The 56,790-nt window shown below is 60.0% G+C and carries 54 protein-coding genes and 1 riboswitch (1 of these 55 only partly in view); of the genes, 29 read left to right on the forward strand and 25 right to left on the reverse strand.

What is annotated here, in order from left to right:
* Nucleotides 1-187: 187 nt before the first annotated feature.
* Nucleotides 188-1,051: a glutamate racemase gene (gene murI, locus IMX17_RS22605; protein WP_025921004.1), complete on the reverse strand. Its 864-nt coding sequence runs from the start codon at nt 1,049-1,051 to the stop codon at nt 188-190.
* Nucleotides 996-2,888, reverse strand: a complete 1,893-nt coding sequence (gene btuB, locus IMX17_RS22610) for a TonB-dependent vitamin B12 receptor BtuB (protein ID WP_193550246.1) — start codon at nt 2,886-2,888, stop codon at nt 996-998. The genes murI and btuB overlap by 56 nt, the downstream gene beginning before the upstream one ends.
* A gap of 68 nt (nt 2,889-2,956) precedes the next feature.
* A riboswitch (cobalamin riboswitch) is annotated at nt 2,957-3,170 on the reverse strand.
* A 122-nt stretch (nt 3,171-3,292) separates the two neighbouring features.
* Between btuB and trmA the strand changes: the two genes are divergently transcribed.
* Nucleotides 3,293-4,396, forward strand: a complete 1,104-nt coding sequence (gene trmA, locus IMX17_RS22615) for a tRNA (uridine(54)-C5)-methyltransferase TrmA (RefSeq protein ID WP_046897403.1) — start codon at nt 3,293-3,295, stop codon at nt 4,394-4,396.
* Nucleotides 4,397-4,430: 34 nt separating this feature from the next.
* Here trmA and IMX17_RS22620 read toward each other — a convergent pair whose 3' ends face one another.
* Nucleotides 4,431-4,802, reverse strand: coding sequence for a YijD family membrane protein (locus tag IMX17_RS22620; protein ID WP_046897402.1), 372 nt, complete (start codon nt 4,800-4,802; stop codon nt 4,431-4,433).
* Nucleotides 4,803-4,817: 15 nt separating this feature from the next.
* Nucleotides 4,818-5,450 carry an HTH-type transcriptional repressor FabR gene (gene fabR / locus IMX17_RS22625; protein ID WP_004931044.1) on the reverse strand — a complete coding sequence of 211 codons (633 nt, stop codon included), beginning with the start codon at nt 5,448-5,450 and terminating at the stop codon, nt 4,818-4,820.
* Nucleotides 5,451-5,668: 218 nt separating this feature from the next.
* Between fabR and sthA the strand changes: the two genes are divergently transcribed.
* Nucleotides 5,669-7,066 carry a Si-specific NAD(P)(+) transhydrogenase gene (gene sthA, locus IMX17_RS22630; protein WP_004931047.1) on the forward strand — a complete coding sequence of 466 codons (1,398 nt, stop codon included), beginning with the start codon at nt 5,669-5,671 and terminating at the stop codon, nt 7,064-7,066.
* Here sthA and oxyR read toward each other — a convergent pair.
* The gene (gene oxyR, locus IMX17_RS22635; protein WP_033652202.1) at nt 7,049-7,966 is read right to left on the reverse strand and encodes a DNA-binding transcriptional regulator OxyR; all 918 of its coding nucleotides are present in this window, start codon (nt 7,964-7,966) and stop codon (nt 7,049-7,051) included. The two genes, sthA and oxyR, sit on opposite strands and share 18 nt — an antisense overlap.
* A gap of 151 nt (nt 7,967-8,117) precedes the next feature.
* On the opposite strand from oxyR, the gene IMX17_RS22640 reads away from it, so the two are divergent.
* The 4 genes from IMX17_RS22640 to IMX17_RS22655 all read left to right on the forward strand — a co-directional run bounded on the left by IMX17_RS22640 (nt 8,118) and on the right by IMX17_RS22655 (nt 11,106).
* Nucleotides 8,118-8,849: a glutathione peroxidase gene (locus IMX17_RS22640; protein ID WP_015379403.1), complete on the forward strand. Its 732-nt coding sequence runs from the start codon at nt 8,118-8,120 to the stop codon at nt 8,847-8,849.
* Nucleotides 8,850-8,921: 72 nt separating this feature from the next.
* Nucleotides 8,922-10,370 (forward strand): dihydrolipoyl dehydrogenase, encoded by a 1,449-nt coding sequence (locus IMX17_RS22645; protein WP_193550247.1) that lies wholly within the window; start codon nt 8,922-8,924, stop codon nt 10,368-10,370.
* A 162-nt stretch (nt 10,371-10,532) separates the two neighbouring features.
* Nucleotides 10,533-10,793 carry a toxin HicA gene (locus tag IMX17_RS22650; protein ID WP_046897400.1) on the forward strand — a complete coding sequence of 87 codons (261 nt, stop codon included), beginning with the start codon at nt 10,533-10,535 and terminating at the stop codon, nt 10,791-10,793.
* A complete protein-coding gene (locus tag IMX17_RS22655) occupies nt 10,780-11,106 on the forward strand; it encodes a type II toxin-antitoxin system HicB family antitoxin (protein ID WP_033652204.1) in 327 nt (108 codons plus the stop codon). The genes IMX17_RS22650 and IMX17_RS22655 overlap by 14 nt, the downstream gene beginning before the upstream one ends.
* A gap of 33 nt (nt 11,107-11,139) precedes the next feature.
* On the opposite strand, the gene argH is transcribed toward IMX17_RS22655, so the two are convergent.
* From argH to argC, 4 genes are all read right to left on the reverse strand, one after another.
* A complete protein-coding gene (gene argH / locus IMX17_RS22660) occupies nt 11,140-12,513 on the reverse strand; it encodes an argininosuccinate lyase (protein WP_046897399.1) in 1,374 nt (457 codons plus the stop codon).
* A gap of 69 nt (nt 12,514-12,582) precedes the next feature.
* A complete protein-coding gene (locus IMX17_RS22665; RefSeq protein ID WP_046897398.1) occupies nt 12,583-13,803 on the reverse strand; it encodes an argininosuccinate synthase in 1,221 nt (406 codons plus the stop codon).
* Nucleotides 13,804-13,828: 25 nt separating this feature from the next.
* Entirely contained in the window at nt 13,829-14,602 is a 774-nt protein-coding gene (argB, locus tag IMX17_RS22670) for an acetylglutamate kinase (protein WP_016929723.1), read from the reverse strand.
* Between the two features lie 20 nt (nt 14,603-14,622).
* Complete coding sequence (gene argC, locus IMX17_RS22675) at nt 14,623-15,627, reverse strand: N-acetyl-gamma-glutamyl-phosphate reductase (RefSeq protein WP_025304655.1); 1,005 nt, start codon at nt 15,625-15,627, stop codon at nt 14,623-14,625.
* 216 nt (nt 15,628-15,843) lie between these two features.
* Between argC and argE the strand changes: the two genes are divergently transcribed.
* Complete coding sequence (argE, locus tag IMX17_RS22680; RefSeq protein WP_033631320.1) at nt 15,844-16,989, forward strand: acetylornithine deacetylase; 1,146 nt, start codon at nt 15,844-15,846, stop codon at nt 16,987-16,989.
* Nucleotides 16,990-17,247: 258 nt separating this feature from the next.
* Nucleotides 17,248-19,884 carry a phosphoenolpyruvate carboxylase gene (gene ppc, locus IMX17_RS22685; protein WP_094142281.1) on the forward strand — a complete coding sequence of 879 codons (2,637 nt, stop codon included), beginning with the start codon at nt 17,248-17,250 and terminating at the stop codon, nt 19,882-19,884.
* Nucleotides 19,885-19,985: 101 nt separating this feature from the next.
* Here the strand turns inward: ppc and metF are convergent, their stop codons facing one another.
* From metF to metB, 3 genes are all read right to left on the reverse strand, one after another.
* Complete coding sequence (gene metF / locus IMX17_RS22690) at nt 19,986-20,882, reverse strand: methylenetetrahydrofolate reductase (protein ID WP_033645217.1); 897 nt, start codon at nt 20,880-20,882, stop codon at nt 19,986-19,988.
* A 228-nt stretch (nt 20,883-21,110) separates the two neighbouring features.
* The gene (locus tag IMX17_RS22695; RefSeq protein ID WP_033652207.1) at nt 21,111-23,546 is read right to left on the reverse strand and encodes a bifunctional aspartate kinase/homoserine dehydrogenase II; all 2,436 of its coding nucleotides are present in this window, start codon (nt 23,544-23,546) and stop codon (nt 21,111-21,113) included.
* 2 nt (nt 23,547-23,548) lie between these two features.
* Complete coding sequence (metB, locus tag IMX17_RS22700) at nt 23,549-24,709, reverse strand: cystathionine gamma-synthase (protein ID WP_033645215.1); 1,161 nt, start codon at nt 24,707-24,709, stop codon at nt 23,549-23,551.
* 304 nt (nt 24,710-25,013) lie between these two features.
* Here metB and metJ point away from each other — a divergent pair, with 304 nt between their 5' ends.
* A complete protein-coding gene (metJ, locus tag IMX17_RS22705) occupies nt 25,014-25,331 on the forward strand; it encodes a met regulon transcriptional regulator MetJ (RefSeq protein ID WP_004931076.1) in 318 nt (105 codons plus the stop codon).
* A 77-nt stretch (nt 25,332-25,408) separates the two neighbouring features.
* Here metJ and rpmE read toward each other — a convergent pair whose 3' ends face one another.
* Entirely contained in the window at nt 25,409-25,624 is a 216-nt protein-coding gene (rpmE, locus tag IMX17_RS22710) for a 50S ribosomal protein L31 (protein ID WP_004931078.1), read from the reverse strand.
* Nucleotides 25,625-25,824: 200 nt separating this feature from the next.
* Between rpmE and priA the strand changes: the two genes are divergently transcribed.
* The 7 genes from priA (at nt 25,825) to rraA (ending at nt 33,898) form a co-directional block, all read left to right on the forward strand.
* Complete coding sequence (priA, locus tag IMX17_RS22715) at nt 25,825-28,020, forward strand: primosomal protein N' (protein WP_193550248.1); 2,196 nt, start codon at nt 25,825-25,827, stop codon at nt 28,018-28,020.
* Nucleotides 28,021-28,310: 290 nt separating this feature from the next.
* Nucleotides 28,311-29,339, forward strand: a complete 1,029-nt coding sequence (gene cytR / locus IMX17_RS22720; protein WP_025304661.1) for a DNA-binding transcriptional regulator CytR — start codon at nt 28,311-28,313, stop codon at nt 29,337-29,339.
* 65 nt (nt 29,340-29,404) lie between these two features.
* A complete protein-coding gene (ftsN, locus tag IMX17_RS22725) occupies nt 29,405-30,343 on the forward strand; it encodes a cell division protein FtsN (RefSeq protein ID WP_193550249.1) in 939 nt (312 codons plus the stop codon).
* A gap of 102 nt (nt 30,344-30,445) precedes the next feature.
* A complete protein-coding gene (gene hslV, locus IMX17_RS22730; protein WP_004931085.1) occupies nt 30,446-30,976 on the forward strand; it encodes an ATP-dependent protease subunit HslV in 531 nt (176 codons plus the stop codon).
* Nucleotides 30,977-30,988: 12 nt separating this feature from the next.
* Nucleotides 30,989-32,323, forward strand: a complete 1,335-nt coding sequence (hslU, locus tag IMX17_RS22735; protein ID WP_046897394.1) for an HslU--HslV peptidase ATPase subunit — start codon at nt 30,989-30,991, stop codon at nt 32,321-32,323.
* A 96-nt stretch (nt 32,324-32,419) separates the two neighbouring features.
* Nucleotides 32,420-33,337 (forward strand): 1,4-dihydroxy-2-naphthoate polyprenyltransferase, encoded by a 918-nt coding sequence (locus IMX17_RS22740; RefSeq protein ID WP_193550250.1) that lies wholly within the window; start codon nt 32,420-32,422, stop codon nt 33,335-33,337.
* Nucleotides 33,338-33,412: 75 nt separating this feature from the next.
* Complete coding sequence (gene rraA / locus IMX17_RS22745; RefSeq protein WP_004931090.1) at nt 33,413-33,898, forward strand: ribonuclease E activity regulator RraA; 486 nt, start codon at nt 33,413-33,415, stop codon at nt 33,896-33,898.
* Between the two features lie 60 nt (nt 33,899-33,958).
* On the opposite strand, the gene zapB is transcribed toward rraA, so the two are convergent.
* A complete protein-coding gene (gene zapB, locus IMX17_RS22750) occupies nt 33,959-34,198 on the reverse strand; it encodes a septal ring assembly protein ZapB (protein WP_004931092.1) in 240 nt (79 codons plus the stop codon).
* Nucleotides 34,199-34,722: 524 nt separating this feature from the next.
* Here zapB and IMX17_RS22755 point away from each other — a divergent pair.
* The 3 genes from IMX17_RS22755 (at nt 34,723) to glpX (ending at nt 38,258) form a co-directional block, all read left to right on the forward strand.
* Nucleotides 34,723-35,568: an MIP/aquaporin family protein gene (locus tag IMX17_RS22755; protein WP_004931095.1), complete on the forward strand. Its 846-nt coding sequence runs from the start codon at nt 34,723-34,725 to the stop codon at nt 35,566-35,568.
* Nucleotides 35,569-35,610: 42 nt separating this feature from the next.
* The gene (gene glpK / locus IMX17_RS22760; protein WP_046897392.1) at nt 35,611-37,119 is read left to right on the forward strand and encodes a glycerol kinase GlpK; all 1,509 of its coding nucleotides are present in this window, start codon (nt 35,611-35,613) and stop codon (nt 37,117-37,119) included.
* Between the two features lie 128 nt (nt 37,120-37,247).
* Complete coding sequence (glpX, locus tag IMX17_RS22765) at nt 37,248-38,258, forward strand: class II fructose-bisphosphatase (protein WP_033631326.1); 1,011 nt, start codon at nt 37,248-37,250, stop codon at nt 38,256-38,258.
* 194 nt (nt 38,259-38,452) lie between these two features.
* On the opposite strand, the gene emrD is transcribed toward glpX, so the two are convergent.
* Entirely contained in the window at nt 38,453-39,637 is a 1,185-nt protein-coding gene (emrD, locus tag IMX17_RS22770) for a multidrug efflux MFS transporter EmrD (RefSeq protein ID WP_033631327.1), read from the reverse strand.
* Nucleotides 39,638-39,935: 298 nt separating this feature from the next.
* Between emrD and IMX17_RS22775 the strand changes: the two genes are divergently transcribed.
* Both IMX17_RS22775 and fpr read left to right on the forward strand, forming a co-directional pair.
* On the forward strand, nt 39,936-40,547 hold the full coding sequence (locus tag IMX17_RS22775) for a metalloregulator ArsR/SmtB family transcription factor (protein ID WP_033631328.1): 612 nt from the start codon (nt 39,936-39,938) through the stop codon (nt 40,545-40,547).
* A 3-nt stretch (nt 40,548-40,550) separates the two neighbouring features.
* Nucleotides 40,551-41,297 carry a ferredoxin--NADP(+) reductase gene (gene fpr, locus IMX17_RS22780; RefSeq protein ID WP_033631329.1) on the forward strand — a complete coding sequence of 249 codons (747 nt, stop codon included), beginning with the start codon at nt 40,551-40,553 and terminating at the stop codon, nt 41,295-41,297.
* An 11-nt stretch (nt 41,298-41,308) separates the two neighbouring features.
* Here fpr and IMX17_RS22785 read toward each other — a convergent pair whose 3' ends face one another.
* Nucleotides 41,309-41,728 carry a DUF805 domain-containing protein gene (locus IMX17_RS22785; RefSeq protein ID WP_033631330.1) on the reverse strand — a complete coding sequence of 140 codons (420 nt, stop codon included), beginning with the start codon at nt 41,726-41,728 and terminating at the stop codon, nt 41,309-41,311.
* Between the two features lie 199 nt (nt 41,729-41,927).
* Between IMX17_RS22785 and IMX17_RS22790 the strand changes: the two genes are divergently transcribed.
* Nucleotides 41,928-42,512 (forward strand): DUF1454 family protein, encoded by a 585-nt coding sequence (locus IMX17_RS22790; protein ID WP_033645207.1) that lies wholly within the window; start codon nt 41,928-41,930, stop codon nt 42,510-42,512.
* 127 nt (nt 42,513-42,639) lie between these two features.
* Complete coding sequence (gene tpiA, locus IMX17_RS22795) at nt 42,640-43,407, forward strand: triose-phosphate isomerase (protein WP_025160373.1); 768 nt, start codon at nt 42,640-42,642, stop codon at nt 43,405-43,407.
* 65 nt (nt 43,408-43,472) lie between these two features.
* Here tpiA and IMX17_RS22800 read toward each other — a convergent pair whose 3' ends face one another.
* The 4 genes from IMX17_RS22800 to cpxP form a co-directional block, all read right to left on the reverse strand.
* Nucleotides 43,473-44,462: a sulfate ABC transporter substrate-binding protein gene (locus IMX17_RS22800; protein ID WP_015379419.1), complete on the reverse strand. Its 990-nt coding sequence runs from the start codon at nt 44,460-44,462 to the stop codon at nt 43,473-43,475.
* A gap of 176 nt (nt 44,463-44,638) precedes the next feature.
* Nucleotides 44,639-45,601, reverse strand: coding sequence for a 6-phosphofructokinase (pfkA, locus tag IMX17_RS22805; protein WP_004931116.1), 963 nt, complete (start codon nt 45,599-45,601; stop codon nt 44,639-44,641).
* Between the two features lie 231 nt (nt 45,602-45,832).
* On the reverse strand, nt 45,833-46,735 hold the full coding sequence (fieF, locus tag IMX17_RS22810; protein ID WP_033631333.1) for a CDF family cation-efflux transporter FieF: 903 nt from the start codon (nt 46,733-46,735) through the stop codon (nt 45,833-45,835).
* Between the two features lie 131 nt (nt 46,736-46,866).
* Nucleotides 46,867-47,346 carry a cell-envelope stress modulator CpxP gene (gene cpxP / locus IMX17_RS22815; RefSeq protein WP_004931122.1) on the reverse strand — a complete coding sequence of 160 codons (480 nt, stop codon included), beginning with the start codon at nt 47,344-47,346 and terminating at the stop codon, nt 46,867-46,869.
* A gap of 148 nt (nt 47,347-47,494) precedes the next feature.
* Between cpxP and cpxR the strand changes: the two genes are divergently transcribed.
* The 5 genes from cpxR to IMX17_RS22840 all read left to right on the forward strand — a co-directional run bounded on the left by cpxR (nt 47,495) and on the right by IMX17_RS22840 (nt 51,712).
* Nucleotides 47,495-48,193 carry an envelope stress response regulator transcription factor CpxR gene (cpxR, locus tag IMX17_RS22820; RefSeq protein WP_004931124.1) on the forward strand — a complete coding sequence of 233 codons (699 nt, stop codon included), beginning with the start codon at nt 47,495-47,497 and terminating at the stop codon, nt 48,191-48,193.
* On the forward strand, nt 48,190-49,584 hold the full coding sequence (gene cpxA, locus IMX17_RS22825) for an envelope stress sensor histidine kinase CpxA (protein WP_033631334.1): 1,395 nt from the start codon (nt 48,190-48,192) through the stop codon (nt 49,582-49,584). The genes cpxR and cpxA overlap by 4 nt, the downstream gene beginning before the upstream one ends.
* Before the next feature lie 43 nt (nt 49,585-49,627).
* Entirely contained in the window at nt 49,628-50,101 is a 474-nt protein-coding gene (gene trmL / locus IMX17_RS22830; protein WP_033631335.1) for a tRNA (uridine(34)/cytosine(34)/5-carboxymethylaminomethyluridine(34)-2'-O)-methyltransferase TrmL, read from the forward strand.
* Between the two features lie 61 nt (nt 50,102-50,162).
* Nucleotides 50,163-50,936, forward strand: coding sequence for a CHAD domain-containing protein (locus tag IMX17_RS22835; RefSeq protein ID WP_046897390.1), 774 nt, complete (start codon nt 50,163-50,165; stop codon nt 50,934-50,936).
* 104 nt (nt 50,937-51,040) lie between these two features.
* Nucleotides 51,041-51,712: a DUF3313 domain-containing protein gene (locus IMX17_RS22840; RefSeq protein WP_046897389.1), complete on the forward strand. Its 672-nt coding sequence runs from the start codon at nt 51,041-51,043 to the stop codon at nt 51,710-51,712.
* A 52-nt stretch (nt 51,713-51,764) separates the two neighbouring features.
* Here IMX17_RS22840 and cysE read toward each other — a convergent pair whose 3' ends face one another.
* From cysE to IMX17_RS22865, 5 genes are all read right to left on the reverse strand, one after another.
* On the reverse strand, nt 51,765-52,586 hold the full coding sequence (gene cysE, locus IMX17_RS22845; protein WP_025304676.1) for a serine O-acetyltransferase: 822 nt from the start codon (nt 52,584-52,586) through the stop codon (nt 51,765-51,767).
* A 106-nt stretch (nt 52,587-52,692) separates the two neighbouring features.
* Entirely contained in the window at nt 52,693-53,712 is a 1,020-nt protein-coding gene (gpsA, locus tag IMX17_RS22850; protein WP_033645202.1) for an NAD(P)H-dependent glycerol-3-phosphate dehydrogenase, read from the reverse strand.
* The gene (gene secB, locus IMX17_RS22855) at nt 53,712-54,182 is read right to left on the reverse strand and encodes a protein-export chaperone SecB (protein ID WP_004931139.1); all 471 of its coding nucleotides are present in this window, start codon (nt 54,180-54,182) and stop codon (nt 53,712-53,714) included. Before secB ends, gpsA begins: the two co-directional genes overlap by 1 nt.
* Before the next feature lie 57 nt (nt 54,183-54,239).
* Nucleotides 54,240-54,488 carry a glutaredoxin 3 gene (grxC, locus tag IMX17_RS22860; RefSeq protein WP_004931142.1) on the reverse strand — a complete coding sequence of 83 codons (249 nt, stop codon included), beginning with the start codon at nt 54,486-54,488 and terminating at the stop codon, nt 54,240-54,242.
* 28 nt (nt 54,489-54,516) lie between these two features.
* Nucleotides 54,517-54,951 (reverse strand): rhodanese-like domain-containing protein, encoded by a 435-nt coding sequence (locus IMX17_RS22865; protein ID WP_033645201.1) that lies wholly within the window; start codon nt 54,949-54,951, stop codon nt 54,517-54,519.
* 297 nt (nt 54,952-55,248) lie between these two features.
* Here IMX17_RS22865 and gpmM point away from each other — a divergent pair, with 297 nt between their 5' ends.
* On the forward strand, nt 55,249-56,790 hold the 5' portion of the coding sequence (gpmM, locus tag IMX17_RS22870) for a 2,3-bisphosphoglycerate-independent phosphoglycerate mutase (protein ID WP_193550251.1). The gene runs 3 nt beyond the window's last position; the window shows 1,542 of its 1,545 coding nt (coding positions 1-1,542); the start codon lies at nt 55,249-55,251; its stop codon lies beyond the right edge, outside the window.

The following is a 56,790-nucleotide window of genomic DNA, read 5'->3' on the forward strand; positions in this document are numbered from 1 at the left end:
GCGGGCTGCGTATACTACGCTTTTCACCCGGAGAGTCAAGCGTTTATTTCGCTTTCCTCTCGCTGACCCGGCGGCTTGTCAGTCGTTGTTCCCGGTCAGTGGAGGCGCATTATAGGGAGTTCTCGGCAGGCCGCAACCCCTATTTTCAATATTTTTTCCGACCGTTGAATGTTTAACCAAAACGCCGTTAAAGCGGCAGTTTTTTCAACGATTTAAAGCCGTAGCCCTGCAAAACGGGCAATAAAGCATCAGTATCTTCATTTAACGCCATGCAATACGCCAGATTCTCTTCCTGGCTCGAAACCAGATTTTCCTGCGTAGAGATGAGCCAGGCGGTGCGACGGGCTATCGCCGCACCGGAATCCACCAGCCGGGTGCCTTCCGGCAACACCTGCATCAGCTCTTCAGCTAACAGAGGGAAATGGGTGCAGCCCAGCACGACCGTATCCGGCGGCTCGCGCATGCTCAGCCACGGATGCAGGATCTTCTTCAGCACCGGCAGCGGCACTGCTTCGCCATGCAGCTTGGCTTCCGCCAGCTCCACCAGTTCTGAAGAGCCCAGCAGTTCAATCTTGCAGTCGGTGGCGAAACGGGAAATCAGTTCGTGGGTGTAGCTGCGCTGTACGGTGCCGCGGGTCGCCAACAGGCCGACAATGCCGTTAACGGTAAGACGGGCCGCCGGTTTGATGGCGGGCACCACGCCCACGACCGGGAAACTGAAACGCTCGCGCAGGGCCGGCAAGGAAACAGTGCTGGCGGTATTGCAGGCAATGACGACAATCGCCAGAGGATGACGCTGCTGCACCGCGCCAACTATCTCCAGCACGCGCTCAACGATAAACTCTTCGGACTTCTCGCCGTAGGGGAACGCCACGTTGTCGAAAGCGTATATATAGTGGAGATCCGGCAGCAACTGCCGAATCTCCTGATATACCGACAACCCGCCGACGCCGGAATCGAAAACCAGCACCGTCGGGCGAGGTGTGGCGGTACTGTTAGAAGGTATAGCTTCCAGTGAGGTAGTATTCTCTTCCTGGAGTAGCGTAGCCATAGGCCGTCTCATAATCTTTATCAAACAGGTTGGCAATTCTACCACGAACTGTCAGATGAGATGTGACCGGATACGAAACTGCGAGATCCCACAGGCTCACGCCGCCAAGTTTAACCGTACGGGTAGTGTAGCCGCTGTAATCACCGTCGTAGCGCTCTCCAAGATACTGATAGGTCACCGCCCAGTCAAAGTCGTACAGCTGCCAGTCCAGTTCATACTTCACCTGTTGTTTGGCACGACGCAACAGCACTTCGTTGGTCTTGGCGTTGCGGGGATCGACATAGTCATAACCAATCTGATGCGTCAGCGGGCCGGTATCAAAAGACGCCGTCGCTTCAACACCTTTAATCCTTGCCTGATTAACATTGTAATAGGCTGAACCTGAACCGCTTGATGCATAGCTGATCAGATTATCTATATCATTGCGATAACCGGTGACGCGCCAGGTGACCGGGCCAGTCAGCCCCTCAAAGCCCCCTTCCCACTGTTTGCTTTCTTCCGGTTTCAAATCCGCGTTGCCGCCAAAGCTGCCGTACTGCTGCCCCAAATTCGGCGCTTTAAACGCAGTACCATAAGACGCGATGGCGCGATAGCCCTCAACAAATTCCCAAGCCACGCTGGTTTGCCAAGTGCCATGCCAACCAAACTGCGAGTTATCGTCACCGCGCACCGCGCCTTCTAAGGTAAAGGCATCCACTTGTTGCTGCGCCGTCAGATAAAGTCCGGTATTACGTTGGCTCTTGCTCTCAGTGATGTAAGCCGTACCCGGCTCGATTTTCTGATTCTGCCAATCGACACCCGTACTGATATGGCCTTGAGCAACCTGGAACGTATTACCCCACTGCACATTGTATTGCGTGGAGTCATCCAAGGTTGCAGACGCAGAATAAGGGCCGTATTTGGGATCGTAGTTATAGTCTTTGGTATGGCTATAGCTCGCGATCAACTGCGTAGCATAGATGCCGTCCTGATAGCGCAGACCGCTATCCCAGCTTTGGCTATAGAGTTGGCGAGTGTCAGGCAACGCATCCGAATGCGCCGGATCCGAATAACTGTAGTTACCGTCATAGGCCGTGCGATTGTCATAACCATAACCGCGAACAAAGCCGCTGAACGCCTCATTGAACTTGTGTTCAATGCCGCCATACAGAGATTTGCTCATAAAGCCGTCGCGGTCAGGCTGTGCAGGATTGCCGAAGCTATCCGGCAAGTTCGCTACAACATTATACCCTTTAGTATAGGTGTAGTTCCCCGCCACCGTCGCCACGGTGCTGTCGTCTAACTGCTGTTGGGTCGACGCGTCATAGGATTGATAGCCGTTGGAGCCGACGCCGGCTGAGAGCGTGGTGCCGTTCTTTTCACGGGTGGTAATGATGTTGACTACGCCGCCGATGGCGTCGGAACCGTATACCGCCGAGCGCGGGCCGCGGATGTATTCGACTTTCTGCACCAACGAAATCGGGATTTGGCTAAGGTCAGAAGAGCCGCTGACGCCCGCCTGATTAAGGCGAATGCCGTCAATTAGCACCAGCACGTGGCTGGAGTTGGTGCCGCGAATAAACAGCGAACTTTGCTGCCCCAGGCCGCCATTCTGCGCAATGTCCACGCCCGGCAAACGGCGCATCACGTCGGTCAGGCTCTTGGCCTGCCAGCGATCGATATCGTTGCGAGTGACGATGGTGGTCGGCGCCAGCACGGAAGAAACCGGCTGCGGGAATCGGTTGGCGGTAACCACCAGGTTATCACCATTCGTGGCTGTGGTGTTGTCTTGCGCCCATCCAGAAAAAGCCGTGACGGAAGAGACCACCGCCAGCAGCGTATTTTTTGTAATTGTCATGAGAAAAGCATCCAAACTTAATTGGCGGATGCCGCAGGATCATGGCCGGTAGTTCGCGACGGCCACGGACATTGCGACGTAACACCGGCAGGTCTTCGGGCTTGGGATTTGCGGGCCGCAGGGCGCGACCGGCAACGGGCGATGACTTCCCATCCTGCAGTGGACAGTGTCTGCGTCGAAACGCTATCGCCGTGACTTCCCCTTACCGCTGCGCGTCAGCTCCGGATTCACACCGGATTCCCTTTTCACTCGCTGCTTGAGGCCGGACGGCAATGCTACGATCAATGCAAATAGATGTCTAGACTGCCATTAATGTTACAAATAATAAACGCGACAAAACTGGACTTCACGGGCTGATTCCCTACAATCCCCGCTGATCAAATTTGCCTGACGAGAAGAAACACATGACGCCCGAGAATTTGCCTATTGAACGTTACGATGACCAACTGGCGGAGAAAGTCACCCGCCTGAAGAGGTTGATGTCACCGTTCGCGGCGCCCGAGCCGGAAGTGTTCCGCTCGCCAGTCGACCACTACCGCATGCGCGCCGAATTCCGCATCTGGCACGACGCGGAAGACATGTATCACATCATGTTCGATCAGCAGACCAAGCAGCGTATTCGCGTCGATCAGTTTCCGGCGGCCAGCGAGCTGATCAATCGCCTGATGACCGCCCTGATCGCCGCGCTGAAACCCGAGCCGATCCTGCGCCACAAGCTGTTCCAGATAGATTATCTGTCGACGCGAAGCGGCAAAATCATCGCTTCGCTGCTGTATCACCGCAAGCTGGATGACGTTTGGCAACGGCGCGCCGAGCAGTTGCGCGACGAGCTGCGCGCGCAGGGTTTCGACCTGCAGCTGATCGGCCGAGCATCGAAGACCAAGATCATGCTCGACCAAGATTATGTTGACGAAGTGCTGCCGGTCGCCGGCCGCGACATGATTTATCGCCAGGTGGAAAACAGTTTCACTCAGCCCAACGCGGCCATGAACGTGCAGATGCTGGAGTGGGCATTGGCGGTCACCGCCGGTTCCAAAGGCGATTTGCTGGAGCTGTACTGCGGCAACGGCAACTTCTCGCTGGCGCTGGCGCGCAATTTCGAGCGCGTGCTGGCGACCGAGATCGCCAAACCGTCGGTGGCGGCGGCGCAGTACAACATCGCCGCCAACCATATCGACAACGTGCAGATCATCCGCATGGCGGCGGAAGACTTCACTCAGGCGATGAACGGAGTACGCGAATTCAACCGGTTGAAAGGCATCGATCTGAGCGGCTACAACTGCGAGACGATTTTCGTCGATCCGCCGCGCAGCGGGCTGGACGATGAAACGGTGAAGATGGTGCAGGCTTACCCGCGCATTCTGTATATTTCGTGCAATCCGGAAACGTTGTGCGCCAACCTGGAAACGCTGCAGGCCACCCACCGGGTCAGCCGTCTGGCGCTGTTCGATCAGTTCCCTTATACCCATCACATGGAATGCGGCGTGTTGCTGGAAAAGCACCGCTGATATGACAGGGGCGCCATGATGGCGCCCCGTTTCATTACGATTCTTGAGTCGGCGCATCCGGCGCCTTGCGCGCCTTCAGTTTGACCCCAATCCACAGCACCAGCGCCACGCAAAGCACCGACGGCAGGAAGTTGGAGCCGATCTGCGGGTACTCGGCGCGCACGATGGCGCTGTACAACAGCACCCCCAGCAAGAAACAGGCCGCCGCCAGCTTCGGCATGCCGTCCGGCATGGCGCGGTTCAGGTAACGCTGATGCAGGCAGTACACCGCCAGCACCAACGCGATCAGCGGGAAGATCGAAAACGGCACCACCGAGCTGAACAGCGCAGCAAAGGAACCGTTGATCGAAAGGCCGGCAATCAACGCCAGCAGTAAGGTGCCATTTTCACGGCCTGGTTTTTCCATCATTTTTTACCTTTTTTATACGTGGGACACAGAAGCTTTTTCTTGTTCGCGACGATACCAGTAATACGCCCCTTTGGAGATCATCCGCAGTTGCAGCACCAGCCGTTCTTCCAGCTGCTGCCGCTGCTCGACGTCGATATCCAGCGCTTCCGCGCCGGCGCTGAACACGATGGTGACCATCGCTTCGGCCTGCGCTTCGGTAAAGCTGCGCGGCATGTGATTTTCCAACTCGAGGTAGTCCGCCAGTTCGGCGATGAAATGCTGGATCTCGCGCGCCACCGCCGCACGGAATGCCGCCGACGTGCCGGAGCGCTCGCGCAGCAGCAGGCGGAAGGCGTTCGGGTTGTTACCGATAAATTCCATAAAGGTGGACACCGAGGTGCGGATCACGCTGCCGCCCTTGGCGATGCGTTGGCGCGCCTGGCGCATCAACTGACGCAGCATCAGACCGCTTTCGTCCACCATGGTCAGCCCCAACTCGTCCACATCGCGGAAATGGCGATAAAACGACGTGGGTGCGATGCCCGCCTCGCGTGAAACTTCCCGCAGGCTCAGACTGGCGAAGCTGCGTTCGGCGCTCAGCTGGCTGAAAGCGGCTTCGATCAGGGAACGACGAGTCCGTTCTTTTTGTTGTGCTCTGACGCCCATATGCATATCCGGATAGGTTCCATTTTCTCAGTCTAACGCCCTAGACTCGGCAATATAGCAAATTTTATTGCAACAGCATTTATACTAACGCGCTCTATCACACTTCCGCCCTGAGCCGATTGTGCTTTGACTCAAAAAGCCTAATGGTGATTGGGTGAGCAGCGCTATGATGTTAAGATACCGTTGTAATCTTGTATAAAAAAACAGGTCTCTCCTACATGCAACAGCACTATCAATTTGATGCCATTGTGATTGGCTCGGGCCCTGGTGGTGAAGGTGCCGCCATGGGGCTGGTGAAACAAGGCGCCCGCGTGGCCGTTATCGAACGGTACAATAACGTAGGCGGCGGATGTACTCATTGGGGCACCATCCCCTCCAAAGCCCTCCGCCACGCCGTCAGCCGCATTATCGAATTCAACCAGAACCCGCTTTACAACAACTCGCGCACGCTCAGCGCGACCTTCCCTGACATTTTACGCCACGCCGATAACGTCATCAGCCAGCAGACCCGAATGCGCCAAGGGTTCTATGAGCGGAACCAGTGCAAACTGTTCGCCGGCGACGCGCGCTTCATCGACGCCAACACCGTCAGCGTCAGCTACATGGACGGCACCCAGGACACCATCCGCGCCGATCACATCGTGATCGCCTGCGGCTCGCGCCCTTACCATCCGGCCAGCGTCGATTTCAACCATCCGCGCATCTACGACAGCGATTCCATTCTCGAGCTGAGCCATGAGCCGCGCCACGTGATCATTTACGGCGCCGGGGTGATCGGCTGCGAGTATGCGTCCATCTTCCGCGGCCTGAACGTCAAGGTCGATCTGATCAACACCCGCGATCGTCTGCTGGCGTTCCTCGATCAGGAGATGTCGGATTCACTCTCTTACCACTTCTGGAACAACGGCGTGGTGATCCGCCACAACGAAGAATTCGAGAAGATCGAAGGCACCGAAGACGGCGTGATCGTGCACCTGAAGTCCGGCAAGAAGGTGAAAGCGGACTGCCTGCTGTACGCCAACGGCCGTACCGGCAACACCGATTCGCTGGGGTTGGAGAACGTCGGCCTGGAGTCGGACAGCCGCGGGTTGCTGAAAGTGAACAGCATGTATCAAACCGCGCTGTCGCACATTTATGCGGTCGGTGACGTGATCGGCTATCCGAGCCTGGCTTCCGCCGCCTACGATCAGGGCCGCATCGCCGCGCAAGCGATCGCCTCCGGCGAAGCCAGCGGTCACTTAATCGAAGATATCCCGACCGGCATCTACACCATTCCGGAAATCAGCTCTGTCGGCAAAACCGAGCAGGAACTGACCGCGATGAAGGTGCCGTATGAAGTGGGCCGCGCCCAGTTCAAGCATCTGGCGCGCGCGCAGATCGCCGGGATGAACGTCGGCAGCCTGAAGATCCTGTTCCATCGCGACACCCTGCAGATCCTCGGGATCCACTGCTTCGGCGAGCGTGCGGCGGAGATCATCCACATCGGCCAGGCGATCATGGAACAGAAAGGTGAAGGCAATACTATCGAGTATTTCGTTAATACGACCTTCAACTATCCGACCATGGCCGAAGCCTACCGGGTGGCGGCGCTAAACGGCTTAAACCGCCTGTTTTAACGCGCTGTCGATGTAGCCCTGCATGTGTTCGCGGATCGCCTCGGCCAGTTGCTCATAACGGCTGCGCAAAGGGGAGCCGGGGCGGTACACCAGCGCGATGGTGCGCTTCGGCTCCGGCTTGTAGCAATCCAGATAGCAGACGCCGTCGCGTTCGCGCTGCGGCGGTACCGCCAGTGACGGCAGCAGGGTAATGCCGCTGCCGGCCGCGACCATATTGCGCAGCGTTTCCAGACTGGTGGCGCGGAAGTGGGTATCTTCGTCCGCGCCCGCCTGGAAGCAGAAGCCCATCGCCTGATCGCGCAGGCAGTGGCCATCCTCCAGCATCAGCAGTTTCTCACCCGCCAAATCCGGCATCGGCACGCGCTCGCGCTGCGCCCACGGGTGATCGGAGTACACCGCCAGCTTCATCGGTTCATCGAACAAAGGCACTTCGATAAACGCCTCGGTTTCCTTCACCAATGCCAGAATGGCGCAGTCCAGTTTGCCGCTGTCGAGTTGCGCCAGCAGCTGATGGGTTTGCGCTTCGTGCAGGTACATTTCCAGTTTCGGGAACGTTTTGTGCAGCGTCGGGATGATCTGCGGCAGCAGATAAGGCCCCACGGTCGGGATCAGGCCGATGTGCAACGGTCCGGACATGGCTTCGCCCTGCTGGCTGGCCATCTCCTTCAATACTTTCACTTCTCGCAGCACGGTGCGCGCCTGCTCCACCAGCAACAGACCTGCCTGAGTGAACAGCACCTTGCGGCTGGTGCGTTCGAGCAGCATGACGCCCAACTCGTCTTCCAGCTTGCGGATCTGTCCGCTCAGCGTGGGTTGGCTTACATGGCATGAATCGGCCGCGCGGCGGAAGTGCCGGTGCTCGGCCAAGGCGACCAGATACTCTAAATCACGAATATTCATTGTTTCCCTCCATTCCATGATAGCTCATGGCGATAGATAAGATAGCAATGAGCGATTAGATCTATCAAGCCCCAGCGACAATAATGTGTCCCAACGAAGCGATATCGCGCTAAATGCTAAAAATTATTTTTCCTAATTAAGGGGTTAATCAATGTTTACCAGTCAAGAAGGCAAGAAAGTTCCTCAGGTTACTTTCCACACCCGTCAGGGCGACCAATGGATTGATGTGACCACTGATGACCTGTTCAAAAACAAAACCGTCATTGTTTTCTCGCTGCCGGGCGCGTTCACGCCGACCTGTTCTTCGAGCCACCTGCCGCGCTACAACGAACTGTCCAGCGTATTCAAGCAGCACGGCGTCGACAGCATTCTTTGCGTCTCCGTGAACGACACCTTCGTCATGAACGCCTGGAAAGCCGACCAACATGCGGAAAACATCACCTTCGTGCCGGACGGCAACGGTGAATTCACCAAAGGCATGAACATGCTGGTCGAGAAAGCGGATCTGGGCTTTGGCCCTCGTTCATGGCGCTACTCGATGCTGGTACGCAACGGCGTGGTCGAGAAAATGTTTGTCGAGCCGAACAAGCCGGGCGACCCGTTTGAAGTGTCCGACGCCGACACCATGCTGAAATACCTGGCGCCGGAATTCAAAGTGCAGGAATCGGTCTCCCTGTTCACCAAACCGGGCTGCCCATTCTGCGCCAAAGCCAAGCAGATGCTGCAAGAGCGCGGCATTCAATATGAAGAGATCGTGCTGGGCAAAGACGCCACCACCGTCAGCCTGCGCGCCGTCAGCGGCCGCGCTACGGTGCCGCAGGTATTCATCGGCGGCCGTCACATCGGCGGCAGCGACGATCTGGAAACATTCCTGTCAGCTTAATAAGTAATAACAAAGCCAACGTGAACTTTGGCGGGCTACGGCCCGCCCTTTTTTTACCTTTCAGGAGCGGATATGAAACTGTTGAACGTTGATGTCGCGGTCATCGGCGGCGGCACCGCAGGGCTCGGCGCCTATCGCGCGGCCAAACTGTCTACCCCCAGCGTGGTGATGATTGAAGGCGGGCCTTACGGCACCACCTGTGCGCGCGTTGGCTGCATGCCATCCAAATTATTGATCGCCGCCGCCGAAGCGGTGCATCAAATCGAACGTGCGCCGGGCTTTGGCGTGCACCCAACCGGCAAAACGCGTATCGACGGACGCGAGGTGATGGCGCGCGTCAAACGCGAACGCGATCGTTTCGTCGGCTTCGTGCTGGAAGGCGTGGACGAGATCCCGGCCGCCGACAAAATTCAGGGCTATGCCCGCTTTATCGACGACAACACGCTGCAGGTCGATGACCATACGCGCATCGTGGCGCAGCGCATCGTGATCGCCACCGGCTCTCGCCCCAGCTGGCCGGCGCCGTGGAATGAACTGGGCGATCGCCTGATCGTCAACGACGATCTGTTCAACTGGGATGACTTGCCGCAGTCCGTGGCGGTATTCGGCCCCGGCGTGATCGGGCTGGAGCTGGGGCAAGCGCTGCACCGCCTCGGCGTCGACACCAAAGTCTTCGGCATCGGCGGCGCCGTCGGGCCGCTGACCGACAGCGCCGTGCGCGATTACGCTGCGAAGGCGCTGGGGGAAGAGTTCTACCTCGACGCCGACGTGAAAGTGGAGATGATGCAGCGCGAAGGCGACCGCGTATTTATCCGCTATCAGGATCTGCAGGGCCAGTCGCAGGAGATCCTGGTGGACTACGTGCTGGCCGCCACCGGCCGCCGCCCCAACGTCGACCGGCTGGGTCTCGAAAACACCGGCCTGCAGCTCGACGCTCGAGGCATGCCGCTGGCCGACCGCCTGACGATGCAAACCAGCGTGCCGCATATCTTTATCGCCGGCGACGCCAGCAACCAGCTGCCGCTGTTGCATGAGGCCAGCGATCAGGCGCGCATCGCCGGCGCCAACGCCGGCAGCTTCCCGGAGATCACTCCGGGTCTGCGCCGCAGCGCGATTTCGGTGGTATTCTCCGATCCGCAGATCGCCATGGTCGGCTCGACCTTCCGCGAGCTGAGCGAGAAGTTCAGCGCCTGCGGCTGTTTTGAAGTGGGCAAGGTCTCGTTTGAGAATCAGGGCCGCTCGCGAGTGATGCTGCGCAACAAGGGCGTTCTGCACGTTTACGGCGAGCAAGGCACCGGCCGTTTCCTCGGTGCGGAAATGATCGGTCCGGACGCCGAACACATTGCGCACCTGTTAGCCTGGGCGCACCAACTGCAGATGACCGTCGATCAGATGCTGGACATGCCGTTCTATCATCCGGTGATCGAAGAAGGCTTGCGCACTGCGCTGCGCGACCTGCAGGCGAAGCTCAAACTCGGCACGGCCGAAATCGAGCGCTGTCAGCGCTGTCCGGGCGAATAACGCCCCCTTCTCAGTTCACATCTACCGGGCCTTCAGGCCCGTTTTTTTTGCGCAGCGCTTTCCAGATTTTCCTCCCTCCTCTTGCCTCACGGCCCTCCTGCGCTCATTTTTTATGCTTCGATATTGAGGTGATATCAATAATAATACTAAAATGGAGGCAGCATGAACGAGATCAGGGATGACATCGCTGATTTGCAACAGCGGCAGAACAGCATCAAATTCGCCGAGTTAGCGAAAATCTGCGTGCGATGGTTTGGGCCGCCGCGCATAAACGGTAGCAGCCATCACGTTTATCGCATGCCCTGGCCAGGCGATCCGCGCATCAATATCCAACGCGGCAACAACGGCGCGGCCAAGGCATATCAGGTTAAGCAGGTCATCGCCGCACTGTCCAGAATGGAGGAAGAACATGGAAAAGCATGAACACTATACCTATCGCATCACCTGGTCAGCGCAAGACCGTGAATATGTCGGGCTGTGCGCCGAATTCCCCTCGTTGTCCTGGCTGGCCGCCACGCGTACCGGCGCATTGGAGGGTATCGAGAAAGTGGTGAGCGAAACGATCGCCGACATGCTGGCACAAGGCGAAACGCCGCCGCAGGCTTTGGCGGAGAAAAATTTCAGCGGCAAACTGGTGCTGCGAATGACGCCGGAACAGCATCGCCGGCTGGCGATCGGCGCGATGGAAGAAGGCGTTAGCCTGAACCGTTATCTCTGCGCACGCCTGGCGGGGTAACGGTTCAAGGGCGGCGCCAGGCCGCCCTCGTCGTCAAGCCAAACGCTGTTTCGCTGCGGCGATTGCCGCGGCCACCTGCTGCGGCGCGACGCCGCCTTTGGCCGCACGTTTGTCCAGGCAGGATTGTAACGCCAGGATCGGATAGACGTCATCGCCGATCGTCGCGCTGAACTGCTGCAAATCCGCCAGCGGCAGCGCTTCCAGCGGTTTGCCCTGGCGAATCGCTTCTACCACCGCCTCGCCGACGATGTGGTGCGCTTCGCGGAACGGCACGCCTTTGGCGACCAGGTAGTCCGCCAGCTCAGTGGCGTTGGCATAACCCTGCTCCGCCGCTTCCCGGCAGCGCGGGCGCTTCACCTGAATGCCGTCCAGCACCAGCGCCGCCATCTGCAGGCAGTCCACCCAGGTGTCGAGCGCGTCGAACAGCCCTTCTTTGTCTTCCTGCATGTCTTTGTTATACGCCAGCGGCAGGCCTTTCAGCGTCATCATCATGCCGGTCAGCGCGCCCTGTACGCGGCCACACTTGCCGCGGATCAGCTCCAGCGCGTCCGGGTTTTTCTTCTGCGGCATCAGCGAAGAGCCGGAGGTTACGCGGTCAGACAGCTCGACAAACGCCGCCTCGCCGCTGTTGAAGAAGATCAGATCCTCGGCGAAGCGCGACAGGTGCACCATGCTGATGGCGGCGTTGGACAGCAGCTCCAGCACGTGATCGCGATCGGAGACGCTGTCCAGGCTGTTGCGGGTCGCCGAGGCGAAGCCCAGCCAACCGGCCAGCTGCTCGCGATCGATAGGATACGCGGTGCCGGCCAGCGCACCGCTGCCCAGCGGGCTGACGTCCAGCCGTTTCAGGGTATCCTGCAGACGGCTCTCATCGCGCGCCAGCATCTCGACATAGGCCAGGCACCAGTGCGCAAACGTCACCGGCTGCGCGCGTTGCAGGTGGGTATACCCCGGCATCACCGCATCCTGGTTGGCTTCGGCGGTCTCCACCAGCGCCTGCTGCAGCTGGACGATCGCCTGATGCAGATCGCCGATCTGCTGTTTGCACCACAGCTTCAGATCGGTCGCGACCTGATCGTTGCGGCTGCGGCCGGTGTGCAGCTTCTTGCCCAAATCGCCGACCTTCTCGATCAGCTTCTGCTCCACCCAGCTGTGGATGTCTTCGGCATCGCTTTGCACGATCGCCAAAGGATCGGCCTGGACTTCCGTCAGCAAGGCATTCAGCGCCTGCTCCAGCTGCTGTTGCTCCGTTGCCGTCAACACGTTAACGGTCATCAGCGCCTTCGACCAGGCCACCGAGCCCACGATATCTTGCTCCGCCAGGCGATAATCGAACCGCAGCGAATCGTTGAGTTGCTTGAACCGCTGATCCGCCGCCTGAGTGAACCGTCCGCCCCAAAGTGCCATACCTTTACTCCTGAATTTTTATGCGAAAGGGCGCAGCATGCTGCGCCCTTGCAGAGTCACGCCAATCGGTTATTTATTCTTTTTCTCGTTCAACGCGCGGATGCGTGAAGACAGAGAGAACAGGCGGATAAAGCCGCCCGCGTGGCTGTGATCGTAAACTTCGTCTTCACCGAAGGTGGCGAACTCTTCGGAGTACAGGCTGTTGGCGGATTTTTTCTGGATCGCCGTCACCTGGCCTTTGTACAGCTGCAGCACCACTTCACCGTTCACCTCTTCAGCCAATGCTTCGGCAGAGGCCTGCAGCGAGCGGCGCAGCGGCGCGAACCAGCGGCCGTCGTACACCACATAGGACATCTCCAGGCCCAGCTGCTCGCGCCATTTGAAGCTGTCGCGATCCAGCACCAGCTGCTCGATGGCGCGCAGCGCCGCCACCATGATGGTGCCCCCCGGGGTCTCATAGCAGCCGCGGGATTTGATGCCCACCAGACGGTTTTCCACGATGTCGATACGGCCGACGCCGTGCTTAGCGCCCAGCGCGTTCAGGGTTTCCAGGCACTGGTACGGCGACAGCGCTTTACCGTTAACCGCCACGACGCGGCCTTTCTCGACGGTAACGGTCACCTGCTCAGGCTGGTCCGGCGCTTCCTGCGGATCGACGGTCCATACCCAGCAATCCTTGTTTGGCGCGTTCCACGGGCTTTCCAGCACGCCGCCTTCGGTGGAGATGTGCCAGGCGTTCTCATCGCGGCTGTAGATTTTCTCCAGCGATGCGGTGGTCGGGATATTGCGCTCTTTCAGGTAATCCAGCAGCGCTTCACGGGAACGCAGGTTCCACTCGCGCCACGGCGCTACCACTTTCAGCTGCGGCGCCAGCGCGGTGTAGGTGGTTTCGAAACGCACCTGATCGTTGCCTTTGCCGGTCGCGCCGTGGCACAGCGCGTCTGCACCCACTTTCAACGCCAGCTCGACCTGCGCCTTGGCGATGATTGGCCGCGCCATCGAGGTGCCCAGCAGGTAGCTGCCCTCGTACAGGGCGCCGGTCTGCAGCACCGGATAAACGTAATCGCGGATAAATTCTTCACGCAGATCGACCACGTGACATTCAGAGGCACCGGACTGCAGGGCTTTTTGCTCCACGCCTTCCAGATCGCTGCGCTCCTGGCCGATGTCCGCCACGAACGCCACCACTTCACAGCCGCCGTAGTTCTCTTTCAGCCATGGAATGATGGCCGAGGTATCCAGGCCGCCGGAGTACGCCAGAACGATTTTTTTGATGCCTTGGTTTTGCATGATCTATTCCTTTCTAATTCTAAAATTAAGCGAGGATCCGGGTGCCAATCGACACGCCGTTAAACAAAGCAGGAAGCTGATCGGCATGGCGCCAGCTGGCGATATCCACCGGGCGGCCGAGGGTGCGGGCAGCGTCGAGCGCCGCATTCACCTTCACCACCATACCATCGGTGATGATGCCTTGCGCGATCAGTTGTTCCGCTTTTTGCGCCGTCATTTCCGCAATGCGTTGGCCCTTGCCGTCGAGGATGCCGCTGACGTCCGACAGCAGGATAAGGTCCGCCCCCAGCGTCGCCGCCAGCGCCGTCGCCGCCTGATCGGCGTTCACATTCATTAACTGCCCTTCGGCGGTGATGCCGATGGAGCTGATAACCGGCAGATAGCCGGCGCCCAGCAGGGTATTGAGCAGCGCGGGCGAACCGGGCTGCGCGTTGCCGACGTGGCCCAATGCCGGATCGAGCGGAGTCACGACCGCGCTGCCGCCGTCCGCCAGGCTCAGGCCGACGGCGTTGATTTGGTGTTTAATCGCCCACGCCAGCAGCGTTTTGTTGGCGGTGCCGGCCAGCGCGCCGGTGATGATGTCGATCTGATCGGCCGGCGTGACCCGCAGGCCGTTCTTTTTCACCACCGGCAAAGCGAGCTGCTTCATCAGTTCGTCCACCACGCAACCGCCGCCGTGCACGATCACCAGCGGACGCTGATGCTGCTGCCGGTAGCTGTCCAACGCGGTAAACAGACGCTCCAGCGCTTCTTCACTGTCTAATAACACGCCACCTAACTTGATAATTAACGGGTTCATTGCTGTTTACTCACGCTGGTTTAAAGGAGTGATTGGGTTTCCGGGAAGCCAAAACGGATATTCAGGCATTGCACCGCCTGCGCCGCCGCGCCTTTCAGCAGATTGTCTTCCACCGCCACGGCGATCAGATGCTCGCCCTGCACCGCAAAACCGATGTCGCAGAACGGCAGCCCCACCACCGCTTTCAGCGCCGGCACGCCCTGGTCGTACAGCCGCACCAGCGGCTTGTCGTCATAGGCGGCATGATAGGCGGCCGCGACGTCCTGCGCGGTCACGCCGGCTTTCAGCCGGCAGGTGATGGTTTCAAGGATACCGCGCGGGAAATTGCCCAGGTGCGGCGTAAAGATGACCGGCACGCCAAGGTGCGCGGCGATCTCCGGCTGATGCCGGTGAGTGAAAATACCGTACGGCTGCAGACTCACTTCGCAGAAGCTGGTGGTCATGCTGGCCTTGCGCCCGGCGCCGCTAACGCCGCTGGTGGCGTTGATCACCGGCCACTGATCCAGATTCAGCAGCTGTTTTTCGATCAACGGTTTCAGCGCCAGCTGCGCCGCCGTCGGGTAACAGCCCGGCACCGCGATCAGCTGCGCCTGTTTAATCTTGTCGCTCTGCCACTCCGCCAGGCCGTACACCGCCTGCTCCAGCAGGGCGCCATGCTGATGTTCGAAACCGTAGTACTGGCTATAAAAACCGGCGTCCTGCACGCGAAAGGCGCCGGACAGATCGAACACCACGCAGCCCGCCGCCAGGAAAGCCGGTGCGATATCGTGGCTGACTTCATGGGCGGTGGCGAGGAACACCACGTCGATGCCTTGCGCCGCCTTGGCGACGTCGGTCAACGGCTGCAGCGGCAGATCGACGATGCCTTTCAACTGGGGATGGAGATCGGAAAGCAACTTTCCTGCATCTGCACTTTGCGCTGAAACCGCTAAAGCGGTTATGTTCATGTGTGGGTGGCGATTCAGGTAAGCCGTGAGCTCCGCTCCGGCGTAACCGCTGGCACCAACGATCAGCGTATTCAACATGTGGCCTTTCACCTTCTAAACTGACGTGCGGTCGCTTGCGACCCAGGTAACAGGGCTAGCCAGCGTTGTTGCGCCGTTCACCCACGGAGCCAGGCGTTGATGCTTTTATAAACATCCGGGCATCGGGTTCCCTTACGCTTCGGCTTACTGTATTTTTATTCAAAATAAATGCATGAATATTGATACTATCCTAACCTAAGGCTGTCAACAGTGAAGATGAAATTACCTCCATTTATTGAGCTGTACCGGGCGTTGATCGCCACTCCTTCGATCAGCGCCACCGATGCCGGCCTCGATCAGAGCAATGAGGCGTTAATCAACTTGCTGGCCGGATGGTTTGCCGACCTGGGCTTTCGCGTCGACGTACAGCCGGTGCCGGAGTCGCGCCACAAATTCAACCTGCTGGCCAGCATCGGCGAAGGCAGCGGCGGCCTGCTGCTGGCCGGCCACACCGATACGGTGCCTTACGACGAAGGTCGCTGGACGCGCGATCCCTTCACCCTGACCGAGCACGACAACAAGCTCTACGGGCTGGGCACCGCCGACATGAAAGGCTTCTTCGCCTTTATTCTGGATGCGGTGCGCGATATCGACGCGAGCAAGCTGACCAAGCCGTTGTACATTTTAGCCACCGCAGATGAAGAAACGACGATGGCCGGCGCGCGTTACTTCGCCGCCTCTACCGCCATTCGTCCGGATTTCGCCATCATCGGCGAGCCTACCTCGCTGCAGCCGGTGCGCGCGCACAAGGGCCACATGGCCAACGCCATTCGCATCGTCGGCCAGTCCGGTCACTCCAGCGATCCGGCGCGCGGTGTCAACGCCATCGATCTGATGCACGAGTCTATCGGCCGCCTGATGGAACTGCGCAAGACCCTGCAGGAGCGCTACAACAATCCGGCGTTCGCCGTGCCTTATCCCACCATGAACTTCGGCCATATCAGCGGCGGCGACGCGGCCAACCGCATCTGCGCCTGTTGCGAACTGCACCTGGATATCCGCCCGCTGCCCGGCATGACGCTCGACAACATCAACGAACTGATGCATCAGGCGCTGGAGCCGGTAAGCCAACGCTGGCCGGGCCGCCTGACCATCGAAGAGCTGCACGCGTCGGTGCCGGGCTACGAGTGCCCGACCGACCACCGCATGGTGGCGGTGATCGAGGAGCTGCTGGGCACCCGCACGCAGGTGGTCAACTACTGCACCGAAGCGCCGTTCGTGCAACAGGTATGCCCGACCCTGGTGCTCGGCCCCGGTTCCATCGATCAGGCTCACCAACCGGACGAATACATCGACACCGCGTTTATCGAACCGACGCGCAAACTGCTGGGTCAGTTGGTCAGTCACTTTTGTCGGCAATAAACCCGACATTTACCAGGGGAAATGCTTTATGCTTCCCCTAACTCAAAATAAGTAGAAGGCAGCGAAATAAGCCACGCTGATAACCCACGCGGCGTAATTAAATTTCAGAAAATGCGCCGATTTTGATGTTTTTTTGCTAAAAATAGTGTCAATTGGACGACTGGACAGGAACGCGATGGGATCAGGCAGGCGGTCTGCGCCCGACGCGTGAAATTTATTTACAAGATAAAAATCATACAGAACTGGGTCAGGGGTTATATGAACGAACAATATTCGGCAATGCGCAGTAATGTCAGTATGCTCGGCAAATTGCTCGGCGATACCATCAAAGAAGCGCTGGGCGAGCATATTCTCGATCGCGTTGAGACCATCCGTAAGCTTTCCAAATCCTCACGCGCCGGCAACGAAGCGCATCGCCAGGAGCTGCTCTCCACCCTGCAGAACTTGTCCAACGACGAGCTGCTGCCGGTGGCGCGTGCCTTCAGCCAGTTCCTCAACCTGACCAACGTCGCCGAGCAGTACCACAGCATTTCGCCCAACGGCGAAGCCGCCAGCAATCCGGAAGCGCTGGCTCAACTGTTCAGCCGCCTCAAAGACAAAAAGCTCAGCGACAAAGAGCTGCAGCACGCGGTGTCGCAACTCTCCATCGAGCTGGTGCTGACGGCGCACCCGACGGAGATCACCCGCCGCACCCTGATCCACAAGCTGGTGGAGGTCAACACCTGCCTCAGCCAGCTCGATCACAACGATCTGGCCGACTACGAGCGCAACAAGATCATGCGCCGCCTGCGTCAGCTGGTAGCCCAGTCGTGGCACACCGATGAAATTCGCAAACACCGCCCTTCCCCGATCGACGAAGCCAAATGGGGTTTTGCCGTCGTGGAAAACAGCCTGTGGGAAGGCGTGCCGGCGTTCCTGCGCGAATTCAACGAACAGCTGGAAAACTCCATCGATTACAGCCTGCCGGTGGAAGCGGTGCCGGTGCGCTTCACCTCCTGGATGGGCGGCGACCGCGACGGCAACCCGAACGTCACCGCCGAAATTACCCGCCATGTGCTGCTGCTCAGCCGCTGGAAAGCCTGCGACCTGTTTACCCGCGACATCCAGGTGCTGGTCTCCGAGCTGTCGATGACCGAATGCACCCCGGAGCTGCGCGCCCGCGCCGGCGGCGATGAGGTGCAGGAGCCTTACCGCGAAATCATGAAGCAGCTGCGCAGCCAGCTGATGAGTTCCCAGGCTTATCTGGAAGGTCGCCTGAAGGGCGAGCGCGTGCTGAAACCGCACGATCTGCTGGTGAACAACGAACAGCTGTGGGAGCCGCTGTATGCCTGCTACCAGTCGCTGCAGGCCTGCGGCATGGGCATCATCGCCAATGGTCAACTGCTGGATACCCTGCGCCGCGTGCGCTGCTTCGGCGTGCCGCTGGTGCGCATCGACGTGCGTCAGGAGAGCACCCGCCATACCGAAGCCATCGCCGAGCTGACCCGCTATCTGGGGCTGGGCGACTACGAAAGCTGGTCGGAAGCCGATAAACAGGCGTTCCTGATCCGCGAGCTGAACTCCAAACGCCCGCTGGTGCCGCTGAAATGGGAGCCGAGCGCCGACACGCAGGAAGTGCTGGAAACCTGCCGGGTGATCGCCGAAGCGCCGCAGGGCTCGATCGCCGCCTATGTGATTTCGATGGCGCGCACGCCTTCCGACGTGCTGGCGGTGCACCTGCTGCTGAAAGAGGCCGGCTGCCCGTTCGCGCTGCCGGTCGCCCCGCTGTTCGAAACCCTCGACGACCTGAATAACGCCGACGACGTAATGACCCAGTTGCTGAACATCGACTGGTATCGCGGCTTCATCCAGGGCAAACAGATGGTGATGATCGGCTATTCCGACTCGGCGAAAGACGCCGGCGTGATGGCCGCTTCCTGGGCGCAATACCGCGCGCAGGACGCGCTGATCAAAACCTGTGAAAAGGCCGGCGTGGCGCTGACGCTGTTCCACGGCCGCGGCGGCTCCATCGGCCGCGGCGGCGCTCCGGCGCATGCGGCGCTGCTGTCGCAGCCGCCGGGCAGCCTGAAGGGCGGCCTGCGCGTCACCGAACAGGGCGAGATGATCCGCTTCAAGTTCGGCCTGCCGGAAGTCACCATCAGCAGCCTGGCGCTGTATGCCGGCGCGATCCTCGAGGCCAACCTGCTGCCGCCGCCGGAACCGAAGAAAGAATGGCGAGCGCTGATGGACGACCTGTCCGAGACCTCCTGCCGAATGTATCGTGGCTACGTGCGTGAAAACCCGGACTTCGTGCCTTACTTCCGCGCGGCCACGCCGGAGCTGGAGCTGGGCAAACTGCCGCTGGGTTCACGCCCGGCCAAGCGCAAGCCGAACGGCGGCGTCGAGAGCCTGCGCGCCATTCCGTGGATCTTCGCCTGGACGCAGAACCGCCTGATGCTGCCGGCCTGGCTCGGCGCCGGCGCCGGATTGCAGGAAGCGGTGAAAGCTGGCAAACAGGCGGAGCTGGAGGCGATGTGTCGCGACTGGCCGTTCTTCTCCACCCGCATCGCCATGCTGGAAATGGTGTTCGCCAAAGCCGACCTGTGGCTGGCGGAATACTACGATCAGCGCCTGGTGGATAAATCGCTGTGGCCGCTGGGCCAACAGCTGCGCGATCAGCTGGAAAGCGACATCAAGGTGGTGTTGACCATCGCCAACGATGCGCACCTGATGGAAGACCTGCCGTGGATCGCCGAATCCATCGCGCTGCGCAACGTCTATACCGACCCGTTGAACGTCTTGCAGGCCGAATTGCTGCACCGTTCGCGCCAGCAAGAGCAGCCGGACGCCCGCGTGGAGCAGGCGCTGATGGTTACCATCGCCGGCGTCGCCGCCGGGATGCGCAACACCGGCTAGTGAGCCTCATCGCGGCCCCGTTTACCGGGGCCGTTTTTTTATGCCCCCCACAAAAAAGGGCGCCGCGGTAAAGCGGCGCCCTTGTCAATGGAGCAAGCCCGTCAGGCGGCGGCCACCGGTCGCACGCCCAGCGTGTGGCAGATGGCGTAGCTCATCTCGGCGCGGTTCAGGGTATAGAAGTGGAAATCTTTCACCCCTTCGCGGCTCAGGATCTTCACCATGTCCATGGCGATGTTGGCGCCGACCATTTTGCGGGTCTCCGCATCGTCGTCCAGCCCTTCGAACATGCTGGTCATCCAGCTTGGCACCCGCACGTTGGTCATGGTGGCGAAGCGCTGCAGCTGCTTGAAGTTGGACACCGGCAGAATGCCCGGCACGATTTCCACGTCGATACCGGCGGCGACGCAGCGGTCGCGAAAGCGCAGGTAGCTCTCAACGTCGAAGAAGAACTGGGTAATCGCGCGACTGGCGCCGGCATCGATCTTGCGTTTCAGGTTAATCAAATCGGCCTGGGCGCTCTTCGCCTCCGGGTGCACTTCCGGGTAAGCGGCGACGGAAATGTCGAAGTCACCCACGTCTTTCAGCAGCGCCACCAGATCGGTCGCGTACATTTCCGGCTTGCCGCCGCCCGGCGGCAGATCGCCGCGCAGCGCCACGATATGGCGGATGCCGCTGTTCCAGTAATCGGTCGCGATGTCGCGCAGCTGCGCCGGGCTGGCGTCGATGCAGGTCAGGTGCGGCGCCGCCTCCAGGCCGGTGCGTTCCTTGATCCCTTTGATGATGCTGTGGGTGCGATCGCGCTCGCCGGAGTTGGCGCCGTAGGTGACGGAAACGAATTTAGGTTTGAGGATGCTCAGACGATCGATCGACTGCCACAGGGTCTCTTCCATCTCGCTGGTGCGTGGCGGGAAGAACTCGAATGATACGTTAATCTGGCCGTTCAACTCCGCCAGACTCTGATTCAGCGCTTCCCGCTGGTTTGCGTGGAAAAAACTCATACCCTGCTCACCTCTTATCGATCACTGTTTTTATTTCATCTTGATGAGCGTCTATACGTTTAGACGTCTAGATAGAAAATGCCGCATGTTGGCTAAAGAGTCAACAGGAAAATGAGGGGAATAAGATGATTAATCCTCACCCGCTCAACGAGGGAATTTCATGATCGCGACAAAGATAAGTATGGCAGGAAAAGCTAAGGGGCGCGGTGAGCCCGCGCCCGCAGAGAATTAAAGCAGCTGCGCCAATCGGTTAAGGTCTGACTGGATCGCTCCGGCGGTCACATCGCGGCCGGCGCCCGGCCCGCGGATCACCAGCGGATTATCGCGATACCAGCGGCTTTCGATGGCAAACACGTTGTCGCACGGCAGCAACGAGGCCAGAGGATGCTCAGGGCGCACCGCCTCCACGCCGACCCGCGCCTTGCCGTTGGCGTCGAAACGCGCCACGTGGCGCAGCACCAGGCCCATTTCACTGGCGGCCTCAAAGCGCTGCTGCATCTGCTGATTCAGCGCCTCGCCGTTCTCGAAGAACTGATCGACGGAGCCCAGCTCGCAGCCCGCCGGCACCAGCGACTCGACCCGCACCTGATTCGGCTCGATGTCGTAACCCGCTTCGCGCGCCAGGATCACCAGCTTGCGCATCACGTCCTGACCGGAGAGATCGACCCGCGGATCCGGTTCGGTCAGCCCCTGCTGCCAGGCCTGATCCACCAGCTCGGTAAACGGCACCGTGCCGTCATACTGCAGGAACAGCCAGGAGAGCGTGCCGGAGAAGATGCCGCTGATCGCCAGAATGCTGTCGCCGCTGTCGCGCAGATCGCGCACCGTGTGGTTGACCGGCAGGCCGGCGCCGACGGTGGCGTTGTACAGCCAGTGGCGGCCGGTTTTGGCGAAGGCGTCGCGAATTTGGCGATAGCTGTCGCTGCACGAGGCCCCCGCCAACTTGTTGGCGCTGATCACGTGGAAACCGTAGCTGGCGAAGTCCAGATACTGCCCGGCCAGCTCTTCGCTGGCGGTCACGTCGAGCACCACCAGATCGTCGAACGGGTGCGCGCGCATCCACAGGAACAGCGACTCTTCATCCAGCTCCTGCGCTTCGTCCTCAAAGAACGCCAGCGCGCGGCTGGCGTCCAGCCCGTCGTAATTCAGCAGGCTGCGGCGGCTGTCCACCACCCCCGCCAGGATAAATTCGAAGCCGCTGCGCGCGGAAATATTGGTCTGCTCGCGGGCGAACAGCTCCAGCCAGCGCGAGCCGATATTGCCCTTGCCGAACAGCACCAGACCGATGCGCTTCTCGGCGCGGAACAGGCTTTGGTGCAGCCCCTGGATCAGCAGCGCGGTCGGCCCCTGGCGCAGTACCGCCACCAGGCTGATGCCATCTTCCGCCTGCCAGATAAACTCGACCGGCTGATCTTTCAGCTGCTGATAGAAACGGTGGCTGTGCAGCGGGTTCTTGCACACCCCGGCGCCGACCATCGCCACCAGCGCCAACCCTTCGCGCAGGCGCAGCTCGCCTGGCAGCACCGCGGCCTGCAGCGTCGCCAGCGCGCTGTTGACCACCTCGGAGGTGTAGCACAGCTGCACCAGGTTGCGGTCAGGGTGGATGCCCACCGCCAGCGGTTTGATCTGCGCGCGCTTGAGCACCAGATCCAACTCTTTCTGCGCCAGTTTGAAGTCATGCTGAGCGGCAACGTGCAGTTCAATCAGGCACACATCATCGTGGCTGGTGACAATCTTGGCGCCGGTGCCGGAAGCCAATACGCGCTCGATGCGCGTCGAGCCCTGCTCCGGCTGATAGCTGCAACGCAGCTGAAGATCGATATCGCTGCCGGAGACCGGCTGCAGGGTACGGGTGTGCAACACCGGCGCAGCCAGACGCGCCAGCTCGCTGGCTTCGTCCAGACGCAGCAGCGGCAGCAGGCAGGCGTCTTTCACCTTGCGCGGATCGGCGCTGTAAACCCCGGCCACATCGCTCCAGATGGTGACGCGCGCAGCGCCGGCCAGCGCGCCGACCTGAGTGGCGGAGTAGTCGCTGCCGTTACGCCCCAACAGCACGGTTTCCCCGGCGTCGTTGCGCGAAATGAACCCGGTCACCACCAGGCGTTTACCCGGGTGTTGGGCCATCAATTGTTGCAACAGCGGGTAAGAACGGCCTTCATCCACCTGCGGCTGCGCGGCGCGCTCGGCGCGCAGGAAGTCACGCGCATCCAGCCAGGCCGCCTGCATGTCCAGGTGGTTGAGCACCGCCGCCATCAGGCGCGCCGACCAAATCTCGCCGTGCCCGACCACTTCGGCATAGCACGCGTCGTCGACATTGCCGTCCAGCAGCGCCGCCAGGCGTTCCAGATCCTGAATGAACTCGGCGATCAGCGGCTCGGCGCTTTCCGGCGGCAACAGGCCGCTGATAAGATCGCTGTGATAACGACGCAACGTCTGCTGCACCTGGTGCGCAGACAGGCGATCGCTCTGGCTGAGCTTCAGCCAGTTGATCAGCTGGTTGGTGGTACTGCCGGCGGCCGATACCACCATCATGTCGCCCGGCTGGCTGTATTCCGCCATAATCCCGGCCACACGCAGATAACACTTCACATCCGCCAGACTGCTGCCGCCAAACTTGTGCAGTTGACGCCCGCTCACCGGCCCTGCTACAGCAATTGCATTCATGCTTACCTCGTTGCCGCCGCCTGGAAAGCGCGTTCCAGATCGGCAATCAAATCTTCACTGTCTTCAATACCCACGGAAATGCGCAGCAGGCTCTCGGAGATGCCGGCCGCTGCCCGCGCCTCCGCCGCCATGCCGGCGTGAGTCATGGTCGCCGCATGCGAGATCAGGCTTTCTACGCCGCCCAACGATTCTGCCAGAGTAAACAGCTCAAGGGCAGAGAGAAAACGGCGCAGCACCGCTTCATCGCCGTCCAGTTCAAAACTCAGCATCGCGCCGAAACCGCGCTGCTGACGACGGGCGATCTCATGCCCCGGATTCTCCGGCAGGGAGGGATGATACAGCTTTTTCACCAGCGGTTGCTGCTGTAAATAGTCAACAATCGCTTCAGCGTTTTGTTGCGCCGCCTTGATGCGTGGCGACAACGTGCGCATGCCGCGCAGCAACAGATAGCTGTCGAACGCGCCACCGGTCACGCCGATGTTGTTCGCCCACCAGGCCAGCTCAACCGCCAGCTCAGGATCTTTGGCGATCACCGCGCCGGCCACCACGTCCGAATGCCCGTTCAGGTATTTGGTGCAAGAATGGACCACCAGATCGGCACCGAGTTCGATCGGCTGTTGCAGGGCCGGGCTGAGGAACGTGTTGTCCACCACCGTCAACGCGCCCGCCGCGTGCGCGGCAGCGCAGATCGCCGCGATGTCCACCACCCGCAGCAGCGGATTGCTGGGGCTTTCTATCAACACCAGTTTCGGCTTTTGCGCCAGCGCCTGTTGCAGGGCGGCCTCATTGCCTTGATCGACGAACAACACGCGATAAGCGCCGCGCTTGCTCAGGCTGTCGAATAACCGATAGCTGCCGCCGTAACAGTCGTGCGGCGCCACCAACAGATCGCCGGGCTTCAGCAGTACGGTGGTCACCAGATGGATCGCCGACATCCCGCTGCCGGTCATCACCGCGCCGGCGCCGCCTTCCAGCTCCGCCAACGCGCGCTGCACCACGTCGCGCGTCGGGTTGCCGCGGCGCGAGTAGTCATGAGCTCGGGGTTGATTGAAGTCGGTAAAGTTATAGGTGCTGGACAGATGAATCGGCGGGACAACGCAGCCGTACTGTTCGTCGTCGTTCAGGCCGCTGCGTACGGCAATCGTGGCTGGTTTACGCGTCATGGGCTCGCTCGGCTCTCGGTTCGGTGAATGAGGCCTAAAGAGTAATCGCAGGATTGATAGACGTCAATACATCTGGACATCTAAACTTCTTTGCGTATAGATTGAGCAATGACACAATACCCGCTAAAATTATGCCGATATGACATGACGATAAGATGTTAAGCGGCAATGCCTGGCCGACGCGGGGCATTCAGTGACCCTGGTCGCGTAAAATTGACATTTATTTAGTGAGAACAGTGAAGATCGGGCATAATTGGCCGGTTTTTAGAATTTTGTAATTTTTCTGACAAAGTTAAGGTGTCCCATGGCTGAGTGGAACGGCGAGTATGTCAGCCCTTACGCTGAACACGGTAAAAAAAGCGAGCAAGTCAAAAAGATCACGGTATCCATTCCGCTGAAGGTCCTGAAAATCCTCACCGACGAACGGACCCGTCGCCAGGTGAACAACCTGCGCCACGCCACCAACAGCGAACTTCTGTGCGAAGCGTTTCTGCATGCCTTTACCGGCCAGCCGCTGCCGAACGATGAAGACCTGCGTAAAGAGCGCAGCGATGAAATCCCGGAAGCCGCAAAAGCGTTGATGCGCGAACTGGGTGTCGATCCCGATACCTGGGAATATTGAGAACCGCCCGGCGAACGCCGGCGGCAGAAAAGAAAAAAGGCGCCCAGGGCGCCTTTTTCATCGGTCGATAAGAAATCTTATTTCTTAGCGCCTGGTACGCTGAAACGCTTGTTGAAGCGGTCAACGCGGCCACCGGTAGCAACATCACGCTGCTTGCCAGTGTAGAACGGGTGGCATGCGCCACAAACGTCCAGGTTCAGATCGTGGCCCACGGTGGAGCGGATCTTCATCACGTTACCGCAAGAGCAGTTAGCAGTAACTTCTTCGTATTTTGGGTGGATACCTTGTTTCATGGGAAACCTCAGTTAAGGCCGTGTCGCTATCCAGCCCTGTTTCGCCAGACACCACACGTGGTTGATAATAGAATTTTGGTATCGAATTATACCAAAGGCGGCAAATTATACAGCATTAGTCGGGGCGCGCAATCGGAACCGTACATTTGCCGATGCGCCGTGTAAACTGATGCCCACTTTTTTTCAATTTGGATGAGATCATGCCCGTCGTACACGTTGCTTTGCCGGTCCCCCTCGCACGCACCTTCGACTATCTGCTGCCGCCCGGCATGCAGCCGGTGGCCGGCGCGCGCGTGGGCGTGCCCTGGGGCAGGCAGCATGCAATCGGCATCGTCACCGGCTGCAGCGACACCAGCGAACTGCCGTTGGACAAGCTCAAACCGATCGACAGCGTGATCGACACGGAATCGCTGTTCTCCCCCAGCCTGTGGCGCATCCTGCGCTGGGCCAGCGATTACTACCACTATCCCATCGGCGAAGTGCTGTTCCACGCGCTGCCGATCCTGCTGCGCCAAGGCAAACCGGCCGAGGCCGCGCCGCTGTGGCAGTGGTTCGCCACCGAAGAGGGGCGCGCCACGCCGCCCGAAAGCCTGAAACGCGCGCCGAAACAGCAGCAGGCGCTGGCGGCGCTGTTGCAACGCCCGGTCTATCGCCATCAGGTCAGCCAGCTTGAGCTGACGGAAAGCGCCCTGCAGGCGCTGCGCGCCAAAGGGCTGATCGATCTGCGCGCTCAGGTCGCGGCCACGCAGGACTGGCGCCCCAACTTTGCGGTGCTCGGCGAGCGGCTGCGGCTGAATACCGAACAGGCCACCGCCGTCGGGGCGATCCGAAGCGAAGATGAGCAGTTTGCCGCCTGGCTGCTGGCCGGGGTCACCGGCTCCGGCAAGACCGAGGTGTATCTCAGCGTGCTGGAGAACGTGTTGGCCAAAGGCCGGCAGGCGCTGGTGCTGGTGCCGGAAATCGGCCTGACGCCGCAAACCATCGCCCGCTTTCGCGAGCGCTTCAACGCGCCGGTGGACGTGCTGCACTCCGGGCTGAACGACAGCGAACGGCTGGCGGTTTGGCTGCGCGCGCGCAGCGGCGAAGCCGCGATCGTCATCGGCACCCGCTCGGCGCTGTTCACGCCGTTCCGGCAACTGGGCGTTATCATCATCGACGAAGAGCACGACAGCTCTTATAAACAGCAGGAAGGCTGGCGCTACCACGCCCGCGATCTGGCGGTGTTCCGCGCCCGGGAAGAAGATATTCCGATGGTGATGGGCTCCGCCACGCCGGCACTGGAAACGCTGCACAACGTGCAGCTGGGCAAATATCGCCAGTTAAAGCTCACCCAGCGCGCGGGCAACGCCAAACCGGCGGCGCAGCATCTGATCGATCTGAAAGGGTTGCCGCTGAAGGTCGGCCTGTCGCAGCCGCTGTTGAAAAGCATGCAGCACCATTTAAAAGCCGGCAATCAGGTGATGCTGTTCCTCAACCGCCGCGGCTATGCCCCGGCGCTGCTGTGCCACGAGTGCGGCTGGATCGCCGAGTGCCAGCGCTGCGATCACTATTACACCTTCCACCAGCATCAGCGCCAGCTGCGCTGTCACCACTGCGACAGCCAGCGACCGGTGCCGCACCAATGCCCGCAGTGCGGCTCCACCCACCTGGTATCGGTCGGCGTCGGCACCGAGCAGCTGGAACATGAGCTGGCGCCGCTGTTCCCCGACACGCCGATCACCCGCATCGATCGCGACACCACCAGCCGTAAAGGGGCGCTGGAGCAGCATCTGGCGGATATTCATCGCGGTGAAGCGCGCATTCTGATCGGCACGCAGATGCTGGCCAAGGGCCACCATTTTCCCGACGTCACGCTGGTGGCGTTGCTGGACGTGGACGGCGCGCTGTTCTCCGCCGACTTCCGCTCCGCCGAGCGTTTTGCTCAGCTCTATACCCAGGTCTCCGGGCGCGCGGGGCGAGCGGGCAAACAGGGTGAAGTGCTGCTGCAAACCCACCACCCGGAACACCCGTTATTGCAAGTGCTGCTGCAACAAGGCTACGACGCCTTCGCCAAACAGACGCTGGCGGAGCGCAACAGCGTGTTTCTGCCGCCCTACACCAGCCACATCATCGTGCGCGCCGAAGATCACGATAACCAACAGGCCCCGCTGTTCCTGCAGCAGCTGCGCAATCTGTTGGAAGCCAGTCCGCTTAGGGACGATTCGCTGTGGGTGATGGGCCCGGTGCCGGCGCTGCAGTCCAAACGCGGCGGCCGTTTCCGCTGGCAGCTGCTGCTGCAGCATCCGACACGGCGCGTCCTGCAACAGCTGATGAAAAGCTCGCTGCCGCTGATCGGCACCCTGCCGCAAACGCGCAAGGTGAAATGGACGCTGGATGTCGATCCGATCGACAGCTGATCCCGGAAAAGTCCGATTTAGCTGCCGTCATGCAAACGTTTACCCTTTAAATTGCGAGCGAACGCTAAAAAACCTTCTCAGGTCACATTTTTTATGCAAATTAGGTAACAAAGGCGGGGCGTATTCTGTTTAGAATGTCTGCGAGGGCAAATTTTGTCGCCACATCGCAGCGCGACGGAGTGCTCGAACGCGAGTGGCGCCAATGACAACAATCCCGCCACCGCATGCCGGACATTGTGAGCAAACAGCAGTAGTGGCGTCGGCATGGGGCTGACGCAAGGAGAAAGGCGTTGGAACACAAGAAAGAGTTATCCATGGCGACCATGAAAGACGTCGCCGAAATGGCGGGCGTTTCAACGGCTACCGTATCGCGTGCGCTGATGAATCCGGAAAAGGTGTCAACGCCAACGCGTCAGAAAGTGGAACAGGCCGTGCTGGCCGTGGGTTATTCTCCTCATGCTCTGTCACGCAATATCAAACGCAACGAATCTCGCACCATCCTGGTGATCGTGCCCGACATCTGCGATCCGTTTTTCGCGGATGTGATCCAGGGGATCGAACAGACCGCCGCCCAACAAGGTTATCTGGTGCTGATCGGCGACTGCGCGCAGCAGAACCAGCAAGAACGCACCTTCGTCAATCTGATCATCACCAAACAGATCGACGGCATGCTGCTGCTGGGCTCTAATCTACCGTTCGACGCCAGCAAGGAAGAGCAGCGCAACCTACCGCCGATGGTGATGGCCAATGAGTTCGCGCCCGAGTTGGAACTGCCGACGGTGCATATCGACAACCTGACCGCCGCCTTTGAAGCCGTGCATTATTTGCATCAATTGGGCCACCGGCAGATCGCCTGCGTCGCCGGACCAGAACAGATGCCGCTGAGCCATTATCGGCTGCAGGGTTATGTTCAAGCGCTACGCCGTAATGGCATTACCGTCGAAAGCAGCTATATTACCCGGGGTGATTTTACCTACGAAGCCGGCGCGCAAGCGCTGACCCAGTTGATGGCTCAGCCGAAACCGCCGACGGCGGTGTTCTGCCACAGCGACGTCATGGCGATCGGCGTGCTGTCCCAGGCGAAGAAAATGGGGCTGCGGGTACCGCAGGATCTGTCGATCGTCGGCTTTGACGACCTCAAGCTGGCGCAGTATTGCGATCCGCCGCTGACCACGGTGGCGCAGCCGCGCTTCCAGATCGGCCAGCAGGCGATGTTGTTGCTGTTGGAACAGTTGAACGGCCAGACGGTGGCCAGCGGCTCCCGACTCTTGGACAGTGAATTGATTATCAGAGGCAGCACCGCTGCTCCGAAACGCTAGTCAAATATTTTAGGGTTCAGTAACATGACGGACTTATCCTCTCATCAGGACACAGCGGAATAATAGTGGCACAAAAAGACTATGTAAGCCGTGGGCGCGCAGCAGGAGCTAAGCGCAAAACCCCCAGCCGTAAAAAACGCAGTTCTCCGAAGGTTTCCAAAACCGTGCTGGCGTTAGCCGTCGCGTTGCTGGTTGTCTTTGTCGGTGGCCTCTATTTCATTACGCACAACAAGCCGGAAGACGCGCCGTTGTTGCCTGCGCACACCACTCGCCCAGGCAACGGCCTGCCGCCGAAGCCCGAAGAGCGCTGGCGCTATATCAAAGAGCTGGAAAACCGCCAGATCGGCGTACAAACCCCGACCGAACCGACGGCCGGCGGCGAGCTCAATTCCAAAACTCAGCTGACCGCCGAACAACGGCAACTGCTGGAGCAGATGCAGGCCGACATGCAACAGCGCCCGACGCAGTTGAATGAAGTGCCGTATAACGATCCGGGCCAGGCCAACGCACGGAGCAACCGCCAGCAGCAGCAACAGATGCAACAGCAGCAAGTGCAGCAGCGGCCGGTACAGCAACCGCAGCAGGTCACTCAGGCGCCGCGCAACCCGTTCAACAACGGGGCCACCACCGCGCCGGTGCTGCAGCACCAGCAGCCGAAGCAAGTCACCCCGCCGCCGGCGCAGGTGAAACAGCCTGAGCCGAAGCCGCAACCGAAGCCGGAGCCTAAACCGGAAGTGAAACAGGAAACGGCCAAGCAGGACACCAAACCGGAATCGAAACAGAAGTGGATGGTGCAATGCGGTTCGTTCCGCGCCACCGATCAGGCTGAATCCGTGCGTGCGCGCCTGGCGTTCGAGGGCATCGAGAGCCGCATCACCGCCGGTGGCGGTTGGAATCGCGTGGTGCTCGGCCCCTACAGCAGCCGCGCCGCAGCGGACAAAACCCTTTCGCGCCTGAAGGGCGTCGGCATGTCGAGTTGCATTCCCCTCTCCGTTGGGGGTTGAAAAGCGTCAATCCCCCCCCATCTATACTCTCAATATGCCCCGCAGCGTCTGCGAAAGCAGGTGCTGCGGGGACTTCTTTCCGTCTTTAACGAGGGTCTGCTCGTGACAACAATTGTAAGCGTACGCCGCAACGGCCAGGTCGTCATCGGTGGTGATGGCCAGGCAACCCTGGGTAATACGGTGATGAAGGGTAACGTCAAGAAAGTGCGTCGCCTGTATAACGACAAAGTGATCGCCGGTTTCGCCGGTGGCACCGCTGACGCCTTCACGCTGTTTGAACTGTTTGAACGCAAACTGGAAATGCATCAGGGCCACCTGGTGAAAGCCGCCGTCGAGCTGGCGAAAGACTGGCGCACCGACCGCATGCTGCGCAAGCTCGAAGCGCTGCTGGCGGTCGCCGATGAAACCGCCTCGCTGATCATCACCGGCAACGGCGATGTGGTGCAGCCGGAAAACGATCTGATCGCCATCGGCTCCGGCGGCCCGTACGCCCAGGCCGCCGCCCGCGCCATGTTGGAAAATACCGAGCTGAGCGCCCGCGACATCGTTGAGAAATCCCTCAACATCGCCGGCGACATCTGTATTTACACCAACCATTTCCACACCATTGAAGAATTGCCTTCCAAAGCGTAAGGATCGAATACCATGTCTGAAATGACCCCGCGCGAGATCGTCAGCGAACTGGACAGCTATATCATTGGCCAAAACAAGGCCAAACGCGCTGTCGCCATTGCCCTGCGCAACCGCTGGCGCCGGATGCAGCTCAACGAGATGCTGCGTCACGAAGTGACCCCGAAAAACATTCTGATGATCGGCCCGACCGGCGTCGGTAAAACCGAAATCGCCCGCCGTCTGGCGAAGCTGGCCAACGCGCCGTTCATCAAGGTTGAAGCCACCAAGTTCACCGAAGTGGGCTATGTGGGCAAAGAAGTGGACTCCATCATTCGCGATCTGACCGATGCCGCCATCAAAATGGTGCGCATGCAGTCGATCGAGAAAAACCGCACCCGTGCCGAAGAGTTGGCCGAAGAGCGCATTCTCGACGTGCTGATCCCGCCGGCCAAAAACAACTGGGGCCAGCCGGAAGAAGGCCAGGAGCCGTCCGCCGCCCGCCAGGCATTCCGCAAGAAACTGCGCGAAGGCCAGCTGGATGACAAAGAGATCGAAATCGATCTGGCCGCCGTGCCGATGGGCGTGGAAATCATGGCGCCTCCGGGCATGGAGGAGATGACCAACCAGCTGCAGTCGATGTTCCAGAACCTCGGCGGCCAAAAACAAAAACCGCGCAAGCTGAAGATCAAAGAAGCCTTCAAGCTGCTGGTGGAAGAAGAAGCCGCCAAGCTGGTGAACCCGGAAGAGCTGAAAGAGCAGGCGATCGAAGCGGTTGAGCAGCACGGCATCGTGTTTATCGATGAGATCGACAAAATCTGTAAGCGCGGCGGCCAAAGCTCCGGCCCGGACGTTTCCCGCGAAGGCGTGCAGCGCGATCTGCTGCCACTGGTGGAAGGCTGCACCGTGTCCACCAAGCACGGCATGGTGAAGACCGACCACATTCTGTTCATCGCTTCCGGCGCGTTCCAGACCGCCAATCCGTCGGATCTGATCCCGGAACTGCAGGGCCGCCTGCCGATCCGCGTTGAGCTGCAGGCGCTGACCACCGAAGACTTCGAGCGCATCCTGACCGAGCCGAGCGCGTCGCTGACCGAACAGTACAAAGCGCTGATGGGCACCGAAGGCGTCAATATCGAGTTCACCGCCGACGGCATCCGCCGCATCGCCGAAGCCGCGTGGCAGGTCAACGAAAGCACCGAGAACATCGGCGCGCGTCGTCTGCACACCGTGCTGGAGCGTCTGATGGAAGATATTTCCTACGATGCGAGTGAAATTAATGGCCAATCCATTACAATTGATGCGGATTACGTGCGCAGTCATCTGGATGAACTGGTGGCGGATGAAGATTTGAGTCGTTTTATCCTATAATCGCTCAATCATTGTCTTGTCAGTCATCTGTGTGGGAGGCATTGCCTCCCACAATTATTTCTAACGGACACCGCAACTTACTGACAGAAGCGAAACATGAGCTCATCAACCCCCACCACCCCGATTTCCGCCTGGCTCGAAAGTCTACGCCCCCGCACCCTGCCGTTGGCCTTTGCCTCCATCGTGGTCGGCTCGGCGATCGCCGCCTGGCACGGCAGCCTGAAACCTGAAGTGGCGCTGCTGGCGCTGGTGACCGCCGGTCTGCTGCAGATCCTCTCCAACCTGGCGAATGACTACGGCGATGCGGTCAAAGGCAGCGACAAAGAAGATCGCATCGGGCCGTTGCGCGGCATGCAAAAGGGCATGATCACCCAGGCGCAGATGAAACGGGCGCTGGTGGTGACGGTGGTGCTGATCGCCATCGCCGGCTGTTCGCTGATCGCCGTCGCCTGCGAGCAACCCAGCGACGTGCTGGGCTTCCTGGTGCTGGGCGGGCTGTCTATCGTGGCGGCCATCACCTACACCGTCGGCAACAAACCCTACGGGTATTTGGGGCTGGGCGACATCTCGGTGCTGGTGTTCTTCGGCTGGCTGAGCGTGGCCGGCACCTACTATTTGCAGACGCACACCTTCGACAGCGTCGTGATGCTGCCGGCCACCGCCTGCGGCCTGCTGGCGACGGCGGTGCTCAACATCAACAATCTGCGCGATATCGAAAGCGATCGCGAAAACGGCAAGAATACGCTGGCGGTGCGTCTCGGCCCGCACAAGGCGCGCATTTACCACGCCCTGCTGCTCGGCGGCGCGGTGCTGTGTTTCGCGCTGTTCACGCTGTTCAACCTCCACAGCCCGTGGGGTTGGCTGTTCGTGCTGGCGATCCCGCTGCTGGTGCGCCACGGCCTGCGCGTGCTGCGCGATCCGACGCCGGTCGGCATGCGGCCGATGCTGGAGCATATGGTCAAGGCGGCGTTGCTGGCCAACCTGCTGTTCGCCATCGGCGTGGCGCTCAGTTAAAAACTGATGATTTTGCCAACAGGGCGAATAAAGGGATATACTGAACATTCCTGCGGCAAACAGACGTAAAATCCTATGAAATACGATACTTCCGAACTTTGCGACATCTATCATGAAGAGGTGAACGTTGTTGAACCTCTGTTCTCCAATTTTGGCGGGCGTACTTCATTTGGCGGGCAGATCACCACGGTGAAATGCTTTGAGGATAACGGCCTGTTATTCGATCTGCTTGAAGAAAACGGTCGCGGCCGCGTGCTGTTGGTCGACGGCGGCGGTTCGGTACGCCGGGCGCTGATCAACGCCGAACTGGCGCGCCTGGCCGCCCAGAATGAATGGGAAGGCATCGTGGTATACGGCGCGGTGCGCCAGGTGGACGATCTGGAAGAGCTCGACATCGGCATTCAGGCGATGGCGGCGATCCCGGCGGGTGCCGTAAGCGAAGGCGTGGGCGAAAGCGATATCCGCGTCAACTTCGGTGGCGTCACCTTCTTCTCCGGCGACCACCTGTATGCCGACAACACCGGCATCATCCTCTCCGAAGACCCGCTCGACATCGAGTGATTTTCGGACATGAAAAAGGGCGCCTCAGGCGCCCTTTTCGTTGCTGCATGGCGTAAGGAATCAAACCTCTTCCATTTTGCCCAGCAGCGCGCGCAGGCGATCTTGCCATACGTGCTGTTCTTCTTTCAGCTGTTGGTTTTCGCGCACCAGCGCTTCGTGGTTGCCGGAGGCAGCCTGAACTTCCTGCGACAGAGAGTTGTTTTTGTCTTTCAGCTCTTCAATTTCCATCTGCAACAAGGTGATGGTATCAATCGCCTGCTGTACTTTTGCTTCCAGTTTCTCAAATACTTCAAATGACATGCTTCAGTCCCCTCATGATAGCAAGGCGTACATCTATAAGTAGCGGCCGCAACGTCGGCTGCAGCGACTGCGAATATTGCATCGCGCTCAGTGACGCGCGCCGTTACGGAAGGCGCGCCAGTCTCGATTCGTTAAAAACGATTGTAAGTAGCCAGTCTCCGCCTGTCTAGCAACATACCGGATCATCGCGCAGTCTGTTGCAATTTTCCTGCCCTCGCCATCAGTAAAAACTGAAAATCCCCGCCGCCGCCGCCGCGAGTTGTTAACGCCCCTCGCCAAACCACTGGTCAGATCACACTTTTATGGCTCAGAAAGAACACTGAACGACGCGAAATCGCTCAATTTTATGACGCGCCACACACATTTTGATTTCGCTATTTCTCGTTTATGTTCGTTAACGATAAATTTACATCACGTCCTCATTCAATAATTGGACGAGATGAAAAAAACTGTGCCCATAGGTCAGATGTATACCTGGCTGAGCCTATAAACCAACAACCGCCGTTTTGCAGGACACCAACATTATGAGCCAAACCACCAGTCCGACATTAAAAGGCCAGTGCATCGCCGAGTTCCTCGGCACGGCGCTGCTGATCTTCTTTGGCGTAGGCTGCGTTGCCGCACTGAAACTGGCGGGCGCCAGCTTCGGCCAGTGGGAAATCAGCATCATTTGGGGCCTCGGCGTCGCCATGGCCATCTATCTGACCGCCGCCATTTCCGGTGCGCATCTCAACCCAGCGGTCACCCTCGCCCTGTGGCTGTTCGCCTGCTTCGACGGGCGCAAAGTGGTGCCTTACATCATTGCGCAGATCGCCGGCGCCTTCTGCGCCGCCGCCCTGGTCTACGGGCTGTACTATAACCTGTTCTTCGACTTCGAAGCGGCTCACCATATGGTGCGCGGCAGCAACGAAAGCCTTGAACTGGCCGGCATCTTCTCGACTTACCCTAACGCGCACATCTCCGTCGGCCAGGCCTTCCTGGTGGAAATGGTGATCGCTGCGATCCTGATGTGCCTGATCCTGGCGCTGACCGACGACGGCAACGGCATTCCGCGCGGCCCGCTGGCGCCGCTGCTGATCGGTATTCTGATTGCCGTGATCGGCGCCTCCATGGGACCATTGACCGGCTTTGCGTTGAACCCGGCGCGTGACTTCGGGCCGAAACTGTTCGCCTACCTGGCCGGCTGGGGCAAAGTCGCCTTCACCGGCGCGCGCGACATCCCGTACTTCCTGGTGCCGATCTTCGCCCCTATCGTCGGCTGTGGCCTGGGCGCTTTCGGTTACCGCGCGCTGATTGGCCGCCACCTGCCGTGCGACGTCTGCGTGACGGAAGAAGAGCCCGATGCCAAGACCCAGCAGCGTAAAGCGTGATGGGTGCAGTTTTACACGGTTAACAACAGCAGGATAATTACCATGACTGTAGAAAAAAAATACATTGTCGCACTCGACCAAGGGACTACCAGCTCACGCGCCGTCGTGCTCGATCACGACGCCAACATCGTTGCGGTATCGCAGCGCGAATTCCCGCAGATCTATCCAAAGGCCGGCTGGGTTGAGCACGACCCGATGGAGATCTGGGCGTCGCAAAGCTCGACGCTGGTAGAAGTGCTGGCGAAGGCCGACATCAATTCCGATCAGATCGCCGGCATCGGCATCACCAACCAGCGCGAAACCACCATCGTCTGGGAAAAAGAGACCGGCAAGCCTGTCTACAACGCCATCGTCTGGCAGTGCCGCCGCACCGCCGACATCTGCGAGAAGCTCAAGCGCGACGGCCTGGAAGAGTACATCCGTCACAACACCGGCCTGGTGGTTGACCCCTACTTCTCCGGCACCAAGGTGAAGTGGATCCTGGACAACGTCGAAGGCGCCCGCGAGCGCGCCAAGCGCGGCGAACTGCTGTTCGGCACCGTGGATACCTGGCTGGTGTGGAAAATGACCCAGGGGCGCGTACACGTCACCGATTACACCAACGCCTCACGCACCATGATGTTCAACATCCACGAGCTGGACTGGGACGAGCGCATGCTGGAAGTGCTGGATATCCCGCGCGCCATGCTGCCGAAAGTCCGCCCGTCCTCCGAAGTGTACGGCCAGACCAACATCGGCGGTAAGGGCGGCACGCGTATTCCTATCGCCGGTATCGCCGGTGACCAGCAGGCGGCACTTTACGGCCAGCTGTGCGTTCAACCGGGCATGGCGAAGAACACCTACGGCACCGGCTGCTTCCTGCTGATGAACACCGGCAAAGAAGCGGTGCGCTCGAAAAACGGTTTGCTGACCACCATCGCCTGCGGCCCGCGCGGCGAAGTGAACTATGCGCTGGAAGGCGCGGTGTTCATCGGCGGTGCGTCTATCCAGTGGCTGCGCGACGAGCTGAAACTGATCAGCGACGCCGCCGACTCCGAATATTTCGCCACCAAGGTGAAAGACAGCAACGGCGTCTATGTGGTGCCGGCCTTCACCGGCCTGGGCGCGCCCTACTGGGATCCGTATGCCCGCGGCGCCATCTTCGGCCTGACCCGCGGCGCCAACAGCAACCACATCATCCGCGCCACGCTGGAATCCATCGCCTTCCAGACGCGCGACGTGCTGGACGCCATGCAGGCCGACGCCAACACCCGCCTGCAATCGCTGCGCGTGGACGGCGGCGCGGTCGCCAACAACTTCCTGATGCAGTTCCAGTCCGATATTCTCGGCACCCGTGTAGAACGCCCTGAAGTGCGTGAATCGACGGCGCTGGGCGCCGCGTTCCTGGCGGGCCTGGCCATCGGCTACTGGAACGATCTGGATGAAGTGAAGAGCAAAGCGGTGATTGAGCGTGAATTCCGCCCAAGCATCGAAACCACCGAACGCAACTACCGTTACAGCGGCTGGAAAAAAGCGGTAGCTCGCGCTCAGGCATGGGAAGATCACGAGTAATCCCGAAGCTGCCGTTTCGCCAACAAGCGCTGCCTGCGGGCGGCGCTTTTTTTTGCCCCGCCCTGCCGCCATCGCGCTGTGATAGACTTTGTCGATATTTTCTTCCCTTTCTCACAGACAGGTTTGCCATGAAACGTGAATTAGCCATCGAATTCTCCCGCGTTACCGAAGCCGCCGCGCTGGCGGGCTACAAATGGCTGGGACGCGGCGACAAGAACGCCGCCGACGGCGCGGCGGTCCACGCCATGCGCATCATGCTCAACAAAGTGGATATCGATGGGCGCATCGTGATCGGCGAAGGCGAGATCGACGAAGCGCCGATGCTGTATATCGGCGAGCAGGTCGGTACCGGTCAGGGCGACGCGGTGGACATCGCGGTCGATCCGATCGAAGGCACCCGCATGACCGCCATGGGCCAGTCCAACGCGCTGGCGGTCTTGGCGGTGGGCGATCGCGGCACCTTCCTGCACGCGCCGGACATGTACATGGAGAAGCTGGTAGTCGGCCCGGCGGCGCGCGGCGCCATCGATCTCAACCGGCCATTGGCAGAGAACCTGCAGAACGTCGCCGAACGACTGGGCAAACCGCTGTCGCAGCTGACGGTGATCGTATTGGCCAAACCGCGCCACGACGGCGTCATCGCGCAGATGCAGCAGTTGGGCGTGCGAGTATTCGCCATTCCTGACGGCGACGTAGCGGCCTCCATTCTCACCTGCATGCCGGAAAGCGAGGTCGATGTGATGTACGGCATCGGCGGCGCGCCGGAAGGGGTGATCTCAGCCGCGGTGATCCGCGCGCTGGACGGTGACATGCAGGCGCGTTTGCTGCCGCGTCATGAGGTGAAAGGCGACAGCGCCGAAAACCGCCGCATCGGCGAACAGGAGTTGGTCCGCTGCCGGGAGATGGGTATCGAAGCCGGCCAGGCGCTGCGTCTGGATCAGATGGCGCGCAACGACAACGTGATCTTCTCCGCCACCGGCATCACTAAGGGCGATTTGCTGGAAGGCATCAGCCGCCAGGGCAACATGGCCACCACCGAAACTCTGTTGATCCGTGGTAAATCGCGCACCATCCGCCGTATTCGTTCGACCCACTATCTGGATCGCAAAGACCCGACGCTGCACGAATTTCTGCTGTAACGAAACAGGGCGCCGAAGGGCGCCCTGATGATTGATGACAAACCTCATACTCTTGCCAGGTTGGCAGAGAGCAGCGAACAGAAAACAAGGAAAATCAATTTATTGATTTTCGGCTGATAACCACAAAGGGGAGAAAACCCCCGCTTTTTCTCCCCTTTGTCAACGGTATGAGGGCGCCGAATGGCGCCCTGTGGTTATGCGGTATGCCCCTGATGCTGCATACGATTGGACAGCGGCCACCAGCACAGCAGGATCAGCAGCGCCATCGCGAACATCAGCAAGCCGAGGCTGAACTGCCCGGTTTGCGGCAACATGGCGGACAGCCAAGTCGCCAGACCGGACCCCATGTTCTGCATCCCGCCCACCAGTGCGCCCGCCGCGCCTGCCAGGTAAGGGAACGGCTCCATCGCCCCGGTGGTCGCCAGCGGGAACAGCATGCCGGCGCCGAAGAAGAACAGCGCGGCCGGCACGATCAGCGTCCAGATGTTCATCACGCCGAACCAGCCCGGGATCCACATCATCGCTCCCGCCAGCAGGCAGCTCAGCACCGAATGCCACATCAGGGTGTGGAAGGTCTTACCGTCGCGCCCGGCATACCAGGCGCCGAAAAACGCCGCCGGGATCGGCAGAATGAACAGGATACTGACGGTCAGACCGCTCAGCCCCAACACGCCCCCCATCAATACGCCGCAGCTGGCTTCAAATACCGCAATCCCCGCCAGCGCGCCGATCAGCATCACCAGATAGCAGCTGAAGGTACTGTCACCCAGCAGTTGGCGGAAACTGGCCAGCATGCGGCGTTTTTCCGTCTGTACCGGACGGGTCTCCGGCAGCCAGCGGAACATGGCGAAGGCAACGCAGGCGCACAGCGCCAGCAGGAAGGCGTAACAGGCGCGCCAGCCGAACACCATCGCCAGCGCGCCGCCGATCACCGGCGCCAGCAACGGACTGACCAAAATCCCCATGTTCAGCAGGCTGTTGGCGTAACGCAGCGCAGTACCGGCATACAGATCGCGCGGCATGGTGCGCGCCATCACGCCCGCCACGCCGGTGCCCATGCCCTGAATCGCGCTGGCGGCGACCAGCATCGTCAGGTTGGTGGACAGCAGCGCGCCCAGCGCCCCCAACAGGAAGATCATCATGCCGGTCAGGATCACCGGCCGACGCCCGATACGATCCGATATCGGCCCGTAAATCAGCTGGGAGAAACCATAGGTCAGCAGATACGCCGCCATCACCCGCTGCACGGCGCCGGTGCGCACCGACAGATCGTGAGCGATGTCAGCAATAACGGGAACATAAATGGTTTGCGCCATCTGGCCGACGGCGACCAACAGGATAAGCATCACCAACAGGTGAAAGTTCTCTAGTTTTCTCATTATCTTCGTTAACGTTTCAACTCGTCACAGCGTCCCGGTATGGCCGTTGCAGCAGCCAGAACGGCGAGCAGCCCTCTATGGCGGCATAAGCTAATCAAATCTGATTTTTTTAGCGAGTTTCAGACAAATATTGATCTAGGTCACACTGGCAGCAAACCCGACCAGGCTCGTAAATTAAACTGTACGTCTAACGCTTTGGGGGTAAAAATTAGCGCGTTTGCAGTAGCTGCGCTTTAGCATTTAATCGATAATTATTTTCATCAACTTGAAATAAAATAACACCATAGGGATTTGGTTCATGAAAACACCTGAGCTGATTTTATTGCAGTTAAAGGCTCTCGGCCCGCACTCGGCCAAAATGCTGGCGGAGCGTCTGGACATCACGCCGATGGGCATCCGACAACATCTGCAATCCCTGGAAAAACGTGAGCTGGTTTGTTACGAAGAAGCGCGCAGCAAGGTCGGCCGCCCGACGCGCTACTGGTCGCTGACCGAGCGGGGGCACGCCTACACGGCCGACGATCAGGAGCGACTGCGGGAATCCGCACTGCAGCTGTTTGGCGGCGCCGGCGTGGAACCGTTGCTCATCGCGCGCGAAGAGCAGCTTTATCTGCGCTATGCCGAAGAGTTGTCCGCCGAGCGCAGCCATCAGGATCGGCTAACCCGCCTGGTTCGCCTGCGGCAACACGACGGTTACATGGCCGAATTGCTCGATCATCCGCACGGTGCGCTGCTGGTGGAAAACCACTGTCCGATCGGCGTGGCCGGTTCCAACTGCAGCAGCCTGTGCAATTCCGAGCTGCAGCTGTTTCACCGGCTGTTCGGCAACGACTACCGGGTAGAGCGCACCGCGCACGCCATTTCCGGCTCACGACATTGTGCTTATTTGATTCGACCACGGGAGCTTTAGAGTATGGCTGAATGGGTAAACGGCAAGGTTACGCAGGTAAAACAATGGACCGACGGGCTGTTCAGCCTGGTGGTCAATGCCCCCATCGATCCTTTCACCGCCGGGCAATTCGCCAAGCTGGCGCTGGAGATCGACGGTGAGCGGGTGCAGCGCGCCTACTCCTACGTCAATGCCCCCGATGACGCCAATCTGGAGTTCTATCTGGTCACGGTGCCAGAAGGCAAACTGAGCCCGCGCCTCAATCAGCTGCGGCCGGGCTCGGACGTGATGGTGACCAAAGAAGCCGCCGGCTTCTTCGTGCTGGACGAGGTGCCCGACTGCGACACGCTGTGGATGCTGGCGACCGGCACCGCCATCGGCCCCTATTTATCGATTCTGCAGCAAGGCGCCGGCCTGGAGCGCTTTAACAACCTGGTGCTGGTGCACGCCGCGCGCTTTGCGCGCGACCTGAGCTACCTGCCGCTGATGCAGCAACTGCAGCAACGCTACAACGGCAAGCTGCGTATCCAGACCGTCGTCAGCCGTGAAGAGACGCCCGGCTCACTGACCGGCCGCGTGCCGGCGCTGATCGAGGACGGCCGACTGGAAGCGGCGATCGGCTTGACCATCGACGCCGAAACCAGCCACGTGATGCTGTGCGGCAACCCGCAAATGGTGCGGGACACCCAGCAAACGCTGAAAGACCACCGCCAGATGCGCAAGCACCTGCGCCGCAAGCCGGGCCATATCACCAGCGAACACTACTGGTAACCCGGCGGGGATCAGCGGAACTTCACCGGTTCGGCTTCCGGGCCGAACCGATTGTCCCCCGGCGTGCCGACGAAGGCGCCCAAATCGATAGTCATCATCACGATAATCAGCGTCGGGATGAAACGCCCGACGCCCCATTGCCAGATCGGTGCCAGCATCTGCCAGTTGCCCGCCGCCAGCATCCACGCCAGGATCAGCAGCAGCGCCCACCAGCCGGCCTTGTTGCGATCGTGCAGCCGTTTGACCAGCACCGCCGCCGTCGGCCACAGCAGCGCCACGATAAAGAAGGCGATGGATTGGATGGCGACCAGCTGATAATTGGCCAACGTAAACGCCGCCGCCATCAGCACCAGCCACAGCCCCATCCAGATCCAGAAGTCGCGCCGCCCGATGCGGCCCTTAAAAGAAAAACACCACTGTTGTAACGTCATCGATTCCTGCGCTCTAAGCCTGCCCATATTCTGCGCCGCAGTGTAACATAGGCGCTGCCGGGCCGAGTTTTCCGCCTCGCATAACGCGGCGCGCCGCACAGCTTTCTCGTCAGCGAACCGATAATGGCGTGGGATCTTTGACAAGGCCTGCGGGTTATCGCTTTAATCGGAGCCATCTTTGTCCTTGATGCCATACGCCATGCTGAGAAAAACCCTCGCCATCGCCTGCCTGCTGCAGGCCGCCGCCAGCGCCTGGGCCGAACCGCCCGCCGCCGAAGCGAAACCGACCGCGCCTTACCTGCTGGCCGGCGCGCCGACGTTCGACCTGACGGTGATTAAATTCCGCGAAAAGTACAACCGCGATAACCCGAAGCTGCCGATTGGCGAATTCCGCGCCATTCCCGCCGCCGAAGACGATTCGCCGCTGCTGACGCGCGCCGCCAGTAAACTCAACGAAAACCTGTACGCCTCCACCGCACTGGAGAAAGGTACCGGTAAAATCAAAACGTTGCAGATCACACATCTGCCGCTGCAGCAGGCCAATGAAGAAAAAGCCGCGCGCGCCATCGCCATCAACTACATGGCGGCGCTGATGCGTCAGTTCGAACCGGCGCTGACGGTAGAACAGAGTCAGAACAAGGTGAACAGCCTGCTGGAAAAAGGCAAAGGATCGCGTTTTTACCAACAGCAGGTCGGCGCCATTCGCTATGTCGTCTCGGACAACGGCGATAAAGGCGTCACCTTCGCGGTTGAACCGATTAAGCTGGCGCTTTCCGAGCCGTAACGGCGCGGCATTTAATGACGAAAAGCAAAGCCTTCGCGCTTAATGATCTCTATACTGTTGGGCAGGTAAACTGCCGGTCCGGCAGTTGTCATTTCGACTCTCGCGTTCCCTAGTTGGAGGAAAAAACATGCGTCATCCATTAGTTATGGGTAACTGGAAGCTTAACGGCAGCACCCACATGGTCAACGAACTGATCGCCGGTCTGCGCCATGAGCTGAGCAGCGTTGACGGCTGTGGCGTCGCCATCGCCCCGCCGGTGATGTATCTGGATCAGGCCAAGCATGCGCTGGCCGGCAGCCGCATCGCGCTGGGCGCGCAGAACGTGGACGTTAACCTGTCCGGCGCCTTCACCGGTGAAGTTTCCGCCAACATGCTGAAAGACGTCGGCGCTCAGTACATCATCATCGGCCACTCCGAGCGTCGCACCTACCACAAAGAAAGCGACGAAGTGATCGCCGAGAAATTCGCCGTGCTGAAAGAAGCCGGCCTGATCCCGGTGCTGTGCATCGGTGAAACCGAAGCGGAAAACGCCGCGGGCAAAACCGAAGAAGTATGCGCGCGCCAGATCGACGCCGTGCTGAAAACGCTGGGCGCACCGGCGATGAAAGGCACCGTGATCGCCTATGAGCCGGTCTGGGCCATCGGTACCGGCAAATCCGCCACCCCTGCGCAGGCGCAGGCCGTGCACAAATTTATCCGCGATCACATCGCCAAGCACGATGCCGCGGTTGCCGCTGAAATCATCATCCAGTACGGCGGTTCGGTGAACGACAAGAACGCCGCAGAGCTGTTCTCCCAGCCGGACATCGACGGCGCGCTGGTTGGCGGCGCCTCGCTGAAAGCCGACGCTTTCGCCGTGATCGTCAAAGCCGCTGCCGCAGCGAAAAAAGCCTGATTGCCTTAGGCTTGCCATAAAAAAACCCCGGCAAGCCGGGGTTTTTTATTGCCGTTTAAACGGCATCAGCGTTTGCTGATTTCGTCGAATACGCCGCCGGTGGCGAAGTGCACCTTCTGCGCTTCGGTCCAGCCGCCGAAGGTGTCATCCACGGTGAACAGCTTCAACTGCGGGAACTGCCCGGCGAACTTGGCCGCCACCGCCGCATCGCGCGGGCGGTAATAGTGCTGTGCCGCGATGGTCTGCCCTTCCGGCGAATACAGATATTTCAGGTAGGCGGTCGCCACCTCGCGGGTACCGCGTTTGTCGACCACCTTATCCACCACCGACACCGTCGGTTCGGCCAGGATCGATTCACTCGGGGTGATAATCTCGAACTTGTCTTTGCCCAGCTCTTTCTCCGCCAGCAACGCTTCGTTTTCCCAGGCGATCAGCACGTCGCCGATGCCACGCTCAACGAAGGTGTTGGTCGAGCCGCGCGCGCCGGAATCCAGCACCTCGACGTTCTTGTACAGGTTTTTGACGAAGTCCTGCGCCTTGGCCTTATCGTTGTTGTTGTGGTGCAACGCGTAGCCCCAGGCGGCCAGGTAGTTCCAGCGGGCGCCGCCGGAGGTTTTCGGGTTCGGGGTGATCACCGACACGCCCGGCTTGATCAAATCAGGCCAGTCATGAATTTGTTTCGGATTGCCTTTGCGCACCAGGAAGACGATGGTCGAGGTGTAAGGCGCCGAGTTGTCCGGCAGGCGTTTGATCCAGTCTTTCTCAATGCGCCCGCGTTCGGCGATGGCGTCGACGTCATAGGCCAACGCCAGCGTCACCACGTCGGCCTCGATGCCGTTGATCACCGAAGTCGCCTGTTTGCCGGAGCCGCCGTGCGACTGACGCACCGTCACCTTGTCGCCGGTTTCCGCCTGGTAGTGCTTGCTGAATGCCGTGTTGTAAGCCTGATAGAACTCACGCGTCGGATCGTATGACACGTTCAGCAACTGAATATCCTTCGCCATGGCGCCGGACGCCAACAGCACCAATGTCAGACCTACACCCCATTTACGCATCGACAGGCTCTCCCAGAAAATTAACGCAACCTCAATCGGTTGATTTAGCATCAGAGCCTGCCAGAAACTTTCCCGGCAATTAAAGAATAAAAAATTTTGGGCTAGATGATTCTGGAATATGTCACCGGCGAGCATAAAAAAGCCCCCGCAAGCGGAGGCTTTCGGCGAGCGGCGAATCAGTACAGCTTTTTCGCCGTTTCCAGCCAGTCGCCCTTGAACGGACGCTTCATGTTTTCGATCGCGTCGATGATGTCGTGATGCACCATCTTTTCGTTCTGGATACCGACGCAGCGGCCGCCGTAACCCTGCAGCAGCAGTTCGATGGCGTAGGCGCCCATGCGTGAGGCCAGGATGCGGTCATAGGCGACCGGTGAACCGCCGCGTTGAATGTGGCCCAGCACGGTGGCGCGGGTTTCACGCTTGGTTTCCTGCTCGATGTGGCGCGCCAGCTCATCGATATCGCAGATGTGCTCGGTGATCGCCACGATGGCGTGCTTTTTGCCCTTGGCGATACCGGCCTTGATTTCGCACACCAGATCTTCGCGATTGAATTCGATTTCAGGCAGCACGATGAATTCGCAGCCGCCGGCAATCGCCGCCGCCAGCGTCAGATCGCCGCAGTAACGGCCCATCACTTCCACGATAGAGATGCGCTGGTGCGACGAGGAGGTATCGCGCAGGCGGTCGATCGCTTCCACCACGGTTTCCAGCGCGGTGAAGTAACCGATGGTGTAGTCGGTACCGGCGACATCGTTATCGATGGTGCCTGGCAGGCCGATGCACGGGAAGCCTTCTTCCGTCAGGCGTTTGGCGCCCATGTAGGAACCGTCGCCGCCGATCACCACCAGCGCGTCGATGCCGCGATTCTTCAGGTTTTCAATCGCCTTGGCGCGCACGTTTTCATCCCTGAATTCCGGGAAGCGGGCAGAACCGAGGAAGGTGCCGCCGCGATTGATCATGTCGGACACGCTATAGCGGTCCAGCTGCTCCATGCGATCTTCGTACAAGCCAAGGTAGCCATCGTAAATACCAAAAACTTCCAGACCTTCTGAAAGCGCAGAACGCACAACGCCGCGGATTGCAGCGTTCATACCCGGCGAATCACCGCCGCTCGTCAGTACACCGATTTTCTTGATCATGACTACCTCTGAACTGTGTAGATGCAATTTCTTAAGAATTCTGTCTCCGCCGATCGTCTTGAAACCTCTCCGGCTGCAGAAAACCAGCTTTACGGCTTATTGCTGGATATTATATCAAAAACACCCAGCTGAATTGATTCAAGTCACGCAATATAACGGTTAAAACACCGCATGGCACGCTGAGCTAACTCAGATATTCATGATAATACGTTGCGCTATGCCTCTATATGATTATAGCTCCCAATGCCCCTGCCTACCCGGCGGCACCACGGAGCACGGATCCAGGTGAATGATGACGTCCGCCCCCGCAAAACGTTGCCGCAGGGCTTGTTCCACCTGATCGGCCAACCGGTGCGCCTCGCGCAGCGGCAGCGTGTCCTCCATCTCCAGATGCAGCTGGATGAAACGCGTCGGCCCCGACTGACGCGTGCGCAGATCGTGTGCGCCTTTCACGCCGGGCCAGGAGGAAACCACGGCGATAATCGCCTGGCGCTCATCATCCGGCAACGCCCGATCCAACAGCGACTGCACCGCTTCATAGCCCATGCGCAGCGCGCTATAGAGGATGTAAACGCCGATGCCCAGCGCGAACAACGCATCCGCCCGTTGGAAGCCGTACCAGCTTAGCCCAAGAGCGATAAGAATAGCACCATTCATCATGACATCTGACTGATAATGCAGCATATCTGCGCGTACGGCCTGACTGCGCGTTTTTCTGACCACCCAGCGTTGATAGGTGACCAGAATCAGCGTGCTGACCAACGCTATCACCGTCACCACGACCCCGACACCGGGATCGCGCAGCGTTTGCGGTGCATACAGGTGCTGGAAGCCGGTGAGGAACAAAAACAGGGCGGAGCCGGAAATAAACATGCTTTGCGCCAGCGCCGCCAGCGATTCCGCTTTGCCGTGGCCGAAAGTGTGCTCGGCATCGGCCGGCTGCAGCGAATAGCGCACCACCAGAAGGTTGGTCAGCGAGGCGGCGATATCGACCAACGAATCCACCAGCGCCGCCAACAGGCTGACCGAACCGGTGTGGTACCAGGCGACGATTTTGATCAACAGCAGCGACGACGCCAGCGCGGTTGCTGCCAACGCGGCGGACTTTACCAGGCGTGCATAGCGCTGTTCCATAAGGGGCCCCGGCTAAAAGGTGTGGCGCTCAATATAGCGAAATGTCGGATAAAAAAAACCCCGCCATCATGGCGGGGAAGACAGGGATGGTGTCTATGGCAAGGAAAAACAGGGGACTACTCAGTCGTACTTCACTTCTGGGCAGAAGCTTGCTGCAAACCAGAAATTTGCTGCTCCATCTGCTGCATGCGCTGCTGATGTTTCTGGTCTAAAACACTTTTTTGCTCTGGCGTCAGCAGGTTATACATTTGGTTGCGCACCCGGGCCATTTCCACCTGGCGCTTGACCTGCTGTTGGGCCATCTTTTCCGCCTGGGCGTACACGGCGGCTTCATCAAATTTCTCTGCGGTCACCAGTTTATGCATGGCTTCCATTTCAGCTACATTGACACCAGGCAGATCGTGCCGGGCCTGGCGCATCAAATCGCGCATTTGCTGGCGCTGCTGTTCGCTGAGGCTGACACCGTCGAACATATGGTGCTGGCCGGGTATTCGGGTCATCGCGTCGTTGCCGGGAGGTTGGGCTGTGTCCGGTATAGTGTCGGCAGCGAAGGCAGCGGTCGAACCAATTGCCAGCAGTGATGCCATAACTAATGCGGTCACCTTACGCATTTCAACTCCTCAAGCTTTCTCACTTTGCGAATCAACGAGGAGCAGTGTACCGCCACACCTGAAAACCTGCGTCAGTGCATGTAAAACTACGTAAAGTCATGGAATGGCAACAGTTGATGACGTATTTTGCGTCTGGAGGTAAATCATAATGAACAAGATTCTGTTAGTTGACGACGACCGCGAGTTGACCTCGCTGTTAAAAGAACTGCTTGAAATGGAAGGTTTTAATATCGTCGTCGCGCACGATGGCGAGCAGGCGTTGTCGCTGCTGGACAGCTCCGTCGATCTGCTGCTGCTCGACATCATGATGCCGAAGAAAAACGGCATCGATACGCTGAAAGAACTGCGCCAACATCACCAGACGCCGGTCATCATGCTGACCGCGCGCGGCAGCGAGCTGGACCGCGTGCTGGGCCTGGAGCTGGGCGCCGATGATTACCTGCCGAAACCCTTCAACGATCGCGAGCTGGTCGCGCGCATTCGCGCCATTCTGCGCCGTTCCAACTGGAGCGAACAGCAGCAACAGGTCGACAGCGGCGCCCCGACGCTGGATGTCGATGGCCTGCAGCTGAACCCCGGCCGCCAGGAGGCCAGCTTCGACGGCCAGGTGCTGGATCTGACCGGCACCGAGTTCACCCTGCTGTATCTGCTGGCGCAGCATCTCGGCCAGGTGGTGTCGCGCGAACTGCTGAGCCAGGAAGTGCTGGGCAAACGCCTGACTCCGTTCGATCGCGCCATCGACATGCACATCTCCAACCTGCGGCGTAAGCTGCCGGATCGCAAAGACGGGCATCCGTGGTTCAAAACCCTGCGCGGGCGTGGTTATTTGATGGTATCTGCAACATGATCAACAGTTTGACGGCACGCATCTTCGCCATTTTCTGGTTCACGTTAGCCCTGGTGCTAATGCTGGTGCTGATGGTGCCCAAGCTCGACTCCCGCCAAATGACCTCGCTGCTCGACAGCGAGCAGCGGCAGGGGTTGATGCTGGAACAGCACGTCGAGGCCGAGCTGCAAAACGATCCGGCCAACGATCTGATGTGGTGGCGCCGCCTGTTCCGCGCCATCGACAAATGGGCGCCGCCGGGCCAACGCCTGCTGCTGGTCACCAGCGAAGGCCGGGTGATCGGCGCGCAGCGCAACGAAATGCAGATCGTCCGCAACTTCATCGGCCAATCCGATAACTCGGATCATCCGAAGAAGAAAAAATACGGCCGCGTCGAGCTGGTCGGGCCGTTCGCGGTGCGCGACGGCGAAGACAACTATCAGCTGTACCTGATCCGTCCCGCCAACAGCCCGCAATCCGACTTCATCAACCTGATGTTCGACCGGCCGCTGCTGCTGCTGATCGTCACCATGCTGATCAGCGCCCCGCTGCTGCTGTGGCTGGCCTGGAGCCTGGCGAAGCCGGCGCGCAAGCTGAAGAACGCCGCCGATGACGTGGCGCGCGGCAACCTGAAGCAGCATCCGGAGCTGGAGGCCGGTCCGCAGGAATTCCTGGCCACCGGCGCCAGCTTCAACCAAATGGTCAGCGCGCTGGAGCGCATGATGAACGCGCAGCAGCGGCTGATCTCGGACATCTCGCACGAGCTGCGCACGCCGCTGACTCGCCTGCAGCTGGCCACCGCGCTGATGCGCCGCCGCCACGGCGAAGGCCACGAACTGGCGCGCATCGAAACCGAAGCGCAGCGGCTGGATTCGATGATCAACGATCTGCTGGCGCTGTCGCGCGGGCAGCAGAAGAGCGAGCTGGCGCGCGAGCAGTTGAAGGCCAACGAGCTGTGGGCCGACGTGCTGGACAACGCCCGTTTCGAAGCCGAACAGATGGGCAAGCAGCTGGAGATCGCTGCGCCGCCCGGCCCGTGGACGCTGTTCGGCAACGCGAGCGCGCTGGACAGCGCATTGGAAAACATCGTGCGCAACGCCCTGCGTTATTCGCACACCCGCATCGCCGTGGCGTTCAGCGCCGACAATCAGGGCGTGACCATCCAGGTTGACGACGACGGCCCCGGCGTCAGCGCCGAAGATCGCGAGCAGATTTTCCGCCCGTTCTACCGCACCGATGAGGCGCGCGACCGTGAGTCCGGCGGCACCGGCCTTGGCCTGGCGATCGTCGAGGCGGCGGTCAATCAGCATCGCGGCTGGGTGAAGGCCGAAGACAGCCCGCTTGGCGGTCTGCGGCTGGTGCTGTGGCTGCCGCTGCATCATCAACGCCTATCGTCTAAGACAGAACAGTAAGAGTTTGCTATCCTGCGCCCCTCGTTCACGAGGGGCCTGCAACATGCTGAACATCGTTTTATTTGAACCCGAAATTCCACCCAATACCGGCAATATCATCCGCCTGTGCGCCAATACCGGCTTTAATCTGCATCTGATCGAACCGCTGGGTTTTCCGTGGGACGACAAGCGTCTGCGCCGCGCCGGACTGGATTACCATGAGTTCACCCGCGTCCACCGTCATGCCGACTACGCCGCTTTTCTCGCCGCCGAGGAGCCGCAACGGCTGTTTGCTCTCACGACCAAAGGCACGCCGGCGCACAGCGCCGTCAGCTATCAGGCCGGCGACTACCTGCTGTTCGGCCCGGAAACGCGCGGGTTGCCCGCCGACATCCTCGATGCGCTGCCCGCGCAGCAAAAAATCCGCATCCCGATGCAGGCGCAAAGCCGCAGCATGAACCTGTCGAATGCCGTCGCGGTGGTGGTTTATGAAGCCTGGCGGCAGCTGGACTATGCCGGCGCGCTGATCAAGGCGTAATCCGCAACGACGCGCCATACTGAAGGAGGCATCGTTGCGATGCTCTCTCCAGGAACGGCACATGGCTTTCGTCGAGGATATTGTCACCCAGCTTCGCCGGCTCGAGTCGGCGCTGAACGAAGCGCTACAGCGGCTGCAACAGGCGCCGGACAGCGAAGCGCTGCACGATTTGCGCGTCACTCTGCGCCGTATCCGCAGCCTGCTGCGCCCGTTGCGCGGTTGCCCCGGCGCAACGCGGCTCGATCGGGCCGCCGCCCAGTTGGGCAGGCTCACGACGCCGCTGCGCGATCTCGAGGTGCTGATCGCCGAACTGGCGCACCATCACCTGGATTGGCAGGCCAACGTGCGCCAGAGCGATTTTCAGGCCCGCTGCCGCCAACTGCTCGCCAACCCGCAGCTCATCAGCTTCCCTTCGCTATTGCACGCCTGGCCGCACCGCTTTCGCCGCACCGCGCAACGCGCCGCCAAACACCGTGTGAACCGACGCCTGCAGCGCCAACAGCGGCAATTGCGCCGGGCATTGGCTGATATCGGCTACGATCGCCACCGTCTGCGGCTGCTGGTTAAACGCCTGCGTTACGCGGCCGAAGCCTACCCGCAACGCCTTCCCCTCTCTCCCGCCGCGATAGCGAGCCTGAAAGCGGCGCAAAACACCCTCGGTGATTGGCACGACCGGGAGGTTTGGTGCCTGCAAGCCGAACATCAGGCGGATCTCTGGCCATTGTTGCCACAGTGGCAAGCTGAGCTACGCCTGACGCTGGCCAGAGCGGATGCCTCGCTCGCCGCTTTATCACCGGCGCTGGCGACAAAACCCGGCGGCGCATCACGATACTGAAAAAAGGCCACGACAGGGCACGCCCGGCCCCGAAAATGCCCGCTACGGCGCAGATAATGCGCTATGTTTTGTAAGGGTAATCACCACTCATCATAGGAAATCACATGAAAAAACAACGCTTGAGCGTTGCCATGGCGGTTCTGGCAGCAGGCCTGTTGCTAGCGGGCTGTTCGTCCAAAGTCACCCAAACGTCGCAATATTCGGGCTTCTTGTCCGATTACAGCAAACTGCAGGAAACCACCTCGCCAAGCGGCCATAAAACGCTGCGCTGGATAGATCCAAACTACAAGGAATCCAACTACCGCGGCCTCTATTTCCAACCGGTGGTCTATTTCCCGGCGGAAAAACCGACCACGCGCGTCAGCCAGGACACGCTGAACAAAATCAAGGCGTATGCGACTCAGCGGATCAAAACCGCGCTGCAGAACCGCTTCACCATTCTGCCCAGCCCGGCGGGCTCGCGCGTGTTGGTGGCCAAACTCGCCATCACCGCCGTTTCGGCCGAAAACGAAGACATGAAGTTCTATGAGGTGGTGCCGGTCGCTGCGGTGGTTGCCAGCACCATGGCGGCTACCGGGCACCGGACGCAAAATACCGCGCTGTATATCGAAGGCGAGTTGATCGACCAGGATACCGGTAAAACGGTGATGGAAGTGGTGCGCAAGGCCTACGGTAAAACCGTCAACAACGACAGCACGCCGGTCACGGCGGATGACGTCAAGGCGGCGATCGACGACATCGTCACCGATATCACCCAGTTCCCGAGACAGGGCTGACCGCCGCTTGAAAAACACAGGGGGAGCCGAAGCTCCCCCTCGCAGGCACGGCTTAGATGCCGTCGCCGTACTCGAATCCGTGGTTGGTGCCGTTGAAGTATTGGTCCATATCCATCGACGGCGTATCGCTCTCCGGGCGCCCGACGATGCGCGCCGGCACCCCGGCGGCGGTGGTGTGCGGCGGCACCGCCTGCAAGACCACCGAGCCCGCGCCGATCTTGGCGCCCTTGCCCACTTCGATATTGCCGAGAATTTTGGCGCCGGCGCCAATCATCACCCCTTCGCGGATTTTCGGGTGACGGTCGCCGCTGGTTTTCCCGGTACCGCCCAGGGTGACCGACTGCAGAATAGACACGTTGTTTTCCACCACCGCCGTTTCACCGATCACGATGCCGGTGGCGTGGTCGAGCATGATGCCACAGCCGATGGTCGCCGCCGGGTGGATGTCTACGCCGAAGGCGACGGAAATTTGATTTTGCAGGTAGATCGCCAACGCTTGCCGCCCTTGTTGCCACAGCCAGTGGCCGATGCGGTAAGCCTGCAGCGCGTGGAACCCTTTCAGGTAAAGCAGCGGCGTGGAGTATTTGTCGACCGCCGGGTCGCGCAGCCGCACCGCGAGGATATCGCGCGCCGCCGAAACGATCATCTGATTGTCGGACTTATAGGCTTCTTCCACCACCTCGCGTACCGCAATCGCGGGCATGATCGGCGTCGCCAGCTTGTTGGCCAGCATATAGCTGAGCGCGCTGCCCAGGTTCTCGTGCTTGAGCAACGTCGCATGGAAAAAGCTGGCCAGCATCGGTTCACAATCAGCCAGTGCTCGCGCTTCTGATTTAATGCTGTTCCAGACCTGTTCCAACTCTTCTGACGACATCACATACCCCTTTGCCTTGCCAAACGGGCCGCTTCACACGGTGGCGCGAAGCGGCCCAGGTCATTTGCGGGGTCAGCATTCCGCTGCCCCGACATATCGTTTTATGTCACGCGCTGGGCTTTTCGTCCTTTCGGGCGCGCCCCAGCAGGCTCAGCGCCGCTTCGCGGGCGTCTTTATGGCAGTAAAGCACCTGATAGATCTGTTCGGTGATCGGCATTTCCACGCCGTGCCGCTGCGCCAACGCCAACACCTCTTTGGTATTGCGATAGCCCTCGACCACCTGACCGATGCTGTCCTGCGCTTCCTGCACGCCTTTGCCCTGCCCCAACATAATGCCGAAGCGGCGGTTGCGCGACTGGTTGTCCGTGCAGGTTAGCACCAGATCCCCCAGCCCCGCCATGCCCATGAACGTCGAAGGGTCGGCGCCCAGCGCAGAGCCCAGACGGCTCATTTCCGCCAGCCCGCGCGTAATCAACGCGGTGCGGGCGTTGGCGCCGAAACCGATGCCGTCGGACATGCCGGCGCCGATGGCGATCACGTTCTTCACCGCGCCGCCAAGCTGAACGCCGATGAAGTCGGGATTGCTGTAGACACGGAAGCTCTTGCCGCAGTGCAGCAGCTGTTGCAGATCGTCGGCGAACTGCGCATCGGTCGCCGCCAGCGCGATCGCCGTCGGCAGGCCGGCGGCCAGCTCTTTGGCGAACGTCGGCCCGGAGAGCACCGCCAGCGGGATCGCCTCGCCCAACGCCTCACGCGCCACGTCCTGCAGCAACCGGCCGGTTTCCGCTTCCAGCCCCTTGGTGGCCCACACGATGCGGGCGTCAGGACGCAGATGCGGCTTCAGCTGGCGCAACACGTCGCCGAACACATGGCTCGGCACCACCACCAGCACGTCGCGGCTGGCAGCCAGCGCACGCGCCAAATCGGCTTCAAGCAGCAGGGTATCGGGGAAAGGAACGTCGGGCAGAAACGCCTGATTGCAGCGATCGCGCTGCAACGTTTGAATTTGCGCGGGGTTATGCCCCCACAACACCACGGTGTGGCCGTTACGCGCCAGCGTGATGGCCAATGCGGTGCCGTACGAGCCGGCACCGATGACAGTCATTGAAGCATTGACGGTGTTCATCAGGCATCCTGATGTGGTGCGGCACCTTCGCCTTCCGCCTGCTGCTGCAGATAGTTCATGAACAGCGCGTCAAAGTTGACCGGTGCCAGGTTCAGCTGCGGGAATGTGCCGCGGGAAACCAGGCTGGTGATGCACTCGCGCGCATACGGGAACAGGATGTTCGGGCAGTATGCGCCCAGACAATGCGCCAGCTGCGTGCCTTCGATGCCTGCTACCGAGAAGATGCCCGCCTGTTGCACTTCGCACAGGAACGCCGTCTCTTCACCCAGGGTCGCCGTCACGGTTACGCGCAGTACCACTTCATACACTTCGTCAGCCAGTTGGCTGGACGCGGTATCCAGATCAAGTTTAACTTCCGGCTGCCATTCCTGCTGGAAAACCTGCGGCGCGTTCGGCGCTTCGAAGGAGATGTCCTTGGTATAAATACGTTGGATCTGGAAAGCCATTTCAGTGCTGTTTTGTTCTGACATGTGAGTAATACCCTTGGTTAAACGTCCTTATTGACACTCGGTGAACCGGCAAGCTGCTTAAAGCAGCGGATCCAGGCCGCCGCGAGCATCGAGTTCATATAAATCATCACAGCCGCCGATATGCCGGCCGTCGATGAAAATCTGCGGCACGGTGGTGCGCCCGCTACGCTCGATCATCACTTCGCGCTTGGCGTTATCGCCGTCGATGGCGATCTCGTTAAACGCCGCGCCCTTGCTGTTCAACAGCGCCTTGGCGCGATGGCAGAACGGGCAAGTCGCTTTGGTGTAGATATCAATGTTAGCCATGGATTGCCACCTCAAATAGGTTTAACGGTTACTTGCCGCGCACCAGCGGCAGGTTTTCTCCGCTCCAGCCGGCGATGCCGTCTTTCAGCATCGTCACCTTTTCAAAACCGGCCTTGCTCAGGTTCTCCGCCGGCTCGCGGGAGGCGGTGCCGTTGGCGCACACGACGATGATCGGCTGCGCTTTGTGTTTTTCCAGCTCGCCCAGGCTGCCGCTTTTGATTTCGCTGGCGGTCAGGTTGATGGCGCTGGCCAGGTGACCACGGCGAAAATCGTCGCGGCTGCGGGTGTCAACCACCACGGCATCTTCTTTGTTGATCAGGCGGATAGCTTCACCGCGAGCGATCTCTTTGACCTTGGAGAAACGGCTTTTGAAGGTCATGACGATCACGGCGACCAGCAGAGCGATCCAAGCCAGGCTCAGAATAGGGTGTCTGCTTACGAATGGCATAATTTCTTGCAGCATGGGGTGTAACAACTCCCGTCAGTTAAGGGATAAATAAGTCAAGGTTCCAGAGTATACCTGCCGAGTGCGGCAAATACAGCCAATAAGCAAGCGCGATTGTAGAAACTGCGGGCTGCGCTGAGAAATTCCCGAGGTCAGAGCATAAAAGCCCGCGCGATTCGCCGCAACCTTGATCTCTTTGGGCTATTTATCGCCGGTGGCGGTGTAAAATCAGCCGGTTTTTCGAGGGCGAACAGCCATGCTTCCGGCGGGCGCATGGCTATTCGCAGCTTAAAAAGTTCATAAGAGGTCAATGCAATGTCGAGCAACAAAAAACCGATGGTACTGGTGATCCTGGACGGTTACGGCCACCGTGAAGAGCGGCAGGACAACGCGATCCTGAACGCCGGCACCCCGGTGATGGATCGCCTGTGGCGGGAGCAGCCGCATACGCTGATCGCCGCTTCAGGACTGGATGTCGGCCTGCCCGACGGCCAAATGGGCAACTCCGAAGTCGGCCACGTCAACCTGGGCGCCGGGCGCATCGTATACCAGGATCTGACCCGGTTGGACAAAGCGATCGCCGACGGCGACTTCTTCGCCAATCCGGTCCTGACCGCCGCCGTCGATAAGGCCGTGGCGGCCGGTAAAGCGGTGCATATCATGGGCCTGCTGTCGCCGGGCGGCGTGCACAGCCACGACGAGCACATCCTGGCCATGATCAAGCTGGCCGCCCAGCGCGGCGCCAAAGCCATCTATCTGCATGCCTTCCTCGACGGACGCGACACGCCGCCACGCAGCGCCGAAGCCCCGCTGCAGCGCTGCCGCGAGGCCTTCGCCACGCTGGGCGTCGGGCGCATCGCTTCACTCATTGGGCGCTACTACGCCATGGATCGCGACAACCGTTGGGATCGCGTGCAGCTGGCCTATGACCTGCTGACCGCGGCCAAAGGCGACTACGTGGCCGACGATGCGGTAGCCGGTTTGCAGGCCGCCTACCAGCGCGGTGAAAACGACGAGTTCGTCAAACCGACCGTCATTCGCGCCGCCGGCGAGGCCGATGCCGCGATGCAGGACGGCGATGCGTTGATCTTCATGAACTTCCGCGCTGACCGCGCGCGCCAGATCACCCGCGCCTTCGTGAACGCGGATTTCGACGGTTTCCCACGCGCCAAACAGGTGCAGTTCGGCGATTTCGTGATGCTGACCGAGTACGCCGCCGACATCGACACCGCCTGCGCCTATCCGCCGGTGTCGCTGGCCAACACCTTCGGCGAATGGCTGATGAAGCACGACAAAACCCAGCTGCGCATCTCGGAAACCGAAAAATACGCCCACGTCACCTTCTTCTATAACGGCGGCGTGGAAGCGCCGTTCAAAGGGGAAGACCGCGTGCTGGTCAATTCGCCGAAGGTCGCCACCTACGATTTGCAGCCTGAGATGAGCGCCGCCGAGCTGACCGACAAACTGTTGACCGCCATTCGCAGCGGCAAATACGACGCCATTATCTGCAACTACCCGAACGGCGACATGGTGGGGCATACCGGCGTGTATGAAGCGGCGGTCAAAGCGGTGGAAACGCTGGACGCCTGCATCGCCCAGGTGGTTGACGCGGTGCGCGACGTCGACGGCCAACTGCTGATCACCGCCGATCACGGCAACGCCGAGCAGATGCGCGATCCCACCACCGGCCAGGCGCATACCGCCCACACCAGCCTGCCGGTGCCGCTGATTTACGTCGGCAAACCGGCGCAGGCGGTCGAAGGCGGCAAGCTTTCGGACATCGCGCCAACCCTGTTAACGCTGATGGGAATGGAAATCCCGCAAGAGATGACTGGTAAGCCGCTGTTCATCGTGGAA

Origin of the sequence: Serratia sp. X3, from assembly GCF_014982455.1 — a bacterium.
Lineage (GTDB): Bacteria > Pseudomonadota > Gammaproteobacteria > Enterobacterales > Enterobacteriaceae > Serratia > Serratia ureilytica.

Coding starts and splice junctions, on each gene's coding strand:
- murI (WP_025921004.1), bottom strand. CDS start 1,051: ATGGCTACGCTACTCCAGGAAGAGAATACTACCTCACTGGAAGCTATA.
- btuB (WP_193550246.1), bottom strand. CDS start 2,888: ATGACAATTACAAAAAATACGCTGCTGGCGGTGGTCTCTTCCGTCACG.
- trmA (WP_046897403.1), top strand. CDS start 3,293: ATGACGCCCGAGAATTTGCCTATTGAACGTTACGATGACCAACTGGCG.
- IMX17_RS22620 (WP_046897402.1), bottom strand. CDS start 4,802: ATGGAAAAACCAGGCCGTGAAAATGGCACCTTACTGCTGGCGTTGATT.
- fabR (WP_004931044.1), bottom strand. CDS start 5,450: ATGGGCGTCAGAGCACAACAAAAAGAACGGACTCGTCGTTCCCTGATC.
- sthA (WP_004931047.1), top strand. CDS start 5,669: ATGCAACAGCACTATCAATTTGATGCCATTGTGATTGGCTCGGGCCCT.
- oxyR (WP_033652202.1), bottom strand. CDS start 7,966: ATGAATATTCGTGATTTAGAGTATCTGGTCGCCTTGGCCGAGCACCGG.
- IMX17_RS22640 (WP_015379403.1), top strand. CDS start 8,118: ATGTTTACCAGTCAAGAAGGCAAGAAAGTTCCTCAGGTTACTTTCCAC.
- IMX17_RS22645 (WP_193550247.1), top strand. CDS start 8,922: ATGAAACTGTTGAACGTTGATGTCGCGGTCATCGGCGGCGGCACCGCA.
- IMX17_RS22650 (WP_046897400.1), top strand. CDS start 10,533: ATGAACGAGATCAGGGATGACATCGCTGATTTGCAACAGCGGCAGAAC.
- IMX17_RS22655 (WP_033652204.1), top strand. CDS start 10,780: ATGGAAAAGCATGAACACTATACCTATCGCATCACCTGGTCAGCGCAA.
- argH (WP_046897399.1), bottom strand. CDS start 12,513: ATGGCACTTTGGGGCGGACGGTTCACTCAGGCGGCGGATCAGCGGTTC.
- IMX17_RS22665 (WP_046897398.1), bottom strand. CDS start 13,803: ATGCAAAACCAAGGCATCAAAAAAATCGTTCTGGCGTACTCCGGCGGC.
- argB (WP_016929723.1), bottom strand. CDS start 14,602: ATGAACCCGTTAATTATCAAGTTAGGTGGCGTGTTATTAGACAGTGAA.
- argC (WP_025304655.1), bottom strand. CDS start 15,627: ATGTTGAATACGCTGATCGTTGGTGCCAGCGGTTACGCCGGAGCGGAG.
- argE (WP_033631320.1), top strand. CDS start 15,844: ATGAAATTACCTCCATTTATTGAGCTGTACCGGGCGTTGATCGCCACT.
- ppc (WP_094142281.1), top strand. CDS start 17,248: ATGAACGAACAATATTCGGCAATGCGCAGTAATGTCAGTATGCTCGGC.
- metF (WP_033645217.1), bottom strand. CDS start 20,882: ATGAGTTTTTTCCACGCAAACCAGCGGGAAGCGCTGAATCAGAGTCTG.
- IMX17_RS22695 (WP_033652207.1), bottom strand. CDS start 23,546: ATGAATGCAATTGCTGTAGCAGGGCCGGTGAGCGGGCGTCAACTGCAC.
- metB (WP_033645215.1), bottom strand. CDS start 24,709: ATGACGCGTAAACCAGCCACGATTGCCGTACGCAGCGGCCTGAACGAC.
- metJ (WP_004931076.1), top strand. CDS start 25,014: ATGGCTGAGTGGAACGGCGAGTATGTCAGCCCTTACGCTGAACACGGT.
- rpmE (WP_004931078.1), bottom strand. CDS start 25,624: ATGAAACAAGGTATCCACCCAAAATACGAAGAAGTTACTGCTAACTGC.
- priA (WP_193550248.1), top strand. CDS start 25,825: ATGCCCGTCGTACACGTTGCTTTGCCGGTCCCCCTCGCACGCACCTTC.
- hslU (WP_046897394.1), top strand. CDS start 30,989: ATGTCTGAAATGACCCCGCGCGAGATCGTCAGCGAACTGGACAGCTAT.
- IMX17_RS22740 (WP_193550250.1), top strand. CDS start 32,420: ATGAGCTCATCAACCCCCACCACCCCGATTTCCGCCTGGCTCGAAAGT.
- rraA (WP_004931090.1), top strand. CDS start 33,413: ATGAAATACGATACTTCCGAACTTTGCGACATCTATCATGAAGAGGTG.
- zapB (WP_004931092.1), bottom strand. CDS start 34,198: ATGTCATTTGAAGTATTTGAGAAACTGGAAGCAAAAGTACAGCAGGCG.
- IMX17_RS22755 (WP_004931095.1), top strand. CDS start 34,723: ATGAGCCAAACCACCAGTCCGACATTAAAAGGCCAGTGCATCGCCGAG.
- glpK (WP_046897392.1), top strand. CDS start 35,611: ATGACTGTAGAAAAAAAATACATTGTCGCACTCGACCAAGGGACTACC.
- glpX (WP_033631326.1), top strand. CDS start 37,248: ATGAAACGTGAATTAGCCATCGAATTCTCCCGCGTTACCGAAGCCGCC.
- emrD (WP_033631327.1), bottom strand. CDS start 39,637: ATGAGAAAACTAGAGAACTTTCACCTGTTGGTGATGCTTATCCTGTTG.
- IMX17_RS22775 (WP_033631328.1), top strand. CDS start 39,936: ATGAAAACACCTGAGCTGATTTTATTGCAGTTAAAGGCTCTCGGCCCG.
- fpr (WP_033631329.1), top strand. CDS start 40,551: ATGGCTGAATGGGTAAACGGCAAGGTTACGCAGGTAAAACAATGGACC.
- IMX17_RS22785 (WP_033631330.1), bottom strand. CDS start 41,728: ATGACGTTACAACAGTGGTGTTTTTCTTTTAAGGGCCGCATCGGGCGG.
- IMX17_RS22790 (WP_033645207.1), top strand. CDS start 41,928: ATGCTGAGAAAAACCCTCGCCATCGCCTGCCTGCTGCAGGCCGCCGCC.
- tpiA (WP_025160373.1), top strand. CDS start 42,640: ATGCGTCATCCATTAGTTATGGGTAACTGGAAGCTTAACGGCAGCACC.
- IMX17_RS22800 (WP_015379419.1), bottom strand. CDS start 44,462: ATGCGTAAATGGGGTGTAGGTCTGACATTGGTGCTGTTGGCGTCCGGC.
- pfkA (WP_004931116.1), bottom strand. CDS start 45,601: ATGATCAAGAAAATCGGTGTACTGACGAGCGGCGGTGATTCGCCGGGT.
- fieF (WP_033631333.1), bottom strand. CDS start 46,735: ATGGAACAGCGCTATGCACGCCTGGTAAAGTCCGCCGCGTTGGCAGCA.
- cpxP (WP_004931122.1), bottom strand. CDS start 47,346: ATGCGTAAGGTGACCGCATTAGTTATGGCATCACTGCTGGCAATTGGT.
- cpxR (WP_004931124.1), top strand. CDS start 47,495: ATGAACAAGATTCTGTTAGTTGACGACGACCGCGAGTTGACCTCGCTG.
- cpxA (WP_033631334.1), top strand. CDS start 48,190: ATGATCAACAGTTTGACGGCACGCATCTTCGCCATTTTCTGGTTCACG.
- trmL (WP_033631335.1), top strand. CDS start 49,628: ATGCTGAACATCGTTTTATTTGAACCCGAAATTCCACCCAATACCGGC.
- IMX17_RS22835 (WP_046897390.1), top strand. CDS start 50,163: ATGGCTTTCGTCGAGGATATTGTCACCCAGCTTCGCCGGCTCGAGTCG.
- IMX17_RS22840 (WP_046897389.1), top strand. CDS start 51,041: ATGAAAAAACAACGCTTGAGCGTTGCCATGGCGGTTCTGGCAGCAGGC.
- cysE (WP_025304676.1), bottom strand. CDS start 52,586: ATGTCGTCAGAAGAGTTGGAACAGGTCTGGAACAGCATTAAATCAGAA.
- gpsA (WP_033645202.1), bottom strand. CDS start 53,712: ATGAACACCGTCAATGCTTCAATGACTGTCATCGGTGCCGGCTCGTAC.
- secB (WP_004931139.1), bottom strand. CDS start 54,182: ATGTCAGAACAAAACAGCACTGAAATGGCTTTCCAGATCCAACGTATT.
- grxC (WP_004931142.1), bottom strand. CDS start 54,488: ATGGCTAACATTGATATCTACACCAAAGCGACTTGCCCGTTCTGCCAT.
- IMX17_RS22865 (WP_033645201.1), bottom strand. CDS start 54,951: ATGCTGCAAGAAATTATGCCATTCGTAAGCAGACACCCTATTCTGAGC.